The sequence below is a fragment of the Labrenzia sp. 011 genome (genome assembly GCF_003075075.1).
Taxonomy (GTDB): Bacteria; Pseudomonadota; Alphaproteobacteria; order Rhizobiales; family Stappiaceae; genus Roseibium.
Map to the genome: position 1 here is coordinate 1 of NZ_QCYM01000030.1, position 43,615 is coordinate 43,615.

The 43,615-nt window shown below is 61.7% G+C and carries 38 protein-coding genes, 1 tRNA gene and 1 pseudogene; 25 read left to right on the plus strand and 15 right to left on the minus strand.

The window, feature by feature from the left end; all coding sequences use genetic code 11:
• Positions 1–153: 153 nt before the first annotated feature.
• The 3 genes and pseudogenes from DCO57_RS20840 to mnmA form a co-directional block, all read right to left on the minus strand.
• Positions 154–2,001, minus strand: a complete 1,848-nt coding sequence (locus DCO57_RS20840) for a site-specific integrase (RefSeq protein WP_165814799.1) — start codon at positions 1,999–2,001, stop codon at positions 154–156.
• 101 nt (positions 2,002–2,102) lie between these two features.
• Positions 2,103–2,179, minus strand: a tRNA-Met gene (locus tag DCO57_RS20845).
• Positions 2,180–2,279: 100 nt separating this feature from the next.
• Positions 2,280–3,472: pseudogene (mnmA, locus tag DCO57_RS20850) on the minus strand (tRNA 2-thiouridine(34) synthase MnmA); the annotation flags it as partial.
• A gap of 352 nt (positions 3,473–3,824) precedes the next feature.
• Here mnmA and DCO57_RS20855 point away from each other — a divergent pair.
• The 9 genes from DCO57_RS20855 to flhA all read left to right on the plus strand — a co-directional run bounded on the left by DCO57_RS20855 (position 3,825) and on the right by flhA (position 15,274).
• Positions 3,825–5,735: a flagellar hook-length control protein FliK gene (locus tag DCO57_RS20855; RefSeq protein WP_165814800.1), complete on the plus strand. Its 1,911-nt coding sequence runs from the start codon at positions 3,825–3,827 to the stop codon at positions 5,733–5,735.
• Between the two features lie 32 nt (positions 5,736–5,767).
• A complete protein-coding gene (locus DCO57_RS20860; protein WP_116700856.1) occupies positions 5,768–6,427 on the plus strand; it encodes a flagellar hook capping FlgD N-terminal domain-containing protein in 660 nt (219 codons plus the stop codon).
• Positions 6,428–7,258: 831 nt separating this feature from the next.
• Positions 7,259–7,534: a DUF1153 domain-containing protein gene (locus DCO57_RS20865; RefSeq protein ID WP_068412649.1), complete on the plus strand. Its 276-nt coding sequence runs from the start codon at positions 7,259–7,261 to the stop codon at positions 7,532–7,534.
• A 303-nt stretch (positions 7,535–7,837) separates the two neighbouring features.
• Positions 7,838–9,457, plus strand: coding sequence for a flagellar basal-body MS-ring/collar protein FliF (fliF, locus tag DCO57_RS20870; protein ID WP_116700885.1), 1,620 nt, complete (start codon positions 7,838–7,840; stop codon positions 9,455–9,457).
• 3 nt (positions 9,458–9,460) lie between these two features.
• Positions 9,461–10,507: a flagellar motor switch protein FliG gene (fliG, locus tag DCO57_RS20875; protein ID WP_116700857.1), complete on the plus strand. Its 1,047-nt coding sequence runs from the start codon at positions 9,461–9,463 to the stop codon at positions 10,505–10,507.
• A gap of 29 nt (positions 10,508–10,536) precedes the next feature.
• Positions 10,537–11,238 carry a FliH/SctL family protein gene (locus DCO57_RS20880; protein ID WP_208978072.1) on the plus strand — a complete coding sequence of 234 codons (702 nt, stop codon included), beginning with the start codon at positions 10,537–10,539 and terminating at the stop codon, positions 11,236–11,238.
• Positions 11,235–11,570 (plus strand): flagellar motor switch protein FliN, encoded by a 336-nt coding sequence (fliN, locus tag DCO57_RS20885; RefSeq protein WP_116700859.1) that lies wholly within the window; start codon positions 11,235–11,237, stop codon positions 11,568–11,570. The genes DCO57_RS20880 and fliN overlap by 4 nt, the downstream gene beginning before the upstream one ends.
• 12 nt (positions 11,571–11,582) lie before the next feature.
• Positions 11,583–12,935, plus strand: coding sequence for a sigma-54 dependent transcriptional regulator (locus tag DCO57_RS20890; RefSeq protein WP_116700860.1), 1,353 nt, complete (start codon positions 11,583–11,585; stop codon positions 12,933–12,935).
• Positions 12,936–13,099: 164 nt separating this feature from the next.
• Positions 13,100–15,274: a flagellar biosynthesis protein FlhA gene (gene flhA, locus DCO57_RS20895; RefSeq protein WP_116700861.1), complete on the plus strand. Its 2,175-nt coding sequence runs from the start codon at positions 13,100–13,102 to the stop codon at positions 15,272–15,274.
• A gap of 29 nt (positions 15,275–15,303) precedes the next feature.
• Here flhA and DCO57_RS20900 read toward each other — a convergent pair whose 3' ends face one another.
• Positions 15,304–15,579, minus strand: a complete 276-nt coding sequence (locus DCO57_RS20900) for a flagellar biosynthesis protein (protein ID WP_116700862.1) — start codon at positions 15,577–15,579, stop codon at positions 15,304–15,306.
• Between the two features lie 223 nt (positions 15,580–15,802).
• On the opposite strand from DCO57_RS20900, the gene DCO57_RS20905 reads away from it, so the two are divergent.
• Positions 15,803–16,414, plus strand: coding sequence for a GNAT family N-acetyltransferase (locus DCO57_RS20905; protein WP_116700863.1), 612 nt, complete (start codon positions 15,803–15,805; stop codon positions 16,412–16,414).
• 14 nt (positions 16,415–16,428) lie between these two features.
• On the opposite strand, the gene mtnA is transcribed toward DCO57_RS20905, so the two are convergent.
• Positions 16,429–17,535, minus strand: coding sequence for an S-methyl-5-thioribose-1-phosphate isomerase (gene mtnA, locus DCO57_RS20910; protein ID WP_116700864.1), 1,107 nt, complete (start codon positions 17,533–17,535; stop codon positions 16,429–16,431).
• Positions 17,536–17,765: 230 nt separating this feature from the next.
• Here mtnA and DCO57_RS20915 point away from each other — a divergent pair, with 230 nt between their 5' ends.
• Entirely contained in the window at positions 17,766–18,347 is a 582-nt protein-coding gene (locus DCO57_RS20915; protein WP_116700865.1) for a hypothetical protein, read from the plus strand.
• A 129-nt stretch (positions 18,348–18,476) separates the two neighbouring features.
• Here DCO57_RS20915 and DCO57_RS20920 read toward each other — a convergent pair whose 3' ends face one another.
• Positions 18,477–19,406 carry a metallophosphoesterase gene (locus DCO57_RS20920; RefSeq protein WP_116700866.1) on the minus strand — a complete coding sequence of 310 codons (930 nt, stop codon included), beginning with the start codon at positions 19,404–19,406 and terminating at the stop codon, positions 18,477–18,479.
• Positions 19,407–19,644: 238 nt separating this feature from the next.
• Entirely contained in the window at positions 19,645–19,767 is a 123-nt protein-coding gene (locus DCO57_RS24110; protein WP_279629142.1) for a hypothetical protein, read from the minus strand.
• Between the two features lie 177 nt (positions 19,768–19,944).
• On the opposite strand from DCO57_RS24110, the gene DCO57_RS20925 reads away from it, so the two are divergent.
• Positions 19,945–20,430 (plus strand): NUDIX domain-containing protein, encoded by a 486-nt coding sequence (locus DCO57_RS20925; protein WP_116700867.1) that lies wholly within the window; start codon positions 19,945–19,947, stop codon positions 20,428–20,430.
• Positions 20,431–20,473: 43 nt separating this feature from the next.
• Here the strand turns inward: DCO57_RS20925 and DCO57_RS20930 are convergent, their stop codons facing one another.
• Entirely contained in the window at positions 20,474–21,448 is a 975-nt protein-coding gene (locus DCO57_RS20930) for a glutathione S-transferase family protein (RefSeq protein WP_116700868.1), read from the minus strand.
• A complete protein-coding gene (locus DCO57_RS23365) occupies positions 21,432–21,866 on the minus strand; it encodes a hypothetical protein (RefSeq protein WP_133192721.1) in 435 nt (144 codons plus the stop codon). The genes DCO57_RS20930 and DCO57_RS23365 overlap by 17 nt, the downstream gene beginning before the upstream one ends.
• Before the next feature lie 45 nt (positions 21,867–21,911).
• On the opposite strand from DCO57_RS23365, the gene DCO57_RS20935 reads away from it, so the two are divergent.
• The gene (locus tag DCO57_RS20935; RefSeq protein ID WP_116700869.1) at positions 21,912–22,427 is read left to right on the plus strand and encodes an N-acetyltransferase; all 516 of its coding nucleotides are present in this window, start codon (positions 21,912–21,914) and stop codon (positions 22,425–22,427) included.
• A 36-nt stretch (positions 22,428–22,463) separates the two neighbouring features.
• Here the strand turns inward: DCO57_RS20935 and DCO57_RS20940 are convergent, their stop codons facing one another.
• The 4 genes from DCO57_RS20940 to DCO57_RS20955 are packed head-to-tail and all read right to left on the minus strand — an operon-like array spanning position 22,464 to position 29,346.
• Positions 22,464–24,539: a hypothetical protein gene (locus DCO57_RS20940; RefSeq protein ID WP_116700870.1), complete on the minus strand. Its 2,076-nt coding sequence runs from the start codon at positions 24,537–24,539 to the stop codon at positions 22,464–22,466.
• An 8-nt stretch (positions 24,540–24,547) separates the two neighbouring features.
• A complete protein-coding gene (locus tag DCO57_RS20945; RefSeq protein ID WP_116700871.1) occupies positions 24,548–27,367 on the minus strand; it encodes a DUF4159 domain-containing protein in 2,820 nt (939 codons plus the stop codon).
• A 3-nt stretch (positions 27,368–27,370) separates the two neighbouring features.
• Complete coding sequence (locus tag DCO57_RS20950) at positions 27,371–28,294, minus strand: DUF58 domain-containing protein (RefSeq protein ID WP_116700872.1); 924 nt, start codon at positions 28,292–28,294, stop codon at positions 27,371–27,373.
• Positions 28,295–28,326: 32 nt separating this feature from the next.
• Entirely contained in the window at positions 28,327–29,346 is a 1,020-nt protein-coding gene (locus DCO57_RS20955) for a MoxR family ATPase (RefSeq protein WP_116700873.1), read from the minus strand.
• A gap of 419 nt (positions 29,347–29,765) precedes the next feature.
• On the opposite strand from DCO57_RS20955, the gene DCO57_RS20960 reads away from it, so the two are divergent.
• The 5 genes from DCO57_RS20960 to DCO57_RS20980 all read left to right on the plus strand — a co-directional run bounded on the left by DCO57_RS20960 (position 29,766) and on the right by DCO57_RS20980 (position 33,741).
• Positions 29,766–30,341 (plus strand): DUF1285 domain-containing protein, encoded by a 576-nt coding sequence (locus DCO57_RS20960; protein WP_244287991.1) that lies wholly within the window; start codon positions 29,766–29,768, stop codon positions 30,339–30,341.
• Positions 30,342–30,379: 38 nt separating this feature from the next.
• Positions 30,380–31,030, plus strand: a complete 651-nt coding sequence (locus DCO57_RS20965) for a CoA pyrophosphatase (protein WP_116700886.1) — start codon at positions 30,380–30,382, stop codon at positions 31,028–31,030.
• Positions 31,030–31,290: a DUF6111 family protein gene (locus tag DCO57_RS20970; RefSeq protein ID WP_116700875.1), complete on the plus strand. Its 261-nt coding sequence runs from the start codon at positions 31,030–31,032 to the stop codon at positions 31,288–31,290. Before DCO57_RS20965 ends, DCO57_RS20970 begins: the two co-directional genes overlap by 1 nt.
• Before the next feature lie 4 nt (positions 31,291–31,294).
• Entirely contained in the window at positions 31,295–32,530 is a 1,236-nt protein-coding gene (locus DCO57_RS20975) for a CCA tRNA nucleotidyltransferase (RefSeq protein ID WP_116700876.1), read from the plus strand.
• A gap of 98 nt (positions 32,531–32,628) precedes the next feature.
• Positions 32,629–33,741: an HD domain-containing phosphohydrolase gene (locus DCO57_RS20980; RefSeq protein WP_116700877.1), complete on the plus strand. Its 1,113-nt coding sequence runs from the start codon at positions 32,629–32,631 to the stop codon at positions 33,739–33,741.
• A 27-nt stretch (positions 33,742–33,768) separates the two neighbouring features.
• Here DCO57_RS20980 and hemF read toward each other — a convergent pair whose 3' ends face one another.
• The gene (gene hemF, locus DCO57_RS20985; RefSeq protein ID WP_116700887.1) at positions 33,769–34,695 is read right to left on the minus strand and encodes an oxygen-dependent coproporphyrinogen oxidase; all 927 of its coding nucleotides are present in this window, start codon (positions 34,693–34,695) and stop codon (positions 33,769–33,771) included.
• A gap of 64 nt (positions 34,696–34,759) precedes the next feature.
• Positions 34,760–35,224 carry a tRNA (cytidine(34)-2'-O)-methyltransferase gene (locus tag DCO57_RS20990; protein ID WP_116700878.1) on the minus strand — a complete coding sequence of 155 codons (465 nt, stop codon included), beginning with the start codon at positions 35,222–35,224 and terminating at the stop codon, positions 34,760–34,762.
• 164 nt (positions 35,225–35,388) lie between these two features.
• Between DCO57_RS20990 and DCO57_RS20995 the strand changes: the two genes are divergently transcribed.
• From DCO57_RS20995 to DCO57_RS23370, 7 genes are all read left to right on the plus strand, one after another.
• Positions 35,389–37,254 carry an ABC transporter ATP-binding protein gene (locus tag DCO57_RS20995; RefSeq protein ID WP_208978074.1) on the plus strand — a complete coding sequence of 622 codons (1,866 nt, stop codon included), beginning with the start codon at positions 35,389–35,391 and terminating at the stop codon, positions 37,252–37,254.
• A gap of 78 nt (positions 37,255–37,332) precedes the next feature.
• Positions 37,333–37,734, plus strand: a complete 402-nt coding sequence (locus DCO57_RS21000; protein WP_116700879.1) for a DUF2177 family protein — start codon at positions 37,333–37,335, stop codon at positions 37,732–37,734.
• A gap of 318 nt (positions 37,735–38,052) precedes the next feature.
• Positions 38,053–38,583 (plus strand): PAS domain-containing protein, encoded by a 531-nt coding sequence (locus DCO57_RS21005; protein ID WP_116700880.1) that lies wholly within the window; start codon positions 38,053–38,055, stop codon positions 38,581–38,583.
• A 3-nt stretch (positions 38,584–38,586) separates the two neighbouring features.
• Positions 38,587–39,915, plus strand: coding sequence for an EAL domain-containing protein (locus DCO57_RS21010; protein WP_116700881.1), 1,329 nt, complete (start codon positions 38,587–38,589; stop codon positions 39,913–39,915).
• 377 nt (positions 39,916–40,292) lie between these two features.
• Positions 40,293–40,721, plus strand: a complete 429-nt coding sequence (locus tag DCO57_RS21015) for a hypothetical protein (protein WP_116700882.1) — start codon at positions 40,293–40,295, stop codon at positions 40,719–40,721.
• A gap of 2 nt (positions 40,722–40,723) precedes the next feature.
• Complete coding sequence (locus DCO57_RS21020) at positions 40,724–42,562, plus strand: ABC transporter ATP-binding protein (RefSeq protein ID WP_116700883.1); 1,839 nt, start codon at positions 40,724–40,726, stop codon at positions 42,560–42,562.
• Between the two features lie 175 nt (positions 42,563–42,737).
• Positions 42,738–43,615, plus strand: an 878-nt coding sequence (locus tag DCO57_RS23370; RefSeq protein WP_133192722.1) for a hypothetical protein, incomplete at its 3' end; no start/stop codon positions are given.

Genomic DNA, 43,615 nt, shown 5'->3' on the forward strand with positions numbered 1-43,615 from the left:
AACTAGTATTGTCCTTAGGAGTTTAGTCCGAAATCAAGGAGCTGATGCGAATAACGTTGTCAGAGAATTGGCTAGAAAAATCAATGATAGTCAGATCGGTCAGTATCTATACAGATGGCGTGTTGGTCACTTTCTAATTGAGCTGGGTAAGGATCAATGTTCCGCTTGATAAAGGCTCCTTAAATCTAAACTCGGATATTTGACTTTTTGAATTTCCTCGTACAGTTGTCTGACTTTATACCCTTTGCCATATCGTCCATCCATCGCATTTTGCTCAGTCCATCCATTGATGGCTACCCGGAATTCTTGAGGCACACCAGCTTCGCGAAGAGCATCGTTGAAATTGCTTCTGAAGCTGTGAAAGACTTTTTTTCTCGGAACCAAAATGTCGAGTGACGTAAGGAAGGTTTTGAACCTCTTCGAGAACATTGTTGATGGCTTGTCGGCTAACCCTTGTGAAGCCTCAGGGAACAAACGTCCCTTGTCTTGTTTGTCTGCCCAGTCGATGAAGCCAAACCTAATAAGCTCCGGGTGAAGCGGGATGTCTCGTTCTGAGTTCTTGTTTTTCAACCTCTTCACAAAAGTGTCCGGTTCGTAATCAATTTCTTCAGTGTCATTGACAGAAACGTACCAAATCCGGTCAGCTTGCCGAAGATCACCTTTCTCTAGCTGAAGGATCTCGTTCATCCTCATGCCAGTCCATAGCGCGAGCAATGGTGCCCAGTAGCGGTGGCGTTTGATGATGTGGGGCCCGGAGCGGGTTGCTCCATGTTCGTCGTTTAGGCATCCAGTGTATAGCGGAGCGGAGAAAATTCGTTGAAGTTCTTCCGTGCTGAAGGGTTGGTAGCCGTCATTTGAATTGGAGTATTTGGCTGCTCGCTTCGGTCCGACGATCTCGACATTTGAGGCCGGATTGCGATCTATCCACTCTTGGCGAACGGCATGATCAAACGCTTTCTGGAGAATTGCCAGGTTTTTTCTACCTTCAGAAACACGGTTTGGCTTGTTGCCATTTATAGCTTCGTACGCTTCTACGGCTTGTCGCAGTTTCTTGCTTTTGTAGTGTTGCGAAACGTGGGGGGGGATATGCACAAATAGATCTGCTAACTGTTGGCATTGGTCTCTCGCGACGTTTGTTAGCAAAGTCGCATTACCCAGCTCTTCCTCCAACACGCGGAAAACAATGTTGTGTTGTGAAAGTCGGGAGCTGCCGACTTCTTTTTCCCTGCGTGCACGATAACTGCGAACGAGATCGCCGATAGTTTTTCTACTTCGATTGAGTGGTTGCTCCAACTCAAAACCAGGCTTTAGGGCGCTTGCGAAGAAGCTGTCGGATAGAGAGGGGTGCTGGCCGTTTTCCATGGCCTCAACAACCCTTCGCGCGCGCTCTACATCGGCGCGAACGATAAGTTTGCACAGTCGTTGAAACCGCTGATTTGAAATCACTTCTGTCGGATATCTTTTCCCGTTTTCCGTAAGGATGGCTTCCTTCCCCAGATATCCATGTTTCACGAGTAGATTTAGACAGGTCCAATGTTTTGATTTTTGGGACCCATCAACAAGACCTATGTCGACACCTTTCTGAACATTCAATGCGTCTCCCAAATCGTGCTGAGCATCGCTAAGCAGGTCGTTGAAGCGTGGGTCATTATCATCCAACAAATATCCCCCTTCGCTTTCCGCATCGCGTTCACGTCGGTGGAAATAGACAAGCGCCAGTTGATCGACTTCGTGGTCCATCAGTGAAAAATTGCACCCGGGTTCATCGACTATATGTAGCGCTGGGCTTTGAGCTCGTTGGGCTTCTTTTCGGTAGCGCTTTATCTCTGTATCTGTCTCGACTGCAAAGAGGTGCGCTCGCTCGACTGCATCGCTCCAACTAAGAGAGCCCAACCGTTCGACCCAAGCTGTTTTTCCAACGTATTTTTGAATGTCTTGCGGGACAGGGCGGCGAAGTTTCCGGCCCTTTGTATCCTTGGTCAAATAGCGTGGTTTAGACATGTCCGACATGCCTCAAGTGTACCACGAATGTGTACCACTTTGCCAAACAGAAGTGTTGCAAGACAGTATCTTGCAGGTAAATCAAAGGCTTTTGAGGTGGGTGGTAGCGGAGGAGGGACTTGAACCCCCGACACGCGGATTATGATTCCGCTGCTCTAACCAGCTGAGCTACTCCGCCATCCTGCGGTGCGGGCCGTAAGGCCCTCGCGATGTGGGGTGCTTATAGTGAGGCTGCGGGCGGGCGTCAAGCGGGGAATTGATGCCTGCCCGGTTTGTCTTGCCGTTGCCTTCAGGCGGCGGAAACCGGGCTTTCCGCCTGTGGAAAATCGATCGCCCAGGTGCCGGTGCGTTCGGTCTTGTGGATCCAGCCGCCGCCCAGGACGCGGGCGGTTTCGTCGTCATTGTCGAAGAAGACGCAGGCCTGGCCGGGAGCGACGCCGGTTTCGCCGTTGGCCAGGTCCACAAAGGCCTTGCCGTTCAGCATCCGCAGGGTTGCCGGTGTGGGCGGGCGGGTGGAGCGGACCTTGGCGAAGATCTCGATCTCATCGCCCTCGTCGAGCGGCTGGTCGCCGATCCAGTTGAGCTCGCGCAGGAGAATGGTGCGGGTCGCCAGGGCGTCCCTCGGGCCGACGACCACGCGGCGGGTTTCCGGGTCGAGGCGCACCACGTAAAGCGGCTCGCCGGTGGCGACGCCGATGCCGCGGCGCTGACCGATGGTGAAATGGATGATGCCCTCATGGGCGCCCAGCACCCGCCCGTCCATATGGACGATGTCGCCGGGCTCGGCCGCATTGGGGCGCAGCTTGCGGATGACGGCGGCGTAGTCGCCGTCGGGCACGAAGCAGATGTCCTGGCTGTCCGGCTTGTTCGCCACCGAAAGGCCGAATTCGGCGGCCAGTTCGCGCACCTTCGCCTTCGGCATGCCGCCAAGGGGGAAGCGGACGAAATCCAGCTGTTCCTGGGTGGTGGCGAAGAGGAAGTAGCTCTGGTCCCGGTCGAGATCGGCGGGGCGGTACAGCGCGCGCCTGTTGCCTGCCTGGGCGGAGCGGACATAGTGGCCGGTGGCCAGGGCGTCGGCGCCCAGATCCCGGGCGGTCTTGAGGAGATCGGTGAACTTGACCGTCTGGTTGCAGGAGACACAGGGGATCGGGGTTTCGCCGGCGATATAGCTGTCGGCGAAACGGTCCATCACCTGTTCCTTGAAGCGGCTTTCGTAGTCGAGCACATAATGGGGGATGCCGATGGTTTCCGCGGCGCGGCGCGCATCGTGGATGTCGACGCCGGCGCAACAGGACTTCGCCTTGCTGACGGCCGCGCCGTGATCGTAAAGCTGCAGCGTGACGCCGATGACGTCATATCCCTGCGCCTTCATCAGCGCGGCAACGACAGAACTGTCGACGCCGCCGGACATGGCGACCACGACCCGCGTGTCTTCCGGGCGGCCGGGAAGGTCCAGACTGTTTCGCATCAATTGCACTTCCAGAAAGTTTCGTGTCCTGACCGGCAGGGCGGCATGAACCGCGTTTCCTGCCCTTGCGCCGTCAAGATGCGGCGCGTGGTCCGATCTCCAGGTTGGCGGCACTATACAGATAAGCCGTGCCGCTGCCAATTCCATGGTCCGCATGGCAGGCACGCATTGCCGCATGGGCAAAGCTTGCCGCCCGGTGCGTGGCGCTTTCGCGCGGCAGGGCGAAAATTTCCCAACGAAAACAGATCGATGGATGGGCTGGCCAAACTGGCCCGGTGCTTGCTTTCCCTTTCGCAGACGAGATGTGTCCGCGAGGCGGGCGAAAGGATCGGGGGCGCGGGTGCTGCCATTTGGATTGACTACGGATGTTTCCGCCGGGGCGCTGGCTGCCGGAAACGGTGCCTTGCAGGGCGCCGGTCAGAAGCAGGGGCCCAACGGCAAGGCACCGGCCGGTGCCGGTTTCGCGGTCGAGCTCGGCGCGAGCGAAGCCGGGCAGGGAGCGAATGCTTCCGGGACTCCACCGCGCGATGGTGCCCGGAGCGACGGGCCGGTGCGCGGAGCCGCGGCAGGGATCAGGGTCAGCCTCGATGCGCCGCTGGTCGACGATGTGCCGCAAGGTCCGGCCGGTCCGGCGATGAGCGGCGCACCACTGCCGGAAGGCGGGGAGGGCGCCGAGCCCGTTGCGGCCGACGACACTGGCGAGCCGGCAGAAGATATCCTTTCCGAAGACGGCCTGGTCGCAGCGCTCGTGCTGCCCGTGGCGGAGCCTGCCCCGGCGGTGCCTGCCGCAGTGGTACCTCAAGTGTCTGTGGACGGGCTTGCCGGTGCGGGTGCCGGTGTCCGGGAGGCGGACCGGGGCGGACGTTTGCCGCTTCAGGGCGGCGAAGGCGCCGGCGGGCGCATGCCCGGGGGCGCGCTGCCGGGGCAGGGTGTTTCCGGACTGCCGGAAGGGCTTCCCAAGAGGGATGCCGGGACGGCGGGCGGTGCCGGGCAGGTGCCGGCAACAGGAGCGGGCATGACGGGCACTTCCGGGGAGATGCCGGACGTCACCGCTTCGGGTAGCCAGGCCGCCGGGCCGGCGGAACGCAGATGGCAAAGCGAATTGCCCAGGGAACTCAGGGCGCAGACGGCGCCCCTGCCGCAGGCTTCCGCAGTTTCTCCTCAGGCGCAGGGTGCGGCCGGTGGGCTCATGGATGCCCTGGCATCCCTTCCGGCGGGTGAGGCGGAAACAGACCTGCAGGCAAAGCCATCCGGTCCGCAGAACGGGCCGGTTGCCGCGCAGCAGACAGGCACGCCGGCCATTGATGTCGCTCAGGCCGACGGAAACGCCGATGTGGCCGCGCAGGGACGGCAGGCCGGTAGCACCACTGAGGCCGCTGCCGAGCCGGAGGAGCCCGTAAATGCCCAGGTTCGGGCCGGAGCGGTGTCGCCTGCCCAATCCGGGGCGGATACCACCAGGACACTCCGTCCGGACGGGGCTGGTATGAGTCAGTCTCTTTCAGGGGATGCGGCTGACGCCGACGGGAAGCCGATGGCTCCGGATGCGCCGGCAATCACTGACAGGAGCGCCGAGCGCACCACTGCCGGTCCTGCCGGAGCGGAGGATACCCTGCGGCCCCAGGCGCGGCTGGCGGAGGGAGGCGCTGCGGCTCAGGCTGCTGCCGGACCTGCTCCGGCCGCGGCCATGATGACGGGCGATGAGGCGGATCTGGCCGGCAGTGGCGCCGACCTGAGTCTGACCGGAGAGGCGGGCGCGACGAGCGTGCGCGGCGGCGAGCTTACCGGAGCGATGCGCACGGAGAGCCTGCAGGCGCCGAACCAGAGCCAGTCCGCCCATGTGGCCACCCAGGTGGCTGCGGAAATCGCCCGCAATCTCAAGAACGGCCAGACCCGTTTCCAGATGCGCTTCGATCCGCCGGAGCTCGGCCGCGTCGAGGTCAACATGAAGGTCTCGTCCGACGGCGCCGTGCATGCGCATCTGATCGTCGAGCGTCCCGAAACGCTGGACATGTTCCTGCGCGATCAGCGCGGCCTCGAAAAGGCCCTGGAAGCCGCCGGTCTCAACCCGGGATCGGACAATCTGCAGTTTTCCCTGAAACAGGACGGCGGGCGCGAGTTCGGCTCCGGTGACAGCCGTCCGGACCAGGGGGCGGGAAGCGGCCGGGAACAGGCAGAAGGGGGACCTGCGGAGGTCGACCCCATGTTGGAAGAAATTGTCCGGATGACGCTCGCGCAGCAGCGCGGCGGACTGGATATGAAGGTCTGAAACAGGACGGAGATCCGTCCTTGGAGTGAAGCATGACAACGGTTACCTCGGCATCATCGTCCCTCGCCCAGACGCAAAGCGCCTCCAGTCAGGAAGGGCTGATGGCCAGCTACGACCTGTTCCTGAGCATCCTGACGACGCAGATCCAGAACCAGGACCCGCTCGACCCGATGGATTCGGCCGAATACACCAGTCAGCTGGTGCAATATTCGAACGTGGAACAGGGAATCCAGCAGAACAAGAACCTCGAGAGCATCATCGCCACGCTGCAAAGCAATCAAAGCATGAGCTATGTCAGCTATATCGGCAATGAAGTGTCCGCGGATGCCTCCAGCACCCTGCTGTCGGGCAGCGAGGCCAGCTGGAACTACGACATCAAGGAAGATGCGACAGGAACTTTCGCCATCTATGACACCGCCGGGACGGTCGTCTACAGCGGCGATATTGAACTTGATGCCGGGTCGGGGACCTTCATCTGGGACGGGCGCACCGACGCCGGCACGGATGCTGCCGACGGCATCTACTCCATCGCCTTCAGCATGCAGGACGCCTCCAGCCGCGCGGAGCCCGTGACGACCGCCATCAAGGGCGTCGTTGACAGCGTCGACTGGTCGAGCGGCGAACCGATCCTGAAAGTCAACGGAAGCAACATTCCCGTAAGCTCGGTGACTTCGGTTTCCAGGCCGAGTTAGGTTCCTTTCAGGATACGCGCACCGGGACCGGTGGGACGGCATGTCCTGTTGGGCGTTGGTGCTCCCGATGCCGCCGCGGTTCCGTCACGGCTCTTCCTTCCTGCGCATGACCGGTTCCGGGACGGCCCCGGTGCCGGTTGGTTGCCAGCGCAGGAGCCTGACCGGGGTCAGGAACGGGCGGACAATGACGCCTGCCCCGGGATACCCCGGCGTTTTTCACACGATATCCATATGCAGCGGTGCGAGACGGTCCGCCGGCGGCTTCTGTCCTGCGGACCCGCAAGGGCCGGCCATGGTGTCGTCGGGCCGCGCTTGAGGTCTGGCGTCTGTGCGGGAGGCCGTAGCGTGCATCGGCCGTGTGATGTCACGTCGCTGTGGGGCCGCAGACGCAGGGTCTGTCGGCGGCTGTAGGCGCGGATCGGCCCGGCGGCGGCTCAACAGCCGTCCGAAAGCCGGTCCGGCAGCTTTTTTCCGTTCTTTTTCATATATTTTTATCTGCGGGGTTTCCGCCGTTCCACCGTGTTTGCGGGCCGAAATGCGCTTCGCGACAGGGTGCCGGTGTTCATCAAATCGCTCGAGAATGAGGATCCGGCCTCTCGCTTCCTGCGCAAGTACTTCGAATTGCGTCGCAAAATGCACGTGGGGCACTTAAGGTTAACGAATTCATATATTGGTGTTAAACAATTGAATGATTTTCTTTGCCAATTCCTAATTATCATTCATTAAATTTAGCTTTTATAGTTAATAAAAATACAATTTTGCTTTAGGCGTTTGTTAAGCGTCGACCTGTAGTCTGAAGTCTACATTGGTCATGGTTAGTGTGAGAGTACAATGACCGAACAGATTCGTTCGCGTGTTAAATATGTTATCGGGCCTGACGGCAGTCCGCTTACCATTGCAGACTTGCCGCCAACATCCACCAAGCGATGGGTCATCCGTCGCAAGGCGGAGGTGGTCGCTGCCGTTCGAGGGGGGCTTCTGTCCCTTGAGGAGGCCTGCCAAAGATACACTCTGACGGTGGAGGAATTCCTCTCCTGGCAGAGTTCGATCGAAAAGCACGGTCTGGCCGGTTTGAGGGCGACCCGGGTTCAGCAATACCGGAACTGATCCCGGCGAACAAACGAACGGCGCACAGGATGCGCCGGAAAGGGTCGGCCATGCCGGCCTTTTTTATTTCGCCCGTCGCGGGAAACTTATCCAAACATTAATGAGGTGGGCAGTTTTTCCCCACCTCAATTGCGTTTTGCAGTATGAGAAAGCGCGGAAACCTGCCGATCCATCCCCGGCTGTAAGGTTTTGTTAACCAGTTGTTAACCACCCGGGCGGCAAATTTTGCCCATCGAAGGTGTGGCATGTCTGACCGACTCCAACAATAACGGCAGAACATGCTTCAGATGCGGGCGGGCATTCGTGAACGGACTGGTTGAATTCATCAAAACTTTGGGCGCGGCACGTATTGCCGCGATGGGCGCTGTCGCTGCGATCCTGATCGGGGTGTTCGCGTTCATCATTCTGCGCGTCACCGCACCGCAGATGACGACCCTCTACAACGAATTGACGCTGGAGGATTCCGCGGCGGTTCTCTCCCAGCTGGAATCCCAGGGGGTCCAGTTCGAGTTGAAACGCGAGGGAGCGACCATTCTGGTGCCCCGGGAACAGGTTGCCCGGCTGCGCATGCAGCTCGCTGCGGAAGGTCTGCCGACCGGCGGGTCCATCGGTTACGAGATCTTCGACAAGACCGATACCCTGGGCGCGACGAGCTTCGTTCAGAACATCAATCATCTCCGCGCCATGGAAGGCGAACTGTCGCGCACCATCGGGACGCTGGATCGTATCCGCTCGGCGCGGGTCCATCTGGTCATTCCGGAGCGCGAGCTGTTCCAGCGGGATCGTCGCCCACCCTCCGCTTCCATTGTCCTGAATGTTCGCGGGTCCCTCGGCCCGGGTGAAATCCGCGCCGTTCAGCATCTGGTGGCCACCGCCGTCGAGGGGCTGGAGCCGGACCGGGTCTCGATCATCGACGAAAGCGGCCGCCTGCTGGCCTCCGGCGCGGGCACGGATGAGGATGGTCTGGTGTCCGCATCGCTGCAGGAGCGGACCGTGGCCGTGGAAAGCCGGCTGCGCAACCAGATCGAGGAGATCCTGAATTCCGTCGTCGGCCCCGGCCGGGCCCGGGTTCGGGTGAATGCGGATATCGACTACAACCGGCTCACGGAAACCACGGAGACATTCGATCCGGACGGGCAGGTGGTGCGCTCGACACAGTCCAAGGAAGAGGCATCCTCCGCCGTCAGCCGGAACGGTCAGGTAACGGTCGGCAACCAGTTGCCGAATGCCGAGCAGGGCGGCGAGCAGGGCGGCGACAGGGATACGACCAACCTGATCGAGGAGGTCGTCAATTACGAGATCTCTCGTTCCACCCGTACGGAGATCATCGAGGCCGGTCAGGTGGAGCGCCTGAGCGTGGCCGTGCTGGTCGACGGGACCTATGAGCCCAATGAGGACGGCGATGTGGTCTATGCGCCGCGCGACCAGGAAACGCTCGACAGGATTGCAGTCCTGGTGCGCTCTGCCGTGGGCTTCAACGAGGGGCGCGGAGATGTGGTGGAAGTCGTCAACCTGCAATTCGCGCTGCCGCCGCAGGATGATCTGCTGTCCGAGGGCGACGGCCTGTTCGAATTCACGCGGGACGACATCGTCCGCTTCGCGGAACTCGGGGTCCTTTCCCTGATCGCGATCCTGCTGCTGCTCTTCGTTGTCCGTCCGCTGCTGCGCCGCATTGTTACGCCGGAGGAAAAGCAGCCCCAGGAGCTGATGATCGGGCCGGACGGAACCCTGGTGATCGAAACGGAAGTTCCCAAGGAAGAGAATCCGGAAGACGAATTCGTGATCGAATGGCTTGAGCAGGCAAAGCAGGAAGGTGCGATGCAGGCGAGCTCGATCACCAAGGTTGGTGAAATGATCAAGGACCATCCGACGGAAGCGGTGACGATCGTCCGCGGCTGGCTGGATCAACAGGCGGCGGCTTAAACGGTGAACGATCTACTTCAAAAACAGCTGCAGGTCAGCGCGGACGAAGAGGAGCGCGAACTCAAGGGCGCCGAGCGTGCTGCCGTCCTGTTGCTCGCGCTCGGCGAAGCCCACGGAGCCCCGATCTGGGAAAAGCTCGATGAAATCGAGGTGCGGCAGGTTTCCGCCGCCATGGCGAACCTCGGGCCGGTGACGCCGAACATGCTTGAAAACCTGTTCAAGGATTTCGTCCGCCGGGTGAGTTCCACCGGCGCATTGACCGGTAATGTCGATGCGACCGAGCGTCTTCTGGCCAGTTTCCTGCCCGGAGACAAGGTTTCCGTCATCATGGAGGAAATCCGCGGCCCTGCAGGACGCAACATGTGGGAAAAGCTCTCGAACGTGCAGGAAAACGTTCTGGCCAACTACCTCAAGAACGAATACCCGCAAACGGTCGCGGTGGTGCTGTCGAAGATCAATTCCGATCATGCGGCAAGGGTGCTCGGGATCCTGCCGGAGGAACTGGCGCTCGAAGTTGTCAGCCGCATGCTGCGTATGGATGCGGTCCAGAAGGAAGTTCTGGAGAAGGTCGAGCAGACACTGCGTGTGGAGTTCATGTCCAATCTGACCAACACGTCGCGCCGCGACAGTCACGAGATGATGGCCGAGATCTTCAACAATTTCGACAGGCAGACGGAAGCCCGCTTCCTGGCGGCCCTGGAAGAGGACAACCGCGAGGCGGCGGACCGCATCAAGACACTGATGTTCACCTTCGACGACCTGATGAAGCTGGATGCGGCAAGCGCGCAGACCCTGTTGCGGCACGTGGAAAAGGATCAGCTGGCGATCGCGCTCAAGGGATCGACCGATGCGGCCAGGGAATTCTTCTTCGGCAACATGTCCTCGCGCGCGGCGAAGCTCCTGCAGGACGATATGGAGGCGCTCGGACCGGTCCGGCTGCGCGACGTGGACGATGCGCAGACAGGCATGGTGAACAAGGCGAAGGATCTCGCCGCGAAAGGCGAAATCATGATCTCCAAATCCAAGAGCGACGATGAAATCATCTACTGATGCGTCATCCGGCAGGTAGCGAAAACAGAATGCGCAGCATGACCAACCCGTCGAAATTCCTGTTCAACATCGACTTCGCCGAACCGGAGGAGCCGGAGGTGGTTGTGCAGCCCGAACCGGAGATTCCGATGATCACGGTCGCCGAGCACGAGAAGCTGCTTGCCAAGGCGCGGGCCAAGGCGCTCGAGGAAGGGCGGGTAAAGGCGCTTGCCGATCTTCAGACGAAGCAGGAAACGCTGCTGACGGCGGAGGTCGGGCAGCTGGTGGGGGCCGTGGGCGAGGTGCTGCAGTCCCTGGACGATCAGCAGGCCGCCCGCGAGCAGGAAGCCGTCAGCCTTGCATTTCTTGTGGCTAGACGCCTTTGCGCCCACCTGATTGCCCGTCAGCCGCTGGCGGAAACCGTGGCATTGGTGTCAGAATGCCTGGGGCCGCTGCGCAAGGCGCCGCATCTGGTGATCCGTATCGCGGAAAAGGATGTCGAGGCTCTGAAGGCCCAGGTGGACCCGATCATTCACGAAAAGGGATTCGAGGGTCGGCTTGTGATCCTCGGCGAACCGGATATCAGCCGCGGTGACTGCCATATCGAATGGGCCGATGGTGGTATCCGGCGCGACCGGAAAGCGCTTGAAGGTGAGATCGACACGAGCATTCGGGCCTATCTGCGGGCACGCGCCGCAGCCAAGCAGGGGCAGCCCTCCGGCCCGACGGCGGAAAAGGATACTGGCGTATGAGTGACGAACAAGACACCAACATACAGCTTGACGAACTCGAGGTTCCCCAGCGCGAGGCCACCGATGCCGAGATCCAGGTGCCGCAGTCTGCCGCCGATCTGGAAGCGGTCTTCGATGTTCCCGTGCGCATCTCGGCGGTTCTCGGACATTCGAAAATGCATGTCTCGGAGCTTCTGAAACTGGCCTCCGGAACGGTTCTCGAACTGGACCGGAAAGTCGGTGAAGCCATTGATATTTATGTGAACGACCGGCTGGTTGCCCGTGGAGAGGTTGTCCTTGTCGAGGACAAGCTCGGCGTGACCATGACGGAAATCATCAAGACGGATCGATAGGAAAGATAGCCGATGCGCCTGTTAATTGTCGGGACCCTGGGAGGCCAGCTGACGACCGCGTCCAAGATGGCGATGCAGGGCGGTGCGCAGGTAACGCATGCAGATGACATCGAAGGAGCCATGAAGGTTCTTCGCTCCGGACGCGGGGCGGATCTTCTGCTGGTCGAGGTTCACCTGGACATCGCCGGGCTGATCGCCAAGCTTCAGAACGAACGGGTTCATGTTCCGGTGGTGGCCTGTGGCGTTGAAACGGACGCCCAGGCGGCCGTCTCGGCGATCCGTGCCGGCGCAAAGGAATATATTCCCCTGCCCCCGGATCCGGAGATGATTGCCGCCGTTCTGGCAGCGGTCGCCCAGGAACGTGGCGACCTGATCTACCGGGACGAGGCCATGGCAACGGTGGTCAAGCTCGCCGAGCAGGTGGCGCCCTCCGAGGCTTCCGTTCTGATTACCGGCGAATCGGGAACCGGCAAGGAAGTCATCGCGCGTCACGTGCACAAGTGTTCGAACCGGGCCTCCCGGCCATTCATATCGATCAATTGCGCGGCGATCCCCGAGCATCTGCTGGAATCGGAGCTGTTCGGCCATGAGAAGGGCGCCTTCACCGGCGCGGTTGCCCGCAGGATCGGCAAGTTCGAGGAAGCCGACGGCGGCACGCTGCTGCTGGATGAAATTTCCGAAATGGACGTCCGCCTTCAGGCCAAGCTGCTGCGTGCCATCCAGGAACGGGTGATCGACCGGGTGGGCGGAACGCGGCCGGTGCCGGTCAATATCCGCATTCTGGCGACCTCCAACCGGGACCTTGCGGAAAGCGTGCGTCAGGGCCTGTTCCGCGAAGACCTTCTGTTCCGACTGAATGTGGTGAACCTGAAGCTGCCGCCCCTGCGCGAGCGCCCGGCGGATATCATGGAACTGGCGCAATTCTTCATCAATCACTATTCCGAGACGAACGGCGTGCCGGTGCGCTCGCTTGCGGCGGATGCCCGACACGCCCTGATGACCAATCTCTGGCCCGGGAACGTGCGCGAACTGGAAAACACGATGCATCGGGCGGTGCTTCTGGCATCGGGCGAGGAAATCGGCGTGGAGGCGATCCGCATGCCGGACGGCTCTCCGCTGTCGGTCGCCCGGGGGCCAGCCGAACGGGCGGCACAGACGGCGGAAGCCGTCAGCCGCTCCTTTGTCGGGCGGACGGTGGCGGATGTGGAACGCGACCTCATCCTCGACACCCTCGACCATTGTCTGGGAAACCGGACCCATGCGGCAAAAATTCTGGGTATTTCCATCCGGACCCTGCGCAACAAGCTGAATCAATATACTGATGAAGGGATCAGGGTTCCCGGTCCCGGCGAAGCGCGGGCCTGAGGGAAGACAACGGATTTGGCCGCGGCCATGAACTGACCATGAACACCCGGGAGCATCCTGTCTTCGCATAGTCGCGCAGGCGATGCCCCGGCAGTCTAGGACCGATCGGTTTTCCGCTTTCCCGCAGAAGGGACCGCGGGCCGATCCAGGAAGTGAAGCAGGGAATGTCGGACACGGCAGCAGGCGAACAGGGCGGGGCGAGCGGCCCTCCGGCAGAGCAGCAGGCGGCAGTCCAGCCGGCTGCGGCCGCTGGCGGCCTGCCGAGCATCCGTGAGCTGATCGACACCATGCGCACCGGGGATGTGGGGCTTGCCACCGGCATTCTGGTGATCCTCACCCTTCTGATCCTGCCCATGCCGCCGGTGATGCTGGACATGTTCCTGGCGGTGTCGATCATCTTCTCGGTCATGGTCCTGATGACCGGCCTGTTCATCCAGCGACCGCTGGAATTCTCGTCGTTTCCGACCGTCCTGCTGATCGCCACCATGTTGCGGCTGGGACTGAACATCGCCTCCACGCGCCTGATCCTGGCGAACGGCCACGAGGGGACGGCGGCGGCGGGCAACGTCATCCAGTCCTTCGGCAATCTTGTCATGGGCGGGAATTTCGTCATCGGGATCATCGTGTTCGCGATCCTGGTGATCGTGAACTTCGTCGTCATCACCAAGGGTTCGGGCCGTATCGCCGAAGTGGCCGCGCGCTTCACGCTCGACGCGATGCCCGGCAAGCAGATGGCGATCGACGCGGATCTGTCCGCCGGACTGATCGACGAGACGGAAGCCAAGTCCCGCCGCAAGGTGCTGGAAGACGAAAGTTCCTTCTTCGGCGCCATGGACGGTGCCTCGAAATTCGTGCGCGGCGATGCCATCGCGGGCCTGTTGATCACCTTCATCAACATTCTCGGCGGCATCTTCATCGGTGTCGCACAGATGGAGCTGACCTTCTCGGAGGCGGCCAACAACTACACACTGCTGACCATCGGTGACGGTCTTGTGTCGCAGATTCCGGCACTGATCGTCTCCACAGCCGCCGGCCTGCTCGTGTCCAAGGCCGGCGTGCATGGCGCGGCCGACAAGGCGCTGACCAGCCAGTTCACGGGCTATCCCAAGGCGCTGGGCATGTCGGCGATGGTGATGGTCATCCTGGCCTTGCTGCCGGGCATGCCGATGGTCCCGTTTCTCGGACTCGCCGGTCTGGCGGGGTATCTGGCCTATCAGGTCGGGGCAAAGAAAAAACGCGAGGCGACGAAGGTCGCGCAGAAGAAGGCCGTCGACGATGCGCCCAAGCCGGTGCCGGAGCCGCCGATTACCGACGCGCTCAAGATGGACGAACTGCGGATCGAACTGGGATATGCGCTGCTGCCGCTGATCAATGGCAAGGCGCAGGGAGAAGCCGACATATTGACCGAGCAGATCAAGGCGCTGCGCCGCCAGATCGCCGGTGACATGGGGGTCATCATGCCGCCCGTGCGCATTCTCGACAATATTCAGCTCGGCGCCAACGACTATGTCATCAAGGTCAAGGAAGTGGAGGCTGGCCGCGGCATTCTCTATCCGAACCATTATATGGTGATGGATCCGGCCGGCGGTCAGGTGAAACTGCCCGGCACGCATACGACGGAACCGACCTTCGGCCTGCCCGCGACCTGGGTGGAAGCCCAGTACCGCGAGGATGCGTCCCTGCGCGGCTACACGGTGGTCGATCCGGCGACGGTGCTGTCCACGCATCTGACGGAAACGATCAAGGCCAACATCAGTGAACTCCTGACTTATGGCGACGTCCAGAAGCTCCTGAAGGAACTGCGCGGAGAGCAGGCCAAGCTGGTCGAGGATCTTGTTCCCTCGCAGATCACCGTCTCCGGTGTCCAGCGGGTCCTGCAGGCGCTGCTCAACGAACGGATTTCCATTCGCGACCTGGGCACGATCCTGGAAGGGGTGTCGGAGGCAACCGGCATGAGCCGCAACACCGACACCATCGCGGAACACGTGCGTTCGCGGCTCGGGCGGCAGATCTGCGCGGCCAATCTCGCGCCGGGCGGTTACCTGCCTTTGATCGCCCTGTCACCGCAGTGGGAACAGGCGTTTCTTGAATCGATTGTCGGCGAAGGCGACGACCGTCAGCTTGCCATGCAGCCGAGCAAGCTGCAGGAATTCGTTGGCAAGGTAAGGGATGCTTTCGAGGAAGCGGCACAGATGGGCGAGGTTCCCGTTCTGCTGACCTCGCCGCTGACTCGGCCGTTCGTGCGGTCGATCGTCGAACGCTTCCGCGCCCATACGACCATCATGAGTCAGGCGGAAGTCCATCCGCGCATCAAGCTGAAGACGATCGGGTCCATCTGACGGTTCGGTTTGGTTCGGGAGAAGCCGGTTCAGATCACGACATTGATGCGGGACATGACCGCGGTCGGGCTGGCGTAGCCACTCTGGGTGCCCATGTTCTGAATCAGGAAGGCGGTGTTCGCCTGGGAGGCCTGGGTGCCTATGGTGCTGAAGGTGCTTGCAATGCTTCGCAGCTGCTGCATTTTCTCGGCGGCAGCCGCGCGCCGCGAACCCCAGGACTTGTTGTAGTCCGACCAGGTCGAGGTTTTTTGCGAACTGTAGGTCTTGTGATAGTCCCGCTGGACATAATTTCCGACTGTTGCCATCAATGCATCTTTCCTGGATACGCAAAGACCCTCCCACAACAGCGTTAATGACGCGTTAACCGCTTGCAATACGCAAACCTGCGCGCAGCACTGGAAACAAACGCAATCGCGTCCGGTTCCATGTCCGCGCGGGCGGCTGACACTGGCAATCCTCCCTCACTGTGCTGCGGTGATATCGGCTGGTATAAGCGCGAAAACACCGCTCAGTGCCGATGGAGACAAGATGCCGGAACAGACACTCAACATGGATGGATTCACGGATGTTCCCGACGGGAAGATCGCCGTCGTGGTGACGCATCTCGAAATGCTGAAGGCGCCCGATGCGCCGCTGGCGCCCGCAAGGGACGATCTCACGCTGGAACGGTGGGCATCCACGGATGTGGAGGCCTATCGCAGGCTTTTCCGGGAGGTGGGGGCGGACTGGATCTGGTTCGGCCGGCTGGTGCTCGACGATGACACCCTGGAAAGGAAGCTTGCCGAACCGGCGCGCGAGAATTTCCTCCCCCTGCGCGAGGGGGCGCCGGTGGGGACGCTGGAACTCAACTACGCGATCCCGGAAGAGCCGGAGATTTCCTATTTCGGTCTGAAACCGGAGGCGATCGGCTCGGGAACGGGCCGCTGGCTGATGGCCCGGGCCGTCGAGATGGCCTGGGCGCGTCCTCAGACCCGGCGGCTCTGGCTGCATACCTGCACCGCCGACAGTCCCCAGGCACTCGGGTTCTACATGTCCTGCGGTTTCAGGCCCTGCAAGAGGTCGATCGAAATCGCCGACGACCCGCGCCTCATGGGGATTTATCCCAGAAGCAATGCACCGCATGTGCCGGTCATCGGCTGAGACCTGCAGCCGCTTCAGGCACTGGCCTTCACCCGTTCGGGAAAGGCCTTGGCAATGGCCTGCCGGTTGGCGGCTAGCACGCCGCGTTCCGTGATCAGGCCGGTTACCAGACGGGCGGGGGTGACGTCGAAAGCGGGATTGCCGACCGGCGATCCCTCCGCGACGACGCTGATCGTCTCGATGCTGCCCGCGTCGGTTCGTCCGGTCATGCGGCTGACTTCCGCGCCGCTGCGCTCCTCGATGGGAATGTCCCGCACGCCGTCGGACAGGGAAAAGTCGATGGTCGGCGAGGGGAGGGCGACATAGAAGGGGACGTCGCAGTCGCGGGCGGCCAGGGCCTTGAGATAGGTTCCGATCTTGTTGCAGACATCGCCCGTCGCCGTCGTACGGTCGGTGCCGACGATGACGATGTCCACCTCGCCATGCTGCATGAGATGTCCGCCGGCATTGTCGGCGATCACCGTGTGCGGCACGCCGTGATGTCCGAGTTCCCAGGCAGTCAGGAAGGCGCCCTGGTTGCGCGGGCGGGTTTCGTCGACCCACACATGGACCGGAATGCCGCCCTCGTGACACATGTAGACCGGCGCCGTTGCCGTGCCCCAGTCGACGGCCGCCAGCCAGCCGGCGTTGCAATGGGTGAGAATGTTGACCGGTTCGCCCTCGCGCTTGGTCCGGGCGATGTCGGCGATCAGCTCCATGCCGTGCATGCCGATGGCCATGTTGTTGGCGATGTCTTCGTCGCAGATGCCGGCGGCGAGGGCGAAGGCGGCTTCCGCTCGGCTTTCCGGCGCAACCCGAATGAGCGACTTGCGTGCACGATCCAGCGCCCAATGCAGGTTGACGGCGGTCGGGCGGGTCTCCAGCAGGGCCGAACAGGCGGCGTGAAGCGCGGCGTCGGACGGGTCGGCGCGCATGGCCAGGGCGACACCATAGGCGGCGGTCGCCCCGATCAGGGGAGCGCCGCGCACCTGCATAACGCGAATCGCATGGGCCGCGTCTTCCATCGTGCGGAGTTTCGCGATTTCGAATGCATAGGGAAATTTCGTCTGGTCGATAATTTCGACAGATTCACCGTCCGGGGCGAGCCAGATGGTGCGATATTTTTTTCCGTCGACGTTCATGGCGAAACTCCCGGAATTCTGCGAATTGTCTCTGCATAACCCATGAATAGGGCGCAGGCCAGCGCGGCGCCGCTGGTCTCAGAGTTAAAAATCTCCTAATCTCGATTAACCATGTTTGGATCAATGCCGGTGGATAGCCGCAGGGGAAGGGCCGCAAGCCTGTTTTCCCGCCTTGAGAGTCGGTTAGGACTCTAGGCACCAGCGGCAAAAAGAACGGAGTCAGGCGCCTCATGTCTGAAATGCAGGATAACGTCGTCCCCCATACGCGCATGCGATCCTTGCGCGATGCGATCCGCAAGGTTCAGCTCGGCGAAGTCGAGCGCTCGGACGTGGTGGTGGAGCTGCAGGAAACCGAACGGGCTCGGCTGGATATGCTGGCCGACGAGCTCAAGGACGTGTTCAGGGAGATCCCTGACGACGACGACCAGTTCTCGCTGCAGATCATTTCCGGCTCCACGCCGCGCCTGTGGATCGATGCCACCAGCCATGTGGCTGTCGGCGGTGACCGGCGCACCTACCGGTTTCTGAAGGACACGCGCCTCGGGCGCGTCGTCATTCTGGAAACGGCGAATATCGACGACATGGCCGATTGCCTGACCGAATATATCGCCGAACGGGTGCTGGAGCGGGAAAAGGCGCTGGAGGGCGACTGGCTCAACAACCGGCTGCGCCAGGTCGCGCTGGATTCGAAGGTGGTTCGGGTCAGCGAAAGCCGCACGCCCTGGCTGGCCGTGGCCGGGGCTTTCGGCATCGGCATCGCCGCCGGTGTCGTCGGTCTTGTCGCCTTTGCCTGGTTCGCCAACCCGCTGTGAGGCCGTGCCGCCCCGTCGTGAGGCGGCATGGCGCCTGTGTCCTGCCGCGCAGGGCTGACGTCGCCCGCCTCCGCTTACGTCCGGATTATTCTTCTGCCATGAGGGAGTGCAGACGCCTGATGTATGAAATCAGGTTCTTGCGGGAATGGTGACCGTGCGTTGCTCCAGCAGGGCGACGGGCCTGTCCGGTTCGGAAAAACCGTGCTCTTCCATCCGGCAGGTCCAGCCCGAAGCCGCCTTTTCGATCTTGAACAGATTGTAGCGGGCGGCCGGTTTGCGACCTCCGGGCGCGCTGGTCGCCGAGGGGACGCCGACAACCGCAACCGGGCCGTTGGGACCGTCGATACTGTCGAAGCTGGGGATATGGGTGTGACCGTGCAGGATCAGCTCGGCGCCGGCCTGCTTGACGACTGCCCGCACCCGGGAGGCATCCGACAGCCGCTTGTGCCAGCGGGTGGCGTTCCTGAACGGCGGGTGGTGCAGCATCACCACGCGGAACAGCTTCTCTTCGCCAAGGTCCGCCAGTATTTTCCTGAGGCGCTTGCTCTGGCTGCTGCCGACCCTGCCCGTCGCGAACCAGGGAGCGCTGGCGCGCCCCGTGGTGACACCGATGAGGGCGATGCCGTCGCGCTTGCGCACATAGGGGAAGGAGGCTTCGGGCCTGCCGCTTTCGGACGGGGTGTCCCGGGCGCCGTCGCCGGACATATAGGGCCACCAGGCGCTGCGCGCCTTGCGGACGGCTCCGGGAACATAGGCGTCGTGATTGCCCGGCACGACGGACACGTCTTGAGGCTCGCCGACGTCCTCCAGCCAGGTTCGCGCACCGGAGATTTCCAGGGGAAGGGCGATATTCACCAGATCGCCCGTGACGGCGATGTGGTCCGGCGCCTGGACCTTCATGTCCTCGACAAGCTGGTCGAGATAGTTTCCACCCATGATTTTCGAGCGGTTGCGGTGCCAGTTCAGGTAACCGAGCAACCGTTTGGAAAACAGCTGCAGAAGCTTCGGGTCAGGCAGGGGCCCCAGATGGGGATCGGAAAGATGCGCGAGCTTGAACATGGGGGCGCATCTTCAAAGCAAAGGGCGCCGCGTCAAGGGAAATAACGCGGCGCCCTGAATATTCGGGAAATTATCTTATCGCTCAGGCAGAGGTTCTGGACGCTTTGCCCCGACGCTTCGCGGACTTGCCCGTTCCGGAAGCAGACCCGGCAACAGTCCGGGTGGTCTCGCGCAAGGTGGCGCCTACAACATTGACGAAGCCGAACATCTCTTCTCTCCGTTGGTGCTCCGACCGAACCTAGTAGTTGGTCGGGAAGGTTGCGAGGGCAGCGGCAATCCGCGGATTGCTGAGATCGATAGCCGGTTTCCACTGGTAGTGGCTGCGGCGGATGCGGCGTTTGCCGAACAGGGCGTTGAACATCGGGTTTTTCCTTCAGGGGCAGGCCATCGTTGTGAGTGCCCGCGAATTCATCAAGTTGCACATTACATATGCAGTCATTGATCAAATGAGGAGCGTTATTCTTATGGGTCTGCCCTGCAGGGAATGCATGGGTTAATTAAGTTTTACTTCATCATTCGGCACTGTACTTTTCTCCGGATGTTGAGACTCCTGTCATTTCTGCCGAAGCGGTGGACGACACGGCTGATCCAGGGTGTCGGCCTCGTCCGCAATCCCTATACGCTGGGCGTCAGGGTGATCGTCGAGGACGAACGCAAGCGGGTCCTGCTGGTCCGGCACAGTTATGTCACGGGATGGTATCTGCCAGGGGGAGGCGTCGAGCCGGGAGAAACGCTGGAGAACGCTGCCTGCCGGGAAGTTCTCGAGGAAACCGGCATCGCTGCCGCCGGGCGACCGCTCCTGCTGAACGTCTATCTGAACAAGGACGCCACGGGCCGCGATCATGTCGGTCTGTTTCATCTCGCGGACTGGACGGAAACCGACAGCTTCCTGAAGCCGGGGGCCGAAATTCTGGAGGCGGGGTTTTTCGTACCGGAGCACCTGCCGGAAGGGACCACGCCGGCAACCGCCCGCCGCCTGGAGGAATTCCGGAGCGGTGTCTACCCGGCGGACGGCAACTGGTGAGCCGCCGCCCCGTATCCTGACCGCCGCCGCGTGACGCCCGGGTTCAGGCCGCCGCTTTCAGGCGGTTCCTGTCGTGGGGTCTCAGAAAATCGAGGACCGGTCCGGCCGGAACGATGCGATACGGATTGATGCTTTCCTGGGAGCCGTAATAATGCTGCTTGATCGTCGCCATATCCACCGTCTCGGCAATGCCGGGTACCTGGTAGAGCTCGCGCAGATAGTTCGACAGGGCGGGATAGTCCTCGATGCGGCGGATGTTGCATTTGAAGTGGGTGGCATAGACCGCGTCGAAACGCACGAGCGTCGTGAACAGGCGCCAGTCGGCTTCCGTGATGCGGCCGCCGGCAAGATAGCGCTGCCGGGAGAGCCGTTCCTCCAGGGCCTCCAGTGTTTCGAACACGGCAAACACCGCTTCCTCGTAGGCTTCCTGGGTGGTGGCGAAGCCTGACTTGTACACCCCGTTGTTGACCGTGTGATAGACACGTTCGTTGATCGCATCGATCTCCTCGCGCAGTTCCTCGGGGTAGAAGTCCAGTGTCGAGCCGGTGAGGCCGTCGAAAGCGGTGTTGAACATCCGGATGATCTCGGAAGATTCGTTGCTGACGATCGTGTTTTCCCGCTTGTCCCAGAGGATCGGGACCGTGGCGCGGCCGGTATAGTGCGGATCCGCCTTCACATAGATGTGCCAGGCATAATTCGCACCGGTGAGCGGGTCGGGCTCTGCGAACTCCCAGCCGTTTTCCAGCATCAGCGGCTGAACGGCCGACATGGAGACGAGATCTTCCAGGCCCTTCAGCCTGCGGAATATCATGGTGCGATGTGCCCAGGGGCAGGCGTAGGAGACAAAGAGGTGATACCGGTCCGGCTCGGCCCTGAAGCCGGCGGAACCGCTGGGACCGGCACTGCCGTCGGCGGTGATCCAGTTCCGGAAGGAAGACTCCTTGCGCACAAAGCGTCCGCCCGTTGAACTGGTGTCGTACCATTGGTCCTTCCAGACCCCGTCAATCAATAAGCCCATATCGTGCTCCCGGAACCGGCCCGGTGTCAGGGGCGATCCCCTCAAACCGGTCCGGTCGATTTCGAGTTGCGGAAATTTTCGAAAGTCGCTCGACCGCCGAAAGGTTTTCCTTCGATACCGCACTACGTCGTGCGCGTGTCGTGAAATTCAATCGGCTGAATGGTTTGTTCGCAAACAGTGAACAGTCCCGGAGCGCAAAAAGCGCTGGACCTGATATGGGATTGCGTGGTAACCGCTTGGCCTCATACGAAGGAAATGCCGGGGGTCTTTCAAAGGTTCCCGCGCGATCATTGAAGACTGGGAAAAATGACCGCAGGTCTGACACTCCGACGACGAACCAGCCGACGAGAATTTTCTCGTCCGCACCGTCGCGGCTGACCTGATCCCGGAACCCCCTGAGACGTTTCATCTGGGCCATCGGCAGGCGCGCCTTTCCTGAAGACTGCCTGCTGGGTACAGACACATGAAACAGAACGCCTGGGTTATCCGGCCCGAAGACGCATCCGACGCCACCGAAATCGAAACCCTCCAGGCCGAAGCCTTCGGACCGGGACGCTTTGCCCGGACCGCTTTCCGTCTGAGGGAAAATATCCCGCATCGGCCGGACCTGTCCTTTGTCGGTGTCATGGGGCCGCAGGTGGCGGGCTCCATCCGGTTGACGCCGATCACCATCGGTGACATCGGGGCGCTGCTTCTCGGTCCTCTGACCGTCTCTCCCGATTTCAAGAACCGCGGCCTCGGCAAGGCGCTGATGCGCACGGCCATGGATGCGGCCTCTGTCGCCGGCGAAAAGGCGGTCCTGCTGGTGGGAGATGCGCCCTATTACAGCCCCTTCGGCTTTCAGCAAGTGCCTTTCGGTCGCATCACGCTGCCCGGTCCGGTCGATCCGGCCCGTCTGCTGATCGCCCTGCTGAACGGCAGCGAGATGCCTGAAGGCGCGGTGCATGGCGGCCTGAACATCTGTGAGGCCACACCCTAGTTTTCCTGCCAGTGGATACGCTCGGAGCGAGCCGCGCTACCGTCCCTCGCGGTACCAGGTCAGTGACAGGGCGCCGAGCAGAAGGGCAAGGCCCAGCAGGCCGATCATCAGGGGATAGCGGTCGACGCCATTGAGGACGCTGGCCTCCGTGGCCTTCAGTCCGATCCAGCCGTTGCCGGCATAGCTGGCAGAAGGGCGCATGGAGACGATGCGCGGCAAGTCGAGGTCCCCGCCGACATCCCGCAGGCGCCGGGAGGCGCCGCCGGTGGCTTCGCTGACCGGGGCCAGAACGTCGGTCGTGGACAGGACGTCGGTATATTCGCGCGGATTCTGGGGGCCGACATGAATGAGCGCATTCATTTCCCCGTCCGTGACGGAGAAAAGCCCCGTTTCGCTGACCGGCAGGGCGCCGCGCCACAGGCCGGGTTCCTGTTCGCTCATGGCGATGTCCCATTGCTCGCCGGAAGGCGAGACGACACTGACATCACCGACGGTTTCCCCAAGGGTCTGGCGTTCGATAACCAGTTCGGTTCCGCGAAGCGACACATTGAGCGCCTCTTCCTCCAGGTCCGGTTCCTGCATCAGCCAGTGGGCCAGACGGCGCAACAGCGGCACATGCGGCCCGCCACCCTCGAAGCCGCGCGCCCACAGCCAGACATGATCCGAAAGCAGCATGGCCACCCGGCCTTCCCCTTCCCGGTTCAGGACAAGCAGCGGCGTGTCGCCCGGTCCGGACATCAAGGCCTGTCCGGCATCGAGTTCGGTATCGACCGCCCGGAACCAGCGGCTCCAGGCCGGCGGATCCTGTTCCGCGCCGGGCAGTCCCCGGGTGACGGGGTGCCGTTTTCCAAGATCGGCCAGCGTGGCATGGAAGGGCTGTTCCAGAACCGTGCCCGTCGGCCGGGCCGGAAGGATGGGCGCGAGCGGGGTTCTGTAGAGACTTCCGCCTTCGGCGTAGTCCGGGCCGCCGGCCAGCAGAACGGCGCCGCCATTGCGCACATAGTTGGCGATATTGTCGAAATAGAGCATCGGCAGGACGCCGCGCCGCACATAGCGGTCGAAGATGATCAGGTCGAATTCGTCGATCTTGACGGAGAAGAGCTCGCGGGTCGGGAAGGCGATCAGCGAGAGCTGATTGATGGGCGTGCCGTCCTGCTTTTCGGGTGGACGCAGGATGGTGAAATGGACGAGGTCAACCGAGGCGTCGGACTTGAGCAGGTTGCGCCAGGTGCGTTCCCCCGCATGGGGAGACCCGGACACAAGCAGGACACGCAGGTTTTCCCGAATGCCGTCGATCGTGACCACGGCGCGGTTGTTGAGTGTGGTCAGTTCGTCGTCCAGGGGCTCGGCTTCGAATTCGAAGATATTGTCGCCGCCATGGGCGATCTCGACGGGAATGTCGATCTTCTCACCTGTGCGGGCGGTGCGCCGGGTGACGACATTGCCGTCGCGCTTGACGGTGACGCGCACGTCGTCGCCCGGCCCGGTTCCCTGGCCGTGATCGACCACAGTGAGACTGACCGTCTGCTCCGACCCCACGAGACCGAACCTCGGCGCCTTCTCGAGGACGATGCGCCGGTCGCGTTCATCGGATGTGCCTGTGATCAGGCCATGCACGGGAGCGTCGAAACCGAGTGCTCCGGCATTTTCCGGGATGTCGTGGATCTGGCCGTCGGTGACGACAATGACGCCGCCGACCCGCTCGGGAGGCACGTCCGCCAGGCCGTTCGACAGGGTGCGGAAGATTTCCGTCCCGTCTCCGGACCCGGAATTGCGGGCTTCAACGACGCGGGTCTCGAAACCCTCCAGCGCTTCGATGCGTTCCTGCAGGACTTGCGCGGCCTGCTCTGTGGTCGACTCGCGGTCGGCGAGGCGCTGGCTCTGGCTCTTGTCGACGACCAGAGCGACGACGCTGGTCAGGGGCGCGCGGTCCTCGCGCTCAACGGCCGGATTGGCCAGGGCCAGAAGCAGAAGGGCCATGGTCCCGGCCCGCAACACCCAGCCGCGCAGCCTGAGGAAACCCGTCACGGCTGCGACAACAAGCGCGACGGCAATGCCGGCATAGAGCGCCCACAGGGGCAGCAAGGGATCGAAGGAGAGGGTCCAGACCATCAGGGTTCCTATTGTCCGAGCCGTTCGAGCAGGGCGGGGATGTGCACCTGGTCGGCCTTGTAGTTTCCGGTCAGGCTGTACATGACGATGTTGACGCCGGAGCGGAAGGCGTAGTCGCGCTGCGAGGGACTGTTCGGCACGGTGGGATACATGAACTCGCCGCTCTGGGAAATCGCCCAGGCCGCGGCAAAGTCATTGCCGGTGATCAGGATGGGAGACACCCCGTCGCCGGCCCGCACCGGCCGGTCACCCCTGGCCGTGACTTCCTCGAGACTTTCCACCCATAGAGGGCTGCCGGCATAGCGGCCGGGAAAGGAATCGAGCAGATAGAAGGCCTTGGTCAGCACATGATCGGGCGGGACCGGCTCCAGCGGCGGAACGTCCAGGTCCTCGAGAATCTCACGCAGTTTCAGGGTTGCCGGCGTGGAGGAGAACCCGTTGGCCGAGGCATTGATATGATCGCGGGTGTCGAAGAGGATCGTGCCGCCATTGCGCATGAAGGTGTCGATGCGCGCGATCGTCTGGTCGTCGGGCTTGTTCGCTGCCGGGTCGATCGGCCAGTAGAGCAGGGAGTAGAAGGACAGCTCGTCACGGGCGATGTCGATGGCGATCGGCGGTCCCGGTTCCAGCGCCGTGCGTTCCCCGAGAAACTGGGTCAGGCCGGCAAGGCCGGCGGCGCTGGCGTCGTCGATCTCGGGATTGCCGGTCAGCACATAGGCGAGGCGGGTCTGCAGGGTCGATTCCAGAGCCTGCAATTCCGCCGAACCGGACTGTGCGTGGGCCGTATCCGGTGTGACGGCGACAAACGCGGATCCGCCAAGGGCGAGGGCAAGGGCCATGCCGGCCGCCCTGTTGCGCAGGCCGAGGCGGCTCAGACCGCCCGCCAGCAGGAACACGGCAATCGCATCGACGACCATCAGCAGGAAGGCCAGAGAGAAGAACACGGACCTGAGGTCCAGAGGGTCGGAGGCCGGATAGGGTGCACCGGTGACGTCGCCATCGAGGGCGGCAAGGTCCAGGGGCAGAAGTGCATCGTCCTTTTGCATCAGGTTCAGGGCACGGAAGCCGTCTTCCGTGCCGTAGAGGCCGGGTGGCGTTCTGCGGCTGGCTTCCGCCGCACGGAATTCGGCGGCACCAACCGGCGTGACTTCGACCGGCGGAGGCCCGAAACGGCCATAGCCGTCGAGCAGGCGCAGGGGCGGCAGGACGCTCTGGGAGGGCGTGCCGTCTTCCGCGGTTTCCGAAGCGGCGGCGACATTGGCGACGGAGAGGATCCGGCGCAGCATGTTCAGAAAGACACCGGACAGCGGCAGGTTCGACCAGGAGGAATCGGCGGTGACGTGGAAGAGCACCACGCGTCCCGCGCCGAGAGGCGCAGCGGTTACAAGCGGCGTGCCGTCCTCCAGCATCGCCCAGGTGCGGTCGGGCAGATCGGAGGTGGGTTCGGCCAGGACCTGGCGGGTCACGGTGACTTCGGCAGGCACATTCAGTCCGGAGAAGGGCGAGCCTTCAGGGAAGGCCGCCAGATGCTGCGGCTGTTTCCAGGACAGGGAACCTCCCAGCGACCGGTCGCCGGCCCGGAGGCGCACCGGGATCAGATCATCGCTGCCTCCGGCGGTCCTGGGACCGGCGAAGCGCACGAGTGTTCCGCCGTTGCGCACCCATTCGCCCAGGGTCTGTACCGTCGTGTCCGGCAGCCGGCCGACATCGGCCAGAACCAGGACCGAAATGCCCTGGTCGATCAGGGCGGGGACGGCCACGGCGATGTCGCTGTCCCGGGGGCGGCGGATGTCCGAAAAGGGCGCCAGTGCCCGTTCAAGGTAGTAGACCGGCGACAGAAGCGGCTGATCGAGATCGCCGGACTGGCCGGAAATCAGGCCCACGGTGCGGCGGCGCCAACTGTCGTCGACAAGCTGGACGGCCCCGGCGGCTCCTTCTCCCGCGATTTCGACCCGGGCGATGTCATTGCGCAGCTCGCTCGGCAGCTCGAACCGGGCAGTGGTTTCGCTCTGACCGGCATCAAACGTGGCCTGGACCTCGCCGAGCACGAGGCCCTTGAGGTCGAGGGCCCGCAGGGTGGCTGTGGCGAGCTGCCGGTCCGGATGGCGGACCACGGTGAGGGACAGCGCATCTGCGTCATTTGCCAGGTCTTTCAGGCCCATGGGCGTTTCCAGTCCGGTGAGAACCGTGACGGGAACCTGGCCGATCGTCTGTGCGAGGTCGGCGAGAAAGCTGTCGTCGGTTTGTGTGCTGTCGGACAGCCAGACAACGGCGCCGGGGGGCGTCGTGCGGGCGGCCTCGCGCAGGCCCGCGCTCAGCTCGTCGCGCTGCGGCGGATAGGGGCGGGGTTCGAGCGCACGGAGTTTTTCCAGGGCGCTTGCCGCCGCTTCCGGCAAGAAGTTCTGGGCAGGTCCCTCGGCCGTCGCGGCAAACAGCACCGGCTGGCCCTCCTGTTCGGCGGCGGTGAGGATCTGTTCGGCCGCGCTCACCTGGGCGGTCCAGCCTCTTGCGGATGTCCAGCCGTTGTCGATGAGCACCCAGAGCACGCCCTGGCCGGTTTCGACCGGTTCGGCCGAGCGCCAGATCGGGCCGGCGAGGGCCACGATCAGGATGGCGGCCAGAAGCAGGCGCAGCAGGGTCAGCCACCACGGGCTGCGCTGGGGCGTTTCCTCGTGCTGGTCGATGCCGATCAGCAGGCGCGTGGGCGGAAAGGCGATTTCGCGCGGGCGCGGCGGAGTCATCCGCAACAGCCACCAGATGACCGGCAGCAGGGCGAGTGCACCCAGAATCCAGGGCGCGGTGAACGTCAGGGGCAGACCAGCTAACACGGGTCAGACGCCTCCTCTCTGCATGACATCCAGCGCGCCTGAAAGCGCGCTGTGCAAGACCAGCAAGGGTTCGGATGCCGGCCGGTCCGTATGATGAAGAACATAGGTCCAACCGGCCCTGCGGGCCATGTCCCGTATTTCCGCCCGGTGAGCTTCCAGTCTGTTCTTGTAATCCTCGCGCCAGTTTTCAGCCCGTCCGGCTGTCAGGCGGAGGCCCCGTTCCGGATCCGTGAACTCGACACGGCCGTCAAAGGGGAAGGTTTCCTCGATCGGGTCCAGCACCTGCACCAGATGGCCACGTGCGCCGGTTCCGGCAAGTCTGGCGATCCAGGCGGCGATATCCTCGATGGGATCGAGAAAGTCGGAAATCAGCACCACATCTGCGAAGCGTTTCACCGCGTTGGTGTCCGGCAGGGCGACCGGCCTGGAAAGATGGGTCAGCGCGTCGGCAAGCCGTTCGGCGGCCCGCCGGTCGGAAAAGGGGCGTGTCAGGCCGGGAAGGCCAATGCGCTCGCCGGTTTCCGCCAGCATGTCGGCCAGCGCCAGAATCAGCACGATAGCCCGGTCGCGCTTGCTTACGCCCGCCAGGCGGGACTGGAAGATCATGGACGAGGACAGATCGGCCCACAGCCAGACCGTATGGGCGGCTTCCCATTCCCGCTCGCGGACATAGAGGTTGTCGTCGCGGGCGGAGCGGCGCCAGTCGATGCGCCGTGCCGGCTCGCCCATGTTGAAAGGGCGGAACTGCCAGAAGCTTTCCCCGGGCCCGGCCCGTCGGCGGCCGTGCCAGCCGGAGATGATCGAACTGGAGACATGGCTGGCCTCGACCAGCAGATCCGGCAGCGCATCGGCGACCGTACGGGCTTCGCCGATCACATTCGGCCATGAGCCCTGGTCGATGCCTGCCGTCGTGCTGCTGGGATCCATGCGCTCTGGTTCCTTGGTGATGGGATTCCGGATCAGGCGATCTGCTCCTTGACCCGGCTGATGACGTCGCGAACCGTGTGCCCGTCCGCCCGCGCGGCGAAGGTCAGGGCCATGCGGTGCTGCAGGATCGGTTCGGCGAGTGCGAGGACATCATCGATGGACGGCGCCAGACGACCGTCGACGAGCGCCCGCGCCCGCACGGTGAGCATCAGGGCCTGACTGGCGCGCGGGCCGGGACCCCAGGCGATCAGGCTGGTCACATCCGAAGGGGAGGCTCCGTCTGCGGGCCTGGCCGAGCGTACGAGCTTGAGGATCGCTTCCACGACGGTTTCGCCGACGGGCATGCGGCGTACGAGCTGCTGGTATTCCATCAGTTCCTCGGCCGTCATGGCGGTTCTGGCCTCGGCCTGTTCGGCGCCGGTGGTCTCCAGAAGAATGCGCCGTTCGGCTTCCAGGTCCGGATAGTGAACGTCGATCTGCATGAGGAAGCGGTCAAGCTGGGCTTCGGGCAACGGATAGGTGCCTTCCTGCTCAAGTGGGTTCTGGGTCGCCAGAACATGGAACGGACGCGGCAGGTTATGGGGATTTCCGGCCACGGTGACGTGATATTCCTGCATGGCCTGCAGCAGCGCGGACTGGGTGCGCGGGCTGGCGCGGTTGATTTCGTCGGCCATCAGAAGCTGGGAGAACACGGGACCGGGAATGAAACGGAAGGACCGGCTGCCATCGGCGCTTTGCTCCATGACTTCCGCCCCGAGAATGTCGGAGGGCATCAGGTCCGGGGTGAACTGGATCCGGCGGGCATCCAGCCCGAGCACGGTGCCGAGTGTTTCCACAAGCTTGGTCTTGGCGAGGCCGGGAACGCCGACAAGGAGCCCGTGGCCGCCGGCGAGAATGGTGACGAGGGTCTGCTCGACCACGGTTTCCTGCCCGAAGATGATACGCGCGATGTCCGCCCTGGCTTCGGTGATGCGGTTGACGGCGCGCTCGGCGTTCTCGGCCACGGCGGCGAGATCCTGTTCGGTCGGTGTGGTGGGGGAAACAACGCTCATTAATCACCTTTCCCTGAATTCATCTTCCGGCTCCCTGGAGCCGTGCCGGTCTGCTGCGACTCTAACACTCTGACACCATATGAAAGGGTAGATAAGGCGCAATTGTGCGCCATACAGTGGAAAGGACCAAGAATCTTTCCCTGCTTTGGGGAAAACCCGCGCATTTCAGGGATTGCGAGGGAGGGATGACAATTGCGAGAGTTGCCGAACTGTCAAAAATCGCGGGGCCGGCGCGCAAGCCCGGCATATCATCTGGCCCGGGCCTGCAGCCGTTTTGCGGGAAACCGACTGCGGCTTTCTTGCACGCGGCTCCTTTTCGGCAAGGATACCCGCGCCGGAGATGCTATCCCTGTTGCCCTCGCAACCGGCAGGAGAAGAAGAGATCCATGACGGACCGTTCCACCGATTTCGGCAAGACGATGCCGGAAGGCCTGAAAGCCCTGATGAGCCGGGCGGATGCCGGCGACCGCAGGCTGCCTCCGGTGGAGAAATGGAATCCGCCCTTCTGCGGAGATCTGGATATCCGGATCGCACGGGACGGGACCTGGTTCTATCTCGGCTCGCCCATCGGCCGCGAGCCGCTCGTGAAACTGTTCGCATCGGTGCTGCGCAAGGACGAGGACGGCCGGCACTATCTGGTTACCCCGGTCGAAAAAATCGGCATCACGGTCGAGGATGCTCCGCTGCTCGCCGTCGAGATGGCGGTGGAGGGGAAAGAGCGAAACCAGGCGGTGATGGTGCGGACGAATCTCGGAGATCTGGTGACCGTGGGCCCCGACCATCCGTTGCGGTTTGAAAAAGAAACGGACAGCGGCGGCCTCAAGCCCTATGTTCTTGTCAGAGGCCGGCTCGAAGCGCTGTTCACGCGCGCCTTGATGTACGAGCTTGCCGATCTGCTGGAAGAACGGGAAGAGGGGAATGGTGTGGCATTGGGGCTTTGGAGCGGAGGCGCGTTTTTCACCGTGGCTCCCGATCTGCTCGCCGCACCGCAATGAGTGCCCTTTCCCTGAACGGATACCAGACGGCTGATGTCATGACTGCTTCACCTGTGAACAACTTACCAGCCGGATCCGGCTGGGCGCAGCATCTGCAGGAGCGTCTCGCGGACGCAACCCTGCGGGACCGTGCGCGCGAGACGGGCGATCATGTACTCAATCCGGATCTCGGCCCCTATGCGATTTGGGAGGGGCCGCCCCGGGACGCGGCGGTTCTGATCGGGCTGGTGGAAAGCGAGGAGGGGCCGAACGTGGTTCTGACCCAGCGTTCCGGGCATCTGAGTTCCCATGCCGGGCAGGTCGCCTTTCCCGGCGGCAAGATCGATCCGCAGGACGCGGGGCCCACCGCTGCGGCACTGCGGGAAGCGCAAGAGGAGATCGGACTCGAGCCCGGACATGTGGAACTTCTCGGCAGTCTTGCGCCCTATCTGACTGGTTCGGGCTATCGCGTCGTGCCGGTCGTGGGGGCCATCACGGCGTCCCCCTCCTTCCGTCCCAATCCGGAGGAAGTGGACGACATATTCGAAGTACCGCTCGCATTTCTCATGAACCCGGCCAATCATCAGAAATTGAGCCGGGACTGGAAAGGCCGCCGGCGCTACTTTTACGCCATGCCTTTCGGTGAACGGTATATCTGGGGTGTTACCGCCGGTATCATCCGCTCCTTTTACGAAACGGTATATCGCTGATGCTTCGAATCGTTCTTACGCACCTGTTTCTGTTTCTGCTGCCCTTTTTCTGCTACGCGCTGTGGCTGTGGCTGAGCAAACGGAGCGGCCACCCGGACCGCTGGTCCAAGGGACCGATTGCATGGCTGACGCTTGCCGGACTCGTGCTGGTGATATCCGGCCTCGCCGGAATGGCGATGCTGGAGCGCAGCCCGGAAGGGGCCAACTTCATACCCTCCGCAATGCAGGATGGCGTCTTTGTTCCCGGACGATACGAATAGTTCCATGACATCGGCGGTGGACGACATACTCGCGCAGGCGCAGTGGCTGCGAAACGACGCGGTCCAGGCCGTGTTTTCCGCCATCGAACAGGGGGGCGACGAGGCCCGGATCGTGGGAGGCGCGGTACGCAACACGCTGCTGGGGCATCCGGTGCCGGACGTGGATATCGCCACGACCGCCCTGCCTGGGGACGTGATGGAACGCGCGCGCACTGCCGGACTGAAAGCCATCGGCACGGGTCTCGACCACGGAACGGTCACCGTGGTGAGCAACGGGTTCCCCTATGAAGTCACCACCTTGCGCGAGGACGTTGAAACCTTCGGCAGGCAGGCACGGGTTGTTTTCGGCCGGAACTGGGTCAGGGACGCCGAACGCCGGGATTTTACCATGAACGCGCTGTATGCGGATCGGCACGGGCGTCTCTACGACCCGCTTGGCGGTCTGCAGGACTGTCTTGCCGGCCGCGTCCGCTTCATCGGTGAACCGGACAGGCGCCTGCAGGAAGACTATCTCCGCATTCTGCGCTTCTTCCGGATCTTTGCCGCCTATGGTGAGGGCGAAATGGACGCGGACGGACTGGCGGCCTGCCTGCGGCAGCGCGAAGGCCTGCGGCAATTGTCCGCCGAACGGATCGGCCACGAGATGCGCCGCCTCATGAGCGCGCGCCGGGCAGCGCCTGCGCTGCGCCTGATGAACGACTGCGGTCTCTGGGAAATCGCAACCGGCGGGCTGGCACGCATCGAGGATTTCGAAGCCCTGCGGGGGCTGGATGACCTTGCCCCGGAAACGGCCCATCCGGAACTCGGGCTTGTCGTTCTTGCCGGTTTCGTGCGTGAGGATCTTGAGCGGATCTGCGACCGGTTCCGCCTGTCCAATGCGGAGCGCAAGAGGATGCAAACCGCCTGGGCCGCCATGAAGCGGTTGTCTCCTGCCGCCGCCCTGCCGTCCGCTGCCTCGCTTCTCTACGAATTCGGCCGACAGGGGGCCATTGACGGGCTGCTGGCGGTCTGGGCCGGCCTGCGCGCGCAGAATATCCGCGATGATGACCGGTTCGCTGCCCGGCTGGCCGACTTGCGCTCGCAGGCCGTGCCGGTGTTTCCCCTCAAAGGGGCGGATCTGATCGCGGCAGGGCATCAGCCGGGACCTGAGTTAGGTAATTTTCTCAAGTATTTGGAAGGTGAGTGGCGCGAAAGCGGATTTTCTCTCAGTAAAAATGAGCTTATATCCCGTTCTGTTTAATTGCCTTAGGACTTCGTAAAGAAAAGTTCGTCACCACTTGTATGACAGGAGTGAGGACTTGATGCGGTAGGCGCATCGGCACGAAATCCGGGGGGCAAATGAAAATAGTTCTGATTTCGGACGGACCGCTTTCCGCCGATTCTCCCGCCCGGAAATTGCCGTTTTTCTTCGCCGCACGGCTGGTCAACATGGTCAGCGTGACGCCGGCTACGGTTGCCGATGCCCAAGTCGTGGTCATCGAGTTGCAGGATGCCACCGAGGCCGGTCTGAAGGCCCTCAAGGCTTCCTGGAAACCCCTTTCCGTTGTCCCGGTCATCTGCCTGATCGACAAGAAATCCCGCTGCGAGATCACTCAGGTCGCGGCGCTGGGCGGTTCGGAATTATATGATCGCGGGGCGCCGCTCGTCCTGCTGCTGAAACGGATCAACGATCTTGTCAACGAGCGCCTGTGTGCCGCCCTGCCCGGGGACGTGCCCGTACAGACCCTTGAAGCCTACAAGAAAAGCAATGCTCTCCTGCAAAGCCTCTGTCTGACGGCTGTGGAAGAGGCGCCGATTCAGGTCAAGCTCCTGGAAGAAAGTGCCGACGACCTGCTGAAGGCCCTTTCGCTGGATGGTCTGACGTCCTGGCTCGAGGCGGTGCAAACCCATCACAGCGGCACCTACAGTCACAGCCTGATGGTGGCCGGTGTTGCAGGCATGTTCGCGCAGCATCTTGGCTGGCCGGAAGAGAAATGCCAGGAAGTGATCGCCGGTGGTCTGGTGCATGACATCGGCAAGATGCGCATTCCCCTGTCCATACTCGACAAGCCCGGAAAACTGACCGAGGAAGAGCGCAGGATCATCAACAAGCACCCGGTGTTCGGCGCCGACATTCTCAAGCCGCGACTGGAAATTTCGGTCGCCATCAAGAAGATGGCGATCCAGCATCACGAATTCCTGGACGGTTCCGGTTACCCGAACGGGCTGGACGCAAGCCGGATATCACCGCAGGTCCGCCTCATGACCATCTGCGATATCTTTTCCGCGCTGACCGAGGTACGGGCCTACAAGGAACGGGCTCCGGCCCGCGTCGCGATCGGCATAATGCAGCAGATGGGACCGAAACTGGATCAGGACATGCTGTCCCGTTTCGTGAACATGGTGCTGAAGCCGGATTTCGGCGTGATGAAACGACCGGCCGTGCGGGCCTCCGGTGGTGCTGCCGCCTGACGCAAGTGCCGTCAGCAAGGTCCGCATTCAGGGCCACTTCACCACAGGCGGCATGGACGACAGGATGGAAGCGACATTTCCGCCCGTCTTCAGACCGAAAATCGTGCCCCGATCATAAAGCAGGTTGTATTCCACGTATCTGCCGCGCCGGATGAGCTGTTCCTCGCGCTCGGCCTGCGACCAGCTCTTGTCGAAATTCCGCCGCACCAGTTCCGGATAGACGTTCAGGAAAGCCAGTCCGACGTCCCTGGTGAAGGCGAAATCGTCTTCCCAGCTGCCGCTGTTGAGATAGTCGTAGAAGATGCCGCCGACGCCACGCGGTTCGTTGCGGTGTTTCAGGTAAAAATAGTCGTCGCACCAGGCCTTGTAGGCCGGATAATCCGCGACCCCATGGGCCTCGCAGGCCGCCTGCATGGCTGCGTGGAAGGTTTTCGTGTCCGGATCGTCCTGGGTGCGCCGGGCATCGAGAACCGGTGTCAGGTCGGCGCCGCCGCCGAACCACTGGCGGGTGGTCACGACCATTCTCGTGTTCATGTGGACGGCGGGAACATGCGGGTTGTGCGGATGGGCGATCAGGCTGATGCCGGAGGCCCAGAAACGCGGGTCTTCCTTTGCTCCGGGAATCTGGCCGCGGAATTCCGGCGAGAATTCACCATGAACCGTGGAAATATGCACTCCGGCCTTCTCGAACACACGGCCGTGCAGCATGGACATGACGCCGCCACCACCCTTGGCGCCGGTGCTGTCGGTCCGCTCCCACGGTGTGCGCTCGAACCGGCCGGCCGGCTGGTCGGCAAGAGGCCCGTCGAGGGAGCCTATGTCGTCCTCCAGATCCTCGAAGGCCTTGCAGATCCGGTCCCTCAGGTCGCGGAACCACGCCGGGGCCGACGCTTTCTTGTCCTCGATACCGTCCGGGATCGGACCGCCGCGATTTTCAGGAGAGGCAGCATTCATGTGATCGGCCTTGAAGGTTCTGGTTCGTGAGGGGGGAAACCGGATCATCCCGGCGTTTATGGGTTCACAACCTAGGAAATGAGCCCGTTTGCCGCAAGGCTTCGCCAAGCACCATGCCGGCGGAAACCGCCACGTTGATGGAGCGCATGTCCGCGGCCATGGGTATTGTCAGCCTGGCATCTGCGCCTGCGTGTATGTCCTGCGGGACCCCGCTGCTTTCGCGGCCCATGAGCAGGATGTCGTCCGGGCGGAAGATGAAGTCCGTATAGGCGCTGTCGGAGCCGGTTGTCATCAGGACGAGACGCCGGTCGCCGTTGCGGCGCCAGGCGTCGAATTCGGCAAAACTGATGTGGCGCAGCATTGCCGCCCTTTCCAGATAATCCATTCCGGCGCGTTTGAGAGCGCTGTCGGAGATCGGAAATCCCGCCGGTTCGATCAGATGCACGGTGACGCCGAGGCAGGCGGCAAGTCGCAGGATCGTGCCGGTGTTCTGCGGAATATCCGGTTGATAGAGAGCTATGTCGGGCATGAGGTCACACGCTAGGAAACCGGTATCAGCGCGTGGCATAGCAGCGGCGCCCCGGTTTGTCACCGGCAAGCGGCACGGACGGTCGCCCGGTTCTCCATGTCATCATTTGGTTCTATATCATCGGGATGCGCATTAGGATGCGCGAAAGAATCGCTCCAGCCCTCATGGAGACGCCCGTGTCCCCGATCTTTCGCCTTTTTGAAACCTGGATTGATCCCTTCCGGGGATCTCCCAGCAAGGATATGCCGCACAGCGGCATAGCGTTCCTGCTCTATTTCATCACGCAGGTCCGCTGGCCCTTCATTGCAATGCTTGTGCTGGGCGGGGCTGCGGCCTTTATCGAAGTCGGTATTTTCAACTTCCTCGGCGACATCGTCGACCTGCTGGACAGCGGCAACCGGGAGACCTTTTTCAGCGATCACGCCTGGACCCTCCTGGGAATGGTGCTGGTGATCCTGGTTCTGCGCACGGCGACGCTCACTTTGATGGCGCTGGTGGAAGAGCAGACCATTGTTCCCGGGTTTTTCAACCTGGTCCGCTGGCAATGCCATGACCGGGTCATGAAACAGGGGCTCGGTTTCTTCCAGGACGATCTGGCGGGGCGGCTGGCGCAGAAGGTCATGCAGTCGGGAATGTCCGCCGGGGATTTCATGATCAACCTGCTGCAGGTTGTCTGGTTCATCGTTGTCTACGCGGTGACCACGCTCATCCTGGTGACGGAGCTGGATGTGCGGCTCGGTGCCATTGTTGCGCTGTGGCTGACCGGTTTCGGGGTGGTTGCCTGGATCTTCGTGCCGCGTGTTCGCGGTGCGTCCAAGGGGGTTGCCAATTCCTATTCCGGCGTGACGGGGCGTCTTGTGGATACCTACACAAACATCCAGTCGGTCAAGCTGTTCGGGTCATCGGTGGAAGAGAGCCAGGGGGCCAAGACCGCAGTCGAGGCCTTTATCGGCAAGCTGCAGGCATTCACCCGGCTGCTGACGACTGTGCGGATGATCATGAATATCCTCAACGGTGTGATGATCGTCGCGATCACGGCCATGGCGCTGAAGGCCTGGCAGGACGGGGTCATCAGCAATGGCCATGTCGCCTTCGCGCTCAGTCTGGTGCTGCGGCTGAATATCCTTCTGAACAGGCTGTTCAATCAGCTCAACGGCCTGTTCCGCCATTTCGGCTCTCTTCAGGACAGCATGGAGACGGTGGTCAAGCCGATTACCCTTGCGGACGCGCCCCATGCCCGCGCCCTCAGCGTGCCGGAAGGCGCCGTGAAATTCGAGAATGTCCGGTTCCACTACGGCAAGAAAAGCGGTGTGATCGATCATCTCGACCTGTCTATCCGGCCCGGTGAGCGGGTAGGGATCGTGGGGCCGTCCGGTGCGGGAAAGACGACCCTGGCCAGTCTGCTGCTGCGGTTCTTCGACGTGGAATCCGGACGGATTCTGGTCGATGGGCAGGATATCCGGGAAGTGTCGCAGGAGTCCCTGCGCCGCTCTATCGGCATGGTGACGCAGGATCCGTCGCTGCTGCACCGCTCCATCCGGGACAACATTCTTTACGGCCGGACCTCTGCCAGCGAGGAGGAATTGGTGGAGGCGGCCCGCAAGGCCCACGCCCTGGAGTTCATACAACGTCTTGAGGACAAGAAAGGCCGTACGGGGTTCGATGCCTTTTGCGGCGAGCGCGGGGTCAAGCTGTCCGGCGGCCAGCGCCAGCGGATCGCGATCGCCCGTGTGCTCCTCAAGGATGCCCCGATCCTGGTGCTCGACGAGGCAACCTCCGCGCTGGATTCCGAGATAGAGGCGGCAATCCAGGAAAACCTGCAGGAGCTGATGAGCGGAAAGACAGTAATTGCCATTGCCCACCGTCTGTCGACCATCGCGGCGATGGACCGGCTGATCGTGATGGACGGTGGCAGGATCGTCCAGCAGGGATCTCACGAAAGCCTTCTGGCCGAAGAGTCCGGCCTGTACGCGCAGCTCTGGCAGCGGCAGTCCGGCGGCTTCCTGAAGGAGGATCCCGTTCCCGCCTGAGCAAAGGGCGGTGGCCGTGCGGATTGATCCGCAGGCGCTCCCGGCCCGTAAACCGGCAGCATCCTGCAAGAGGTTTTCATGTCACAGCTCGTCATCGCCTATTTTTTCACGGTTTCGGTCTTCCTGGCCGTTGATTTCATCTGGCTGTCGCAGATCGCCACCCGGTTCTATTTCGACCGGCTGGGACATCTGATGATGGACAGGCCGAACATGGCGGCCGCGGCGGCGTTCTATGTGGTCTTTGTCGTGGGAATTATCATTTTCGCGGTAGCTCCCGCGCTGAAGAGCGGGAGTCTGGGGACCGCCGTCCTTTATGGCGCGCTGTTCGGGTTCTTCACCTATGCGACTTATGATTTCACCAATTTCGCGACCCTGAAAAACTGGCCGATAAGTGTGGTCATCGTCGATATCGCCTGGGGGACAGTGCTGTCGGCCTTTTCCGCCGGGGCCGGCTACACGATGACCCGGCTGGTTTCCTGACGGTCATGCAGGACCCGTTGTCCCGGTTCCGCGCACGGTGGCACACCGGACGTTTCCGCAAAAGAAGATGAGATCTTGCGAACAGATCGGCCGCTGATGGTGTGATTGCGTGGGATGGTGATGCAATCGGATCGGATGGCGCCCGGTTTTCAGTCGCCATACGGGAGTTCCTGCAAATATTTCTGCTTGCCAAGGGTTTCTTGCAAGTATCGATTGACATAAATGACAATATTCACCGATCTTTTTCCTGATTAGTCATTATTTGAGAAATTTTCCGGTAGGATAAATTCAGATGCCGTCCTGAGATGAAGGGGAAGTATGCCAGAATTCTTGGGTGAATTGCCGGTTGCCTTTCTGATCGTCTGCCTGTGCCTGTCGATCGCTATCTTCTCCATCGGCTATTTCCGTGGGGCCAGGAGCAGTCATGCGGCACAGTCTACGAGGCTTTCCGAGTTCGGGAACGATGCGGCCATCCTGAAGCTCGTGGTGGAACATGCCCACGAGGGGCTTGTGATGCAGGACATCTACGGGCGCATCGAATGGACCAATCCGGCCTATTCCCGCATTACCGGATATACCGCCGAAGAAATCCGGGGGCGGCGGCCGCAGGAGTTCATTCTTGCGGGGGAAAGTCAGGTGTCGCCCGAGGAAATCGAGACCTTCAAGTTCGATCTGACGAAATATCACTCCGGCTTCGAGGAGCTGATCCACAACAGGCGCAAGAACGGGGAACTGTTCTGGAACCAGATCACCTTTGCGGTTGTGGAAGGCAAGTCTCCCGAAGAGTCCAAGATCATCGTCATCTGCCGGGACGTGACCAGTCAGGTGGAGCACCTGCAGGAGCTTTAGGCAGTGCGCAACAGGCTCAAGTACCAGGCCGAGCACGATGACCTTACCGGTATCGCCAACCGGGCGAAGCTCTCGTCCTTTCTTCAGGAGGCCGTCTCGGCGGCGAATGCCTCCGGCTGGCAGATCGGCATCATCCATTTCGACCTGGATCATTTCAAGGAAATCAACGACAGCCATGGCCACGGTGTGGGCGATGCGGTTCTGCGGCACGCCGCCCATGTGCTGGAAACCGTACTGGGAGACAAGGGGCTCGCCGCCCGTGCCGGTGGCGACGAGTTCGTTGCGGTCGTTTGTGCACCGTGCAGCCGCGAGCAGATGCAGTCCCTCGCAAACAGGCTTCTCGATGGGCTGAGGGTGCCTTTCAAGGTGGACAGTCAGAGCCTGAGAGTGAGTGTCAGTGTCGGACTTGTGCTTGCGGAGGGGACAAGGTCGAGCGTTTCCGACCTGATCAACTGCGCCGACCTGGCGCTCTACGCGGCCAAGAAATCGGGGCGCAACCAGATTGCCTGGTACACGGAAACTCTCGGCGTGGCGCATCGCCAGAAGCGCCAGACGATGGCGCTGCTGGACCGGGATCTGGAAGCGGGAAAGCTGACCCTGCTTCTGGAGCCGCAATACAGCTTCGAACACAGGCGGGTGATCGGCTACGAGGCTACCGCCTGCTGGCAGACTCCTTCCCGGGAGCTGGTCAATCCGGTCGACATGCTGTCCCCGCAGGAAGATGCCAAACATATCGCCAAAATCGAACGTTTCGCGTTGCGCAGCGGAATCGCGGAGATCAAGCGGCTTCGCGAAAGGTCGGCCCAGTCCCTGTTCCTGTCCGTCAACCTGACTGGTGCCAGTCTGAAGGACGCGGAGTTCAAGAGGAACGTGGAGACGCTGTGCGAAGAGGCCGTGTTCGCGCGGCAGGACATCGTCATCGAACTGGACGAGAAGATCATCCGGCTCGGCGAGGCCGACGGTCTGGCCGATTATCTCGGCAAGATTTCCGACCTCGGCTGCCAGATTTCCCTGGACAGGTTCGGCAGCGGGCATGGCGGTGCCGGTCAGCTCATACATCTGAACGCGGACAGGGTGAAGATCAGTCCGCTGCTGATTGCGGGCCTGGCGGACAGCCCGGGTCAGCAGCATCTTGTGGAAGCGATCATCCGGCTTGCGGCAACGCTCGGGCTGAAGACATCCGCGGCGGGCGTGGACCGGGCAGAGGAAGCCGACATTCTCAGAAGGTCCGGCTGTAGCGTAATCCAGGGAAACGTGATCTCGAAGCCGCTGACGCCTGCAGACGCCGAGCTGCATCTTCGGGACTTCAGGCCGCAGTTCGGACTGCAGTAGGGCGCGGCGAAAGAAGGCTGTGTCCTGACGGCAACAGTTGCCTTGTCATGCAGCACATTGTCGCATTTTCGCTTTTCAGTTCCCGCAATTGCAGTTATCACCCCTTCAGGTCAACTGTTGGTGGTTGGCTTCAGACCCAGCGGCCGCCCGGCTGCGCAACCAGGAGGGCTTACATGATTGATCATCGCATGATCCACCCATCTGCCGCCCTCATGGGTTGTTCGGGGATTGCTGCCCGCTTCCACTAGGAAGTCGCAGCCCATCTTCATTCTCCAGGACCTGGCGGTGCCGGCTTAAGCCGATTCATCCCTGCTGCACGCGTGTCGCACCCGTGTCTGCCGTCACCAGTTTCGCGATCCCGTTTCGGAGTCGATCCGATGTCAATTCAATATGCTCCGCATGTGGCTGCCCTGGCAGCGCGTTCGGATTTCCAGCTGCCGCCCGCGAAAGAGCCTCAACCGGGATTTTTCCGCCGTCTCCGCCGTGCCGCGGTGGCTGTCGGGCTCTTTGCGGGAGCGACCCTTGCAATTGCCGTGGTGTTCTTCATTCCGGTTCTCATTTTCAATCTGGGCCGGGTCGAGAGCCTGGAAATTGCGGCCGAGCTCATCCCGGCGGCGGTGTTCGCCAGGCAGCTCGTCGCCCTGTTTTCGGGGACATTCATCCTCGCCCTGACATTTACATGTCTGGTCGCCGGTTCGCGCCTGTGCGTGCCTGACAGCATTGTTCATCCGGTTCGGCAATCGTCCCGGTCCGACAGATCCCTGCATCTGCTGGCTGTCATGCGGTTGATCGGATCAGAGAGGTAACCATGTTCGACTGGTTCGAAAAACTTGTCGATCCGTTTGAGAAAACGGAACTCGACGTGCCGCCGAATGGCTTCTGGGCCTTCTGCTGGTACTATACCAAACCCGTCTGGCCGATCCTGGCCGGGGTTTCCGTTCTCGGCGCGCTGATTGCGTTTCTGGAAGTGATGATCTTCACGTTTCTGGGCGAACTGGTCACCTGGCTCGGCACGGAAAACGCGGAGACGTTCTTTCAGGACAACTGGCCGCAACTGCTGTGGATGGGGGTGGTGGTGCTTGTGCTGCTGCCGGTTTGTGCCGCCATCTGGGAAATCCTGTTCCATCAGGGCCTGATGGGCACATATCCCATGTCGGTGCGCTGGCGGGTTCACCGCTATCTGCTGAGGCAGAGCATTTCCTTCTATCAGAATGATTTCGCGGGGCGGATCGCCAACAAGCTGATGCAGACGGCGCTCTCGGTCCGGGAGGTCGTTACCCGTATCGCCGACATCCTGGTCTATGTCGCGGTCTATTTCATTGCCGCGCTGTTTGTGGTGGCGGACGCGAGTCTCTACTTTCTGATCCCCTTCGCGGCCTGGTTCCTTTGCTACATGGTGACGATGCGGATCTTCATTCCGCGCCTGAAGAATGTGTCCCGGGCACAGGCGGATTCAAGGTCGCTCATGACAGGGCATGTGGTCGATGCCTACACGAACATCTCGACGGTCAAGCTGTTCTCCCACGCGGAGCGCGAGGAAGAATATGCCAGGACGTCGATGACCGCGTTCCTGAAGACGGTGTTTTCGCAAATGCGGCTGGTCACGGGGATGAACATCACCCTGATGGTCATCAACATGCTGCTGCTGTTCTTTGTGGGAGCGATGTCGATCGGTCTGTGGCAGGCCGGCCGGGTCACCACCGGTGAAATTGCCGTGGCGGTTGCCCTGGTTCTCAGGTTTCAGGGCATGTCGCAATGGATTCTGTGGGAAGTGTCGGGCCTTTTCGAGAATATCGGTACCGTTCAGGACGGCATCAACACCATCGCGCGGGAGCGGGATGTGGTCGACGTTCCGGATGCCGTCGGGCTTGCGGTTCCCGATGGTGAAATCCGCTTCGACGGGATCTGCTTCCATTACGGAAAGCAGGCGGGCGTGATCGAGAACCTGGATCTGACCATCCATCCCGGGGAAAAAATCGGCCTGATCGGCCGCTCCGGTGCAGGCAAGTCCACGCTGGTCAACCTGTTGCTGCGTTTCTACGACCTGGAAAGCGGCCGGATCCTGATCGACGGGCAGGACATCTCCAGGGTTCGTCAGGATGACATTCGGGCGAATGTCGGCGTGGTGACGCAGGACACCTCCTTGCTGCACCGGTCGATTTTCGAGAATGTGGCCTATGGCAAGCCGGATGTGAGCCGGGCCGAAGTGGAAACGGCCCTCAGGAAGGCGCATGCCCAGGATTTCGTCCGCGAGCTGTCGGATCACGATGGTCGCACAGGGCTCGACGCCCATGTGGGCGAGCGGGGCGTCAAGCTCTCCGGCGGGCAGCGTCAGCGGATCGCAATCGCCCGTGTGCTGCTGAAGAACGCGCCGATTCTGGTTCTCGACGAGGCGACCTCCGCGCTCGATTCGGAAGTGGAACTGGCCATCCAGGAAAGCCTGTTCGACCTGATGACGGGCAAGACCGTGATCGCCATCGCGCACCGGCTGTCAACCATCGCGGCGATGGACCGGCTGATCGTCATGGACAAGGGCCGGATCATCGAGGAGGGCACTCATCAGGAATTGCTGGAGAAAAACGGCCTTTATGCCCAGCTCTGGCAACACCAGTCGGGCGGCTTCCTGTCGTCCATCGAGGCGGCCTGATTCAGGGGCAGAAAAACGTGGCTGGAATTAGGCGGTATTTCAGCCGTACTACAATCAAAGGTTTTAAAAAACGCCCCCTGTGTCAGAAAAATCAATCTCAGGTTTATATATTCTCAATTGAAATTTCTGATAATTTTATGTAACGTAGAGGTGCTGATCTTAATGGAGAGCAGTTATGCGTAGTTCAATATTATTTATTATTCCTGTACTGTTTTACATGGTTGTGCCAGATGCCGGCAGGGCGAACTCAATTTGTGAGGAAGCGTTTCAGAACATCAAAGGCGTAAGTGATGTTCCTAAATTGTTTTTCAGACGTATGCGATCAACTGGTCCGGAATGGCTGGAAATCGGCAAACGTGGCCAGATCGTATTGCCTCAGGCCGATAGTCTGATACTCGCTATGATTGCTAACCGCGAGCGTAGTGGTCGGTCCGTGCTTAAGGTGGGCGTTCAGCCCGAAATGATCAGATCGGCGCGAAATGTGGAACTGCGGAAAAATGATTTGCCTGGGACGTGCGAAAACCGGAGACGCGGATTTGTCGGCAGGTTGTTGACCGCTTTGTCTGGTGGGGAAGGTGGCATGTTCGCAAATGGTGCAAGTGTGCGCGTGAAAGAATACCAAGCCTACCATCTGCAAGACAAGGCGAACGACAATGCTGTGCTCTACCGGTTTCACGATTCGGTGGAAAATGCTGATGGAAAATGTGTCGCAACCGATGATGCGGAAAGCGGGAACCGGCGAGAATTTCTCTTTTCCAGCCCTGCAGAACGGCGTGTGAAAGCTCGCAATCTAAGGATAGCTTCGCTACTGAACAGCGTAGGACCCAGTTCGGCTGAAGCAGCGCCGCCCAAGTCAAGAGGTGCTGATCCAAAATCCTACGGTGCGCATAATTTTGACAAATTATATGTACACATGCTTGCAGTTGAGCCAAGACGCTCTGATAAGGATGCAGAGTTCGCATGCAAGTCTGTGAAAGTCCCTTTCCTCGTGAAAGGCGACGATGTTGTCGTGCAATTCAACAGACTGACTTTTCGCAATACTCACAAGAAGCG

Excerpts from the sequence above, each read along its gene's own strand:
- DCO57_RS20920 (WP_116700866.1), bottom strand. The coding sequence starts at position 19,406 with ATGTTCAAGCTCGCGCATCTTTCCGATCCCCATCTGGGGCCCCTGCCT.
- DCO57_RS20840 (WP_165814799.1), bottom strand. The coding sequence starts at position 2,001 with ATGTCTAAACCACGCTATTTGACCAAGGATACAAAGGGCCGGAAACTT.
- DCO57_RS21015 (WP_116700882.1), top strand. The coding sequence starts at position 40,293 with ATGTCAATTCAATATGCTCCGCATGTGGCTGCCCTGGCAGCGCGTTCG.
- DCO57_RS20980 (WP_116700877.1), top strand. The coding sequence starts at position 32,629 with ATGAAAATAGTTCTGATTTCGGACGGACCGCTTTCCGCCGATTCTCCC.
- DCO57_RS20860 (WP_116700856.1), top strand. The coding sequence starts at position 5,768 with ATGACAACGGTTACCTCGGCATCATCGTCCCTCGCCCAGACGCAAAGC.
- DCO57_RS21000 (WP_116700879.1), top strand. The coding sequence starts at position 37,333 with ATGTCACAGCTCGTCATCGCCTATTTTTTCACGGTTTCGGTCTTCCTG.
- DCO57_RS21020 (WP_116700883.1), top strand. The coding sequence starts at position 40,724 with ATGTTCGACTGGTTCGAAAAACTTGTCGATCCGTTTGAGAAAACGGAA.
- DCO57_RS23365 (WP_133192721.1), bottom strand. The coding sequence starts at position 21,866 with ATGGCCCAGATGAAACGTCTCAGGGGGTTCCGGGATCAGGTCAGCCGC.
- hemF (WP_116700887.1), bottom strand. The coding sequence starts at position 34,695 with ATGAATGCTGCCTCTCCTGAAAATCGCGGCGGTCCGATCCCGGACGGT.
- DCO57_RS20925 (WP_116700867.1), top strand. The coding sequence starts at position 19,945 with ATGTTGAGACTCCTGTCATTTCTGCCGAAGCGGTGGACGACACGGCTG.
- DCO57_RS20880 (WP_208978072.1), top strand. The coding sequence starts at position 10,537 with ATGCGCAGCATGACCAACCCGTCGAAATTCCTGTTCAACATCGACTTC.
- flhA (WP_116700861.1), top strand. The coding sequence starts at position 13,100 with ATGTCGGACACGGCAGCAGGCGAACAGGGCGGGGCGAGCGGCCCTCCG.
- fliN (WP_116700859.1), top strand. The coding sequence starts at position 11,235 with ATGAGTGACGAACAAGACACCAACATACAGCTTGACGAACTCGAGGTT.
- DCO57_RS20965 (WP_116700886.1), top strand. The coding sequence starts at position 30,380 with ATGACTGCTTCACCTGTGAACAACTTACCAGCCGGATCCGGCTGGGCG.
- DCO57_RS20900 (WP_116700862.1), bottom strand. The coding sequence starts at position 15,579 with ATGGCAACAGTCGGAAATTATGTCCAGCGGGACTATCACAAGACCTAC.
- DCO57_RS20915 (WP_116700865.1), top strand. The coding sequence starts at position 17,766 with ATGTCTGAAATGCAGGATAACGTCGTCCCCCATACGCGCATGCGATCC.
- DCO57_RS20940 (WP_116700870.1), bottom strand. The coding sequence starts at position 24,539 with ATGGTCTGGACCCTCTCCTTCGATCCCTTGCTGCCCCTGTGGGCGCTC.
- DCO57_RS20935 (WP_116700869.1), top strand. The coding sequence starts at position 21,912 with ATGAAACAGAACGCCTGGGTTATCCGGCCCGAAGACGCATCCGACGCC.
- mtnA (WP_116700864.1), bottom strand. The coding sequence starts at position 17,535 with ATGAACGTCGACGGAAAAAAATATCGCACCATCTGGCTCGCCCCGGAC.
- DCO57_RS20975 (WP_116700876.1), top strand. The coding sequence starts at position 31,295 with ATGACATCGGCGGTGGACGACATACTCGCGCAGGCGCAGTGGCTGCGA.
- DCO57_RS20995 (WP_208978074.1), top strand. The coding sequence starts at position 35,389 with ATGGAGACGCCCGTGTCCCCGATCTTTCGCCTTTTTGAAACCTGGATT.
- DCO57_RS20865 (WP_068412649.1), top strand. The coding sequence starts at position 7,259 with ATGACCGAACAGATTCGTTCGCGTGTTAAATATGTTATCGGGCCTGAC.
- DCO57_RS20905 (WP_116700863.1), top strand. The coding sequence starts at position 15,803 with ATGCCGGAACAGACACTCAACATGGATGGATTCACGGATGTTCCCGAC.
- DCO57_RS20960 (WP_244287991.1), top strand. The coding sequence starts at position 29,766 with ATGCCGGAAGGCCTGAAAGCCCTGATGAGCCGGGCGGATGCCGGCGAC.
- DCO57_RS21005 (WP_116700880.1), top strand. The coding sequence starts at position 38,053 with ATGCCAGAATTCTTGGGTGAATTGCCGGTTGCCTTTCTGATCGTCTGC.
- DCO57_RS20970 (WP_116700875.1), top strand. The coding sequence starts at position 31,030 with ATGCTTCGAATCGTTCTTACGCACCTGTTTCTGTTTCTGCTGCCCTTT.
- DCO57_RS20890 (WP_116700860.1), top strand. The coding sequence starts at position 11,583 with ATGCGCCTGTTAATTGTCGGGACCCTGGGAGGCCAGCTGACGACCGCG.
- DCO57_RS20950 (WP_116700872.1), bottom strand. The coding sequence starts at position 28,294 with ATGGATCCCAGCAGCACGACGGCAGGCATCGACCAGGGCTCATGGCCG.
- DCO57_RS20930 (WP_116700868.1), bottom strand. The coding sequence starts at position 21,448 with ATGGGCTTATTGATTGACGGGGTCTGGAAGGACCAATGGTACGACACC.
- DCO57_RS20990 (WP_116700878.1), bottom strand. The coding sequence starts at position 35,224 with ATGCCCGACATAGCTCTCTATCAACCGGATATTCCGCAGAACACCGGC.
- DCO57_RS20955 (WP_116700873.1), bottom strand. The coding sequence starts at position 29,346 with ATGAGCGTTGTTTCCCCCACCACACCGACCGAACAGGATCTCGCCGCC.
- DCO57_RS24110 (WP_279629142.1), bottom strand. The coding sequence starts at position 19,767 with ATGTTCAACGCCCTGTTCGGCAAACGCCGCATCCGCCGCAGCCACTAC.